This window comes from Brevundimonas sp., assembly GCF_013823285.1.
Classification (GTDB): Bacteria; Pseudomonadota; Alphaproteobacteria; order Caulobacterales; family Caulobacteraceae; genus Brevundimonas.
This window is the reverse complement of sequence record NZ_PNLV01000001.1, coordinates 56,650-108,388: the sequence shown is the minus strand read 5'-3', so window position 1 is coordinate 108,388 and position 51,739 is coordinate 56,650. Positions and strand designations below refer to the sequence as shown.

49 protein-coding genes and 1 tRNA gene (1 of these 50 cut by a window edge) are annotated in these 51,739 nt (G+C 68.6%); 18 read left to right on the top strand and 32 right to left on the bottom strand.

Going from position 1 to position 51,739, the window contains the following annotated elements; translation table 11 throughout:
- Positions 1-170 precede the first annotated feature (170 nt).
- Both C0461_RS00520 and C0461_RS00515 read right to left on the bottom strand, forming a co-directional pair.
- Positions 171-2,201 (bottom strand): ATP-binding protein, encoded by a 2,031-nt coding sequence (locus tag C0461_RS00520; protein ID WP_292102722.1) that lies wholly within the window; start codon positions 2,199-2,201, stop codon positions 171-173.
- Positions 2,198-3,298: a DNA cytosine methyltransferase gene (locus C0461_RS00515; RefSeq protein WP_292102720.1), complete on the bottom strand. Its 1,101-nt coding sequence runs from the start codon at positions 3,296-3,298 to the stop codon at positions 2,198-2,200. Before C0461_RS00515 ends, C0461_RS00520 begins: the two co-directional genes overlap by 4 nt.
- Positions 3,299-3,632: 334 nt before the next feature.
- Here C0461_RS00515 and C0461_RS00510 point away from each other — a divergent pair, with 334 nt between their 5' ends.
- Positions 3,633-4,187, top strand: coding sequence for a PH domain-containing protein (locus C0461_RS00510; RefSeq protein ID WP_292102717.1), 555 nt, complete (start codon positions 3,633-3,635; stop codon positions 4,185-4,187).
- Between the two features lie 284 nt (positions 4,188-4,471).
- Here C0461_RS00510 and pnp read toward each other — a convergent pair whose 3' ends face one another.
- The 10 genes from pnp to rimP all read right to left on the bottom strand — a co-directional run bounded on the left by pnp (position 4,472) and on the right by rimP (position 16,296).
- Positions 4,472-6,718 (bottom strand): polyribonucleotide nucleotidyltransferase, encoded by a 2,247-nt coding sequence (gene pnp, locus C0461_RS00505; protein ID WP_292102714.1) that lies wholly within the window; start codon positions 6,716-6,718, stop codon positions 4,472-4,474.
- Positions 6,719-6,937: 219 nt separating this feature from the next.
- On the bottom strand, positions 6,938-7,207 hold the full coding sequence (gene rpsO, locus C0461_RS00500; protein ID WP_292102712.1) for a 30S ribosomal protein S15: 270 nt from the start codon (positions 7,205-7,207) through the stop codon (positions 6,938-6,940).
- A gap of 90 nt (positions 7,208-7,297) precedes the next feature.
- Positions 7,298-8,230 (bottom strand): tRNA pseudouridine(55) synthase TruB, encoded by a 933-nt coding sequence (gene truB / locus C0461_RS00495; RefSeq protein ID WP_292102709.1) that lies wholly within the window; start codon positions 8,228-8,230, stop codon positions 7,298-7,300.
- The gene (rbfA, locus tag C0461_RS00490; protein WP_292102707.1) at positions 8,230-8,694 is read right to left on the bottom strand and encodes a 30S ribosome-binding factor RbfA; all 465 of its coding nucleotides are present in this window, start codon (positions 8,692-8,694) and stop codon (positions 8,230-8,232) included. Before rbfA ends, truB begins: the two co-directional genes overlap by 1 nt.
- A 64-nt stretch (positions 8,695-8,758) precedes the next feature.
- Positions 8,759-9,442, bottom strand: coding sequence for a DUF2459 domain-containing protein (locus C0461_RS00485; protein ID WP_292102705.1), 684 nt, complete (start codon positions 9,440-9,442; stop codon positions 8,759-8,761).
- Between the two features lie 3 nt (positions 9,443-9,445).
- Positions 9,446-9,967, bottom strand: coding sequence for a hypothetical protein (locus tag C0461_RS00480; protein ID WP_292102702.1), 522 nt, complete (start codon positions 9,965-9,967; stop codon positions 9,446-9,448).
- A 230-nt stretch (positions 9,968-10,197) separates the two neighbouring features.
- Entirely contained in the window at positions 10,198-13,131 is a 2,934-nt protein-coding gene (gene infB, locus C0461_RS00475) for a translation initiation factor IF-2 (protein ID WP_292102698.1), read from the bottom strand.
- 79 nt (positions 13,132-13,210) lie between these two features.
- On the bottom strand, positions 13,211-13,906 hold the full coding sequence (locus tag C0461_RS00470; RefSeq protein ID WP_292102695.1) for an RNA-binding protein: 696 nt from the start codon (positions 13,904-13,906) through the stop codon (positions 13,211-13,213).
- Between the two features lie 18 nt (positions 13,907-13,924).
- Positions 13,925-15,730, bottom strand: coding sequence for a transcription termination factor NusA (nusA, locus tag C0461_RS00465; protein ID WP_292102693.1), 1,806 nt, complete (start codon positions 15,728-15,730; stop codon positions 13,925-13,927).
- A complete protein-coding gene (gene rimP, locus C0461_RS00460; protein WP_292102740.1) occupies positions 15,730-16,296 on the bottom strand; it encodes a ribosome maturation factor RimP in 567 nt (188 codons plus the stop codon). The genes nusA and rimP overlap by 1 nt, the downstream gene beginning before the upstream one ends.
- Before the next feature lie 224 nt (positions 16,297-16,520).
- Here rimP and C0461_RS00455 point away from each other — a divergent pair, with 224 nt between their 5' ends.
- From C0461_RS00455 to C0461_RS00445, 3 genes are all read left to right on the top strand, one after another.
- Positions 16,521-17,282: an energy transducer TonB gene (locus C0461_RS00455; RefSeq protein WP_292102691.1), complete on the top strand. Its 762-nt coding sequence runs from the start codon at positions 16,521-16,523 to the stop codon at positions 17,280-17,282.
- Between the two features lie 55 nt (positions 17,283-17,337).
- Positions 17,338-17,422 (top strand) — tRNA-Leu (locus C0461_RS00450).
- Positions 17,423-17,670: 248 nt separating this feature from the next.
- Positions 17,671-17,994, top strand: a complete 324-nt coding sequence (locus C0461_RS00445; RefSeq protein ID WP_292102686.1) for an HPF/RaiA family ribosome-associated protein — start codon at positions 17,671-17,673, stop codon at positions 17,992-17,994.
- Between the two features lie 61 nt (positions 17,995-18,055).
- Here C0461_RS00445 and C0461_RS00440 read toward each other — a convergent pair whose 3' ends face one another.
- On the bottom strand, positions 18,056-18,946 hold the full coding sequence (locus tag C0461_RS00440) for a methyltransferase domain-containing protein (RefSeq protein WP_292102684.1): 891 nt from the start codon (positions 18,944-18,946) through the stop codon (positions 18,056-18,058).
- Here C0461_RS00440 and C0461_RS00435 point away from each other — a divergent pair.
- The 7 genes from C0461_RS00435 to C0461_RS00405 are packed head-to-tail and all read left to right on the top strand — an operon-like array spanning position 18,945 to position 23,191.
- The gene (locus C0461_RS00435; protein WP_292102677.1) at positions 18,945-19,763 is read left to right on the top strand and encodes a ComF family protein; all 819 of its coding nucleotides are present in this window, start codon (positions 18,945-18,947) and stop codon (positions 19,761-19,763) included. The two genes, C0461_RS00440 and C0461_RS00435, sit on opposite strands and share 2 nt — an antisense overlap.
- Positions 19,764-19,823: 60 nt before the next feature.
- Positions 19,824-20,081, top strand: coding sequence for a glutaredoxin 3 (grxC, locus tag C0461_RS00430; RefSeq protein ID WP_292102673.1), 258 nt, complete (start codon positions 19,824-19,826; stop codon positions 20,079-20,081).
- Complete coding sequence (locus tag C0461_RS00425; protein WP_292102661.1) at positions 20,081-20,923, top strand: carbon-nitrogen hydrolase family protein; 843 nt, start codon at positions 20,081-20,083, stop codon at positions 20,921-20,923. Before grxC ends, C0461_RS00425 begins: the two co-directional genes overlap by 1 nt.
- Positions 20,920-21,366: a DUF1178 family protein gene (locus C0461_RS00420; RefSeq protein ID WP_292102656.1), complete on the top strand. Its 447-nt coding sequence runs from the start codon at positions 20,920-20,922 to the stop codon at positions 21,364-21,366. The genes C0461_RS00425 and C0461_RS00420 overlap by 4 nt, the downstream gene beginning before the upstream one ends.
- A 2-nt stretch (positions 21,367-21,368) precedes the next feature.
- Entirely contained in the window at positions 21,369-22,190 is an 822-nt protein-coding gene (locus tag C0461_RS00415) for a helix-turn-helix domain-containing protein (RefSeq protein ID WP_292102653.1), read from the top strand.
- Between the two features lie 39 nt (positions 22,191-22,229).
- Entirely contained in the window at positions 22,230-22,703 is a 474-nt protein-coding gene (locus tag C0461_RS00410; RefSeq protein ID WP_292102651.1) for a DUF6265 family protein, read from the top strand.
- On the top strand, positions 22,658-23,191 hold the full coding sequence (locus C0461_RS00405) for a GNAT family N-acetyltransferase (protein WP_292102649.1): 534 nt from the start codon (positions 22,658-22,660) through the stop codon (positions 23,189-23,191). Before C0461_RS00410 ends, C0461_RS00405 begins: the two co-directional genes overlap by 46 nt.
- Positions 23,192-23,195: 4 nt before the next feature.
- Here the strand turns inward: C0461_RS00405 and C0461_RS00400 are convergent, their stop codons facing one another.
- Both C0461_RS00400 and ubiG read right to left on the bottom strand, forming a co-directional pair.
- Positions 23,196-23,561 (bottom strand): hypothetical protein, encoded by a 366-nt coding sequence (locus C0461_RS00400; protein ID WP_292102643.1) that lies wholly within the window; start codon positions 23,559-23,561, stop codon positions 23,196-23,198.
- Positions 23,562-23,606: 45 nt separating this feature from the next.
- Positions 23,607-24,413 (bottom strand): bifunctional 2-polyprenyl-6-hydroxyphenol methylase/3-demethylubiquinol 3-O-methyltransferase UbiG, encoded by an 807-nt coding sequence (gene ubiG, locus C0461_RS00395; RefSeq protein ID WP_292102739.1) that lies wholly within the window; start codon positions 24,411-24,413, stop codon positions 23,607-23,609.
- A 53-nt stretch (positions 24,414-24,466) separates the two neighbouring features.
- Between ubiG and C0461_RS00390 the strand changes: the two genes are divergently transcribed.
- The 3 genes from C0461_RS00390 to C0461_RS00380 all read left to right on the top strand — a co-directional run bounded on the left by C0461_RS00390 (position 24,467) and on the right by C0461_RS00380 (position 29,091).
- The gene (locus C0461_RS00390; protein ID WP_292102636.1) at positions 24,467-25,726 is read left to right on the top strand and encodes an aspartate kinase; all 1,260 of its coding nucleotides are present in this window, start codon (positions 24,467-24,469) and stop codon (positions 25,724-25,726) included.
- Between the two features lie 162 nt (positions 25,727-25,888).
- Positions 25,889-27,820 (top strand): threonine--tRNA ligase, encoded by a 1,932-nt coding sequence (gene thrS, locus C0461_RS00385; protein ID WP_292102628.1) that lies wholly within the window; start codon positions 25,889-25,891, stop codon positions 27,818-27,820.
- A 311-nt stretch (positions 27,821-28,131) separates the two neighbouring features.
- Positions 28,132-29,091, top strand: coding sequence for a hypothetical protein (locus C0461_RS00380; protein WP_292102625.1), 960 nt, complete (start codon positions 28,132-28,134; stop codon positions 29,089-29,091).
- A gap of 20 nt (positions 29,092-29,111) precedes the next feature.
- On the opposite strand, the gene C0461_RS00375 is transcribed toward C0461_RS00380, so the two are convergent.
- Together C0461_RS00375 and C0461_RS00370 are read right to left on the bottom strand one after the other, a co-directional pair.
- Positions 29,112-30,026, bottom strand: a complete 915-nt coding sequence (locus C0461_RS00375; RefSeq protein WP_292102621.1) for a hydroxymethylglutaryl-CoA lyase — start codon at positions 30,024-30,026, stop codon at positions 29,112-29,114.
- Entirely contained in the window at positions 30,023-31,912 is a 1,890-nt protein-coding gene (locus C0461_RS00370) for a glycosyltransferase family 39 protein (RefSeq protein WP_292102617.1), read from the bottom strand. The genes C0461_RS00375 and C0461_RS00370 overlap by 4 nt, the downstream gene beginning before the upstream one ends.
- A gap of 150 nt (positions 31,913-32,062) precedes the next feature.
- On the opposite strand from C0461_RS00370, the gene C0461_RS00365 reads away from it, so the two are divergent.
- The gene (locus C0461_RS00365) at positions 32,063-32,494 is read left to right on the top strand and encodes a hypothetical protein (RefSeq protein ID WP_292102614.1); all 432 of its coding nucleotides are present in this window, start codon (positions 32,063-32,065) and stop codon (positions 32,492-32,494) included.
- Between the two features lie 144 nt (positions 32,495-32,638).
- On the opposite strand, the gene C0461_RS00360 is transcribed toward C0461_RS00365, so the two are convergent.
- The 3 genes from C0461_RS00360 to C0461_RS00350 all read right to left on the bottom strand — a co-directional run bounded on the left by C0461_RS00360 (position 32,639) and on the right by C0461_RS00350 (position 34,444).
- A complete protein-coding gene (locus C0461_RS00360) occupies positions 32,639-32,998 on the bottom strand; it encodes a hypothetical protein (RefSeq protein WP_292102606.1) in 360 nt (119 codons plus the stop codon).
- Entirely contained in the window at positions 32,995-33,570 is a 576-nt protein-coding gene (gene phaR, locus C0461_RS00355; protein ID WP_292102737.1) for a polyhydroxyalkanoate synthesis repressor PhaR, read from the bottom strand. Before phaR ends, C0461_RS00360 begins: the two co-directional genes overlap by 4 nt.
- Positions 33,571-33,739: 169 nt before the next feature.
- A complete protein-coding gene (locus C0461_RS00350; RefSeq protein ID WP_292102596.1) occupies positions 33,740-34,444 on the bottom strand; it encodes a hemolysin III family protein in 705 nt (234 codons plus the stop codon).
- A 149-nt stretch (positions 34,445-34,593) separates the two neighbouring features.
- Between C0461_RS00350 and C0461_RS00345 the strand changes: the two genes are divergently transcribed.
- Positions 34,594-35,769, top strand: a complete 1,176-nt coding sequence (locus C0461_RS00345; protein WP_292102588.1) for an acetyl-CoA C-acetyltransferase — start codon at positions 34,594-34,596, stop codon at positions 35,767-35,769.
- A gap of 133 nt (positions 35,770-35,902) precedes the next feature.
- Here C0461_RS00345 and C0461_RS00340 read toward each other — a convergent pair whose 3' ends face one another.
- Together C0461_RS00340 and C0461_RS00335 are read right to left on the bottom strand one after the other, a co-directional pair.
- Positions 35,903-36,082, bottom strand: a complete 180-nt coding sequence (locus tag C0461_RS00340; RefSeq protein WP_292102586.1) for a hypothetical protein — start codon at positions 36,080-36,082, stop codon at positions 35,903-35,905.
- Between the two features lie 132 nt (positions 36,083-36,214).
- Entirely contained in the window at positions 36,215-36,886 is a 672-nt protein-coding gene (locus tag C0461_RS00335; protein WP_292102585.1) for an OmpA family protein, read from the bottom strand.
- A 163-nt stretch (positions 36,887-37,049) separates the two neighbouring features.
- On the opposite strand from C0461_RS00335, the gene C0461_RS00330 reads away from it, so the two are divergent.
- Positions 37,050-37,988, top strand: a complete 939-nt coding sequence (locus tag C0461_RS00330; protein ID WP_292102583.1) for a 2-oxoglutarate and iron-dependent oxygenase domain-containing protein — start codon at positions 37,050-37,052, stop codon at positions 37,986-37,988.
- Here the strand turns inward: C0461_RS00330 and C0461_RS00325 are convergent.
- The 5 genes from C0461_RS00325 to C0461_RS00305 form a co-directional block, all read right to left on the bottom strand.
- Positions 37,985-39,841: a TadE/TadG family type IV pilus assembly protein gene (locus C0461_RS00325; RefSeq protein WP_292102577.1), complete on the bottom strand. Its 1,857-nt coding sequence runs from the start codon at positions 39,839-39,841 to the stop codon at positions 37,985-37,987. The two genes, C0461_RS00330 and C0461_RS00325, sit on opposite strands and share 4 nt — an antisense overlap.
- A 186-nt stretch (positions 39,842-40,027) precedes the next feature.
- A complete protein-coding gene (locus C0461_RS00320; RefSeq protein WP_292102575.1) occupies positions 40,028-41,857 on the bottom strand; it encodes a M2 family metallopeptidase in 1,830 nt (609 codons plus the stop codon).
- A gap of 95 nt (positions 41,858-41,952) precedes the next feature.
- Positions 41,953-42,645 carry a monofunctional biosynthetic peptidoglycan transglycosylase gene (gene mtgA / locus C0461_RS00315; protein ID WP_292102573.1) on the bottom strand — a complete coding sequence of 231 codons (693 nt, stop codon included), beginning with the start codon at positions 42,643-42,645 and terminating at the stop codon, positions 41,953-41,955.
- Between the two features lie 38 nt (positions 42,646-42,683).
- A complete protein-coding gene (locus C0461_RS00310) occupies positions 42,684-43,418 on the bottom strand; it encodes a pseudouridine synthase (protein ID WP_292102571.1) in 735 nt (244 codons plus the stop codon).
- On the bottom strand, positions 43,415-44,311 hold the full coding sequence (locus tag C0461_RS00305; protein WP_292102570.1) for a class I SAM-dependent methyltransferase: 897 nt from the start codon (positions 44,309-44,311) through the stop codon (positions 43,415-43,417). Before C0461_RS00305 ends, C0461_RS00310 begins: the two co-directional genes overlap by 4 nt.
- 97 nt (positions 44,312-44,408) lie before the next feature.
- Here C0461_RS00305 and recQ point away from each other — a divergent pair, with 97 nt between their 5' ends.
- Entirely contained in the window at positions 44,409-46,301 is a 1,893-nt protein-coding gene (gene recQ, locus C0461_RS00300) for a DNA helicase RecQ (RefSeq protein WP_292102569.1), read from the top strand.
- On the opposite strand, the gene C0461_RS00295 is transcribed toward recQ, so the two are convergent.
- The 5 genes from C0461_RS00295 to C0461_RS00275 form a co-directional block, all read right to left on the bottom strand.
- Entirely contained in the window at positions 46,262-47,164 is a 903-nt protein-coding gene (locus tag C0461_RS00295) for an alpha/beta hydrolase (protein WP_292102563.1), read from the bottom strand. The two genes, recQ and C0461_RS00295, sit on opposite strands and share 40 nt — an antisense overlap.
- Before the next feature lie 46 nt (positions 47,165-47,210).
- A complete protein-coding gene (locus tag C0461_RS00290; RefSeq protein WP_292102561.1) occupies positions 47,211-47,645 on the bottom strand; it encodes a DUF2007 domain-containing protein in 435 nt (144 codons plus the stop codon).
- A gap of 4 nt (positions 47,646-47,649) precedes the next feature.
- Positions 47,650-47,913 carry a hypothetical protein gene (locus tag C0461_RS00285; RefSeq protein WP_292102554.1) on the bottom strand — a complete coding sequence of 88 codons (264 nt, stop codon included), beginning with the start codon at positions 47,911-47,913 and terminating at the stop codon, positions 47,650-47,652.
- A 191-nt stretch (positions 47,914-48,104) separates the two neighbouring features.
- Positions 48,105-49,628, bottom strand: coding sequence for a 2-oxoglutarate dehydrogenase complex dihydrolipoyllysine-residue succinyltransferase (gene odhB / locus C0461_RS00280; RefSeq protein WP_292102547.1), 1,524 nt, complete (start codon positions 49,626-49,628; stop codon positions 48,105-48,107).
- A 47-nt stretch (positions 49,629-49,675) separates the two neighbouring features.
- Positions 49,676-51,739, bottom strand: the 3' portion of a protein-coding gene (locus C0461_RS00275; protein ID WP_292102538.1) for a 2-oxoglutarate dehydrogenase E1 component. It continues 960 nt past the right edge of the window; the window shows 2,064 of its 3,024 coding nt (coding positions 961-3,024); the start codon falls outside the window, past its right edge; it ends in the stop codon at positions 49,676-49,678.

Genomic DNA, 51,739 nt, shown 5'->3' with positions numbered 1-51,739 from the left:
GGGCCGGATTTCGGACTCCGGGGTCCGAAAAAAACACAGTGCGAATTGTCCGAATTGTCCGAAATCGCCCTCCACGGCCTGATGCGCGCCGGGGCATTATAAGGGCGTGGGAGGGAGGGGGATTAAGTTTGTGGGGGGAGGCTTCGCAGTCGGAGCAGCAGGTGCTTTCGCTACTTTGGGGCGGGTAAGGCGGCCTGCTTCTTTGGGCCCGCAAGGGTCGGGGTGGGGGGCGCAAAGTCTTCAATAGCCTTAAAGACCCCCCATAGCTTGTCCACTTTCACGTGCTCTGCGAGGTAATCAGCGTAGGCTTGTTCCGCGTTCACGAGCAGTTCGTCGTAGAAGACTATCCTCGCGTTCACAGCCCGCAACGTTTCTGCGACCCCCTTCGCGCCCGTGGGCGTACGGTACTCGGGCGGCTCCCTACCCAAAATACACACGATTTCAATCGGGTAATCCCTAAAGGGCGTTTTGTCGAGGATAGCCTTCGCGCCGTCTCGGTACTTTCGAACCTGGGCGGCGAGCTTGTCCACGGCGACCGACGCAGAATATCGTTTCAGCTCAACAATTACATGCTTCCCGCTAGTGGTACGGTAGCCGATGTCGATGCGATCCTTCGCTTCCTGCCCCTTCAGCGCGTTGGTATCCTTATCCAGGAAGTTCTTCACTAGCGTTTCGATGTGCTGCGTGCCTTTGGCTCTTTCCCACGCGGGATCGATCAACCACAGATGCTTGTAGATGTAGCTTTGAAGGGCCCGCTCTTTTTCATTGGTCTTAAGTTTGTCCTTCAGCGTACGAATGATCTGAACGCGGCCGCTGACAATTTGCCCGTAATAGCTGGTTTCGAGATCGTCGATGCTCTCGAATATCTCCAAAATTTCACTGAGGTTCTCGTCTTTTATGTTGTCTAAGCGGTCCAGCTCATCCTTGTGGCGATAGGTCTCGAACGCAAGGATTGACGCCTTTAGGAGTTCCTTCTTGTCGTCATCACCCGATCGGATGGTGTTGAGACGCCCAATCCACCGCTCGGCCTTCTTTTTCGTGTCGCCATGAAGATGAGATAACCAGTCGGCGACTGCTGGCACCCCCATGGCGACCTTCGTGCCGTCCGTCCGCCGCCAATCGCTCCAAACGCCCGCGATGTGCCGGAGCTCTGAGAGAATGATCGAGCGAAGGGCTTCAAACCGGGGATCGTCCTGTTTGAGTGCTTGGCGACTACTCGTTGCGATATCGCCGCTGTCGTCGATGTCGAGCTGTTCGCAGGTCAACTCGCCGATCACATAATCGGCGTAGATTTCCTTCTGGGCAAAGTCATCAAGTACGTCTTCCTGGGCCATTTTCCCGCGCATGAAGATGGCAATCCTGTTGAGGTTATCGCCTTCCTCGTCTTTGAGTTGCTGCGGCAGTGCGACGGTTCCCACCCACCCTGTCAGCTTAAGACCGTGGGCTTTTAGCGCGGCCGCGACGGCAGACGAGCGGCTCTGAGCTGGGCGTTTCAGATGTTTGCAGGACTTGGCGAAGTCGTCCGCGTCGCCGTAGGTCCAAATGTATTCGAGGACGTTGTGATAGCCTCGGTCTTCCGGTCCGATAGCATCACCGTTCACTACGACGCTGAACTCGAACTTTGGGCCGATTATCGAGAAACGCCGCGCAACGCGTCGCTTGAGGCCCTCGACCGTCAAGGCGGACAAGGATTTCGAAAGGCCGCTCAGGACGATCCGGGTACCTTTCGTCAATTCGGCTGGCCAGTCCGCTAGTTCGTCCGGCGCGTAGGCACCTTCAGACTTCCCCGCGATCGCTTCCTTAATCACTTCGCGATCCATCTGGAACGCGGTCTTCTCGCCTTCGGCGATCGTGTAGACCTTTGCTACCTGCGCTATTGAGAAAATCGAAAGCTTCCCGATACCCTTACGGCCCATCGGATGGCGGCCTTCGTCCGTCGTCGGGCCCAGCTCGTCGCGGCGACGGAAACCAACGGTCAGAAATCGATCAATGACACCGTCACGGTTCATCCCGTGCCCGTCATCTTCGATCGTGATGGTCTCGGTCTTTTTGTCAATTGTGACCGTCACCGTGTGAGCGTCCGCGTCCCACGCATTCGCGACGATCTCTGACAAGACAGCAGGCACGTTGCTGTAGAGATTGATTCCCAAATGCTCCAAGGCATTCAGGCTGATTGTCATTTTGAGTGGACGCTTGATCATGCTTCGAGCGCTTCCAAGTGCTGCCGCACCGCACCGGCGATGGCATAGCCTAGCTTGACCGGCACGGCGTTGCCGATCAACCGACCAATAGCTTTGAACTGCACGCGCTCGCCGGGTCGTACGAACTGATAGCTGCGGGGGAAGCCTTGAAGCAGTGCGCCTTCTCGAAGTGATAGGGCCCGCATTTGTTCAGGATGTCCGAACCGGCCGTTGCCGAAGCCGAAGAACTGGGTGGTGATAGTAGGGGACGGCTGGTCCCAGACCATTCGGCCATACACTGATGAGTAGGTTTTGCCGGTCTCCACAGTGTGGCATTGCGCCACTAGTTCGGGGTCCCAATCTCGCCAAGTGCCACCTGGCTTCGAGACCTCAATGCGCTTTACGTTCATGGGGCTCAGCCTGCTCGCGCGGTGCAGTGGGTCGGCGCCATCCGCTTCACCATGCGAGATCTCAGGGAGCTTTCCGATCTCTTGCCTTACAGTGCGATGTTGCTTCTTGTGGGTTTTTTTGGGTAGCGCGATCGGTCCAAGTCGAGATGCGAGAAGGACCAAACGTGAGCGAGTTTGGGCAAGGCCATAGTCAGGGCCATACAACACATCGTAGGCGACCTTGTAATCGTTAGCTTCCAGTCTATCGACGAACGCTTGAAAGATTTTCCCGTCCTTGAATTCCAAAAGTCGGGGGACGTTCTCCATCGACACGATGTCGGGCAGAACTTCAGCAACAAGATCGCCGAAACGCCCTAGCAACTGCCACTTCGGATCGTCATTCTTCTGATTGTAGGTCGAAAACGGCTGGCAAGGTGCGCAGCCTACGAGCACCCTTGTGCGCCCAGGGACGAACAACTTTTCGATGTCGGCCGCACTCACATCCGTGATGTCCCGGCGAATGAGAGGGGCCTTGTTGTTGTGCTCGAACGCGTATCGGCATGCTTCATCCACGTCGATGCCGGCCGCAATTTGGAACCCTCGTTGTACGAAACCGTGTGACAGGCCGCCAGCACCACAGAAGACGTCGACGACTGACGCGGCAGGCGCACGAGTACGGGCCCGCCGCGGCGCGTGTCGTCTTGCCTGAGTCTTGGGTGTGCGTGTCAATTCGCTTTTCTCCGATTTCGCAGCTCTTCTTGCGGCACGTGGATTCCTGCATCGGCTAGCGCTCGGAGCACTATCAGCCGCATGGGCTCACCGCTTTCAGCCGCGCGAACCTTGAGGCTCGTTTTCGTCGCCTTCGGCACGGTAACCTGAAGGGGTTCGTCGGACTGCCCAGCCATCCACCGCATCCTTGTCTCAACAATTCATGCATTCATGATTTCATGGTGCGATATGTCAAGCTTAGTGTTCGAGCCGCAGATGTGGGAGAGCCCCCCCCGTCATTGCTCCCCCCGCCCCGCCGCTGTATGGCGCCTGTGAATCAAACGGGGGGTGATCCATGTCTGCTCAAGCCAATTCCATCGTCGAGGCGCGGTTCAGTCCGAAGCTGAAGGTGTATTTCTGGCTCAGCGGGGCGCTGATCCTGATCGCGACGATCGCGGGGATTCTGCTGTTGCCGTTCTGGGTGCTGCTGGGGGGCTGGTGGGCGTCGCGGTATCACGCCTCGCTGTCGTGCCGGCTGACCGACCGCAGCGTGGTGATCGGCAAGGGGGTGTTCTTCAAGCAGGAGCTGACCATCCCGCTGGACAAGATCCAGGACGTCTCGATCCATGAGGGGCCGCTGCTGGGCGCCCTGGGGCTGTTGCAGCTGCGCATCGAGACGGCGGGGCAGAGAAGCGCCGCCACGGGCAAGTCCGAGGCGGACCTGATCGGGGTGATGGACGCGCGGACCATGCGCGACCAGATCCTGGAGCAGCGGGACCGGCTGGCGGAGCGGGGCTTTGCGGCGCCGGCGGCCGTGGCGGGCGAGGCCGGGGCCGGGGCGGACGGGGTGCTGGGGGAGATCCGGGATGCGCTGTTGCGGATCGAGGCGCGGTTGAACGAGAAGGGCTGAGGTTCGGCCGGTTTTGATGACCCGTCACCCCCGGGCTTGTCCCGGGGGTCCACGGTGGATGCGGTTCCGGAAGGCGCCCGGTCGAGCCGGCCGTTCAGTCCTTCTCAAGCTCGCGCCTGAGGCCGCAGTGGGTCCCCGGGACAAGCCCGGGGATGACGGGGTTGTTGATCAGGCCACCGGCCCCTCCACCGCTTCGCGGTCCCCCTCCCCTGCGGCGCAGGGGAGGATTAAAAAGGCCCCGGTGAGGGATCACCGGGGCCTTTTCTATTCAGGGATCAGAACGATCAGTCGCGACGGCGGCGGCCGCGGTCGCCGCCTCCGCGGTCTCCGCCGCGATCGCCGTCACGCTTGGGACGGCCGCCGGTGTCGTCGGACAGGGGGGCTTCACCCCGTTCGGCGCGCTCGGCGTTGATCTTGTCGGTGATGTCCTCGCCGGTCTCCTGATCGACGACCTTCATCGACAGCTTGGTCTTGCCGCGGTCGTCCATGCCCAGGAACTTGACCTTGACCTCCTGGCCCTCGGTGAGGACGTCGGCCGGGTTGGCGACGCGCTCCAGGGCGATCTGGCTGACGTGGACCAGGCCGTCCTTGGCGCCGAAGAAGTTCACGAAGGCGCCGAAGTCGACCAGCTTGACGACCTTGCCGGTGTAGATGGCGCCGGGCTCGGGCTCCGACGTGATGGACTGGATCCAGGCCTTGGCGGCGTCGATCTTTTCCTGGTCCGAGGCGGCGATCTTGACCGTGCCGTCGTCCTCGATGTTGATCTTGGCGCCGGTCTTCTCGACGATCTCGCGGATCACCTTGCCGCCCGTGCCGATCACTTCGCGGATCTTGTCGACCGGGACCTTGATGGCCTCGATCTTGGGGGCGTAGGCGCCCAGCTCGCCGCGCGGGGCGTCCATGGCCTTGGCCATTTCCTGCAGGATGTGCAGACGACCGGCCGAAGCCTGGGTCAGGGCCTGCTTCATGATCTCCTCGGTGATGCCGGCGACCTTGATGTCCATCTGCAGGCTGGTGATGCCCACTTCGGTGCCCGCGACCTTGAAGTCCATGTCGCCCAGGTGGTCTTCGTCACCCAGGATGTCGGACAGGATGGCGAACTCGCCGGACGGCTCCAGGATCAGGCCCATGGCGATGCCCGAGACCGGACGGATCAGGGGCACGCCCGCGTCCATCAGCGCCAGGGAGCCGCCGCAGACGGTGGCCATGGAGGACGAGCCGTTGGACTCGGTGATCTCCGACACCAGACGGATGGTGTAGGGGAAGTCCTCGTTGCTGGGCAGCATGGGACGCAGGGCGCGCCAGGCCAGCTTGCCGTGGCCGATTTCGCGACGGCCCGCGCCGCCCATGCGGCCGGTTTCACCCACCGAATAGGGGGGGAAGTTATAGTGCAGGAGGAACTTCTCCTTGTAGGTCCCGGCCAGGGCGTCGACGTACTGCTCGTCCTCGCCGGTGCCCAGGGTGGCGACGACCATGGCCTGGGTCTCGCCGCGGGTGAACAGGGCAGAACCGTGGGTGCGCGGCAGGACGCCGACTTCCGAGACGATGGCGCGGACCTTGTCCAGGGCGCGGCCGTCGACGCGGTGGGCGTTCTCGATGATGTCGCGGCGCAGGACCTCGGCTTCACACTCCTTGAAGGCGGTGGAGAACTTGCCGGGCTCGACGCCGTCGGGGTTCTCGTCCGAGGCGATCAGGGCCTGGGCGGCCTTCTTCCTGGCGACGTCGACGCCCGAGCGGCGGTCGTACTTGCCGGTGTGGGTGTAGGCGGCCTTGATGTCGTCGCCGACCAGCTTCTTGATGGAGGCGACCACGTCCGAGACGTCGTCGGCCTGGAAGTCGAAGGGCTCCTTGGCCGAGTGCTCGGCCAGCTCGATGATGGCGTCGATCACCGGCTGCATGCCGCGGTGGGCGAACATCAGGGCGTTGAGCATGATCTCTTCCGACAGCTCTTTCGCTTCGGACTCAACCATCATCAGGGCGTCCTGGGTGCCGGCGACGACCAGGTCCAGGTCGGACGTGGGCAGCTGCTCCAGGGTCGGGTTGAGGACGTATTCGCCCTCGATGTAGCCGACGCGCGCGGCGCCGATGGGGCCCATGAAGGGCACGCCCGAGATGGTCAGGGCGGCGGAGGCGGCGACCATGCCGACGATGTCGGGGTCGTTCTCCAGATCGTGCTGCAGCACGGTGATGACCACCTGGGTCTCGTTCTTGAAGCCCTTGACGAACAGGGGGCGGATCGGACGGTCGATAAGGCGCGAGACCAGGGTCTCCTTCTCGGTCGGCCGGCCTTCACGCTTGAAGTAGCCGCCCGGGATCTTGCCGGCGGCGAAGGTCTTTTCCTGGTAGTTCACGGTCAGGGGGAAGAAATCCAGGCCCGGCTTGGGGGCGCGGCCGTAGACCACGGTGGCCAGCACGACCGTCTCGCCATAGGTGGCCAGCACGGCGCCGTCGGCCTGGCGGGCGATCCGGCCCGTCTCCAGGGTCAGCGGGCGCCCGGCCCAGTCGATGGTCTTGCGTTTGATGTCGAACATTTTTTCTCTTTCGTGTCCCGCGGGCGAATTCCGGCGGGGGCGGAGCGTCAGGCTTTGTTTCAGTCCTTCGGTCCCGAAAACCCGGCCAGCGACGTCGCGGACCGGGCGGGTTGAGTGAGGACCGGCGTGGCCCTCGCGTCATGGAGGCGTTCAGCCCCCGGCCGCCTTGCGGCGGATAAGAGAAAGGGCCCGCAGGCGGGCCCTTCCCGTCACCTGGCCCTAGCGGCGCAGGCCCAGCTTTCCGATGAGGGCGGTGTAGCGGCCTTCGTCGGTTTTCTTGAGGTGGTCCAGAAGGCCACGACGTTGCGACACCAGCTTGAGCAGGCCGCGACGGGAGTGGTTGTCCTTCTTGTGGGTCTTGAAGTGGTCGGTCAGGTTGGCGATGCGTTCCGTCAGGATCGCGACCTGGACCTCGGCCGAACCGGTGTCGCCCTCGCCGCGGGCGTTCTCGGAAATGACCTCGGCCTTGCGTTGCGCCGTAATCGACATCGTAGTCCCTTTCTTTGCCCTATCGCTCGCCTTGCGAAGGCTCGCTGCTTGAGGGCGTGGGGTGTCTTTCTGCGCCGCCGTGGCGGGGCTTCAGGACAGATTGAAAACGCGGTCGGGTTCGAGTCGACCGGCCCGCATCTGACAGAGGGCGACCAGGGTTCCGTCCTCGAACGCCGAAACGGTTCGCGAACCGGACTTGAGCCGGTCCTTGAGCGTTTCGACCTGTCGGGGAAGCAGAACGATCGGCCGTCCCTGCCGAAGCGAGAAGGCGTCCGATCCAGTCACGGCCAGGTCCGGGATGTCGTCCAGAGCGGTCGCGACCGGAAGTAGACCTTCCAGGGCGGCGCCCCTATACGCCAAATCCTCCAGCATTTCCAGCGTTACGGCGTTTTCCGCTGTGAAAGGCCCCACCCTTTCCCGGCGCAGGGCCGAGACATGGCCCTCGGCGCCCAGCATGACCGCCAGATCCCGGGCCAGGGAGCGCACATAGACGCCCTTGCCGGTGCGGGCGGTGATCTCCACGTGGTCGCCGTCGGGGCTGTCCGAGACGGCGATCTCGTGGACGGTGACGGGGCGGGCCTTGAGCTCCACCTCGACGCCCTCGCGGGCCAGGTCATAGGCGCGCTGGCCGTCGACGCGGATGGCGGAGAAGATGGGCGGCACCTGCTGGATCTCGCCGGAGAAGGCGGGCAGGGCGGCCTTTACGGCCTCCACCGAGGGCCGCACGTCGGAGCGGGCCGTCACCGCGCCCTCACGGTCCACAGAGGCCGTGGAGACGCCCCAGCGGATGGTGAAGCGATAGACTTTCTCCGCATCCATCAGGAACGGCACGGTCTTGGTGGCTTCGCCGAGCGCAATGGGCAGGACGCCCGAGGCCAGCGGATCGAGGGTGCCCGCGTGGCCCGCCTTCTGGGCGTTGAACAGGCGGCGGATGCGGCTGACCGCCTCGGTGGAACCCAGCTCGATCGGCTTGTCCAGATTGACCCAGCCGTGGACCGGGTCGCCGCGCTTTTTCCGGGCCATCAGTCTTTCGGGCCCGCCACGTCGTCCTCGTCGTCGGCCGCTTCGATGTCCGCGCGGACCTTGGGGTCGGCGAACAGCTGCTCCATGTGGCTGGCGGCGTCGAAGCTCTCGTCGTGGCGGAAGCGCAGGTCGGGGGTGAATTTCATGTCGATGCGGCGGCCCAGCACCCCGCGCAGGAATTTGGCGTGGGTGTTGAGGGCGTCGATGATCTCGGTCACGTGGCCCGCCGTGGGGGCGGTGTCGACGCCGGCGCCGAGGGGCTCCACGAAGCAGGTGGCGTGCTTCAGGTCCGGCGACATGCGCACCTCGGTCACGGTGACCGAGACGCCGGTGAGCGCCGTGTCGTGGATGTCTTCCTCGCGCAGCACCTCGACCAGGGCGTGACGGATCAGCTCGCCCGCGCGCAGCTGGCGCTGGCTTGGTCCTTGAGGGGTGGCGTTGCGGGTGTGTTGCTTGCGGCCCATGAGCGCCTCCTTGACGCGCTTGCCGGGGATCGAACCCGGCGGGGGTAACGGGAGGGGGCGCGGTCTAGTCCCCTGAGGCCGTCCTGTCCAGTTCCGAGGCCCGCCGGGCGGCGTCCATGACCTCGGCCGAGAAGAATGTCCGGGCGGGCCGGACGGACACGCCGCCTGCATTCAGAACCTCGGCGGACCAGTGATTGCACAGGCGCAGGACCGAGAAGGTCTCGTGGCTGGCCAGGAAGACCGCATCGTCGCCGGGACGCCCCGCGGCGATGCGGGCGCGCCCGTTCTCCAGCGCCAGGGACGCCTCGATGCGGTCGGCCAGGGCGTCGAAGGCGCGGGGCGACAGGGTCAGGCTCTCGCGGCGGTCATCGCTCCACGCCGCGGCCGGCTCGCGGCGGTAGGGGGCCAGCATGACCACGGACGGGTTGCCGGGCCGCAGGAAGGCGCGGGCGCCGTCAGGCAGGCGGTGGTGGATGGGCCTCTGGTCCACATAGAAGCGGGCGTCGCCCCAGCCCGCCAGAATCCAGTCGCCGGGGGGCAGGGCGCGCACCGCCTCGGCCAGAGGTCCGCCGCGCGCTTCCAGCCCCGCGCGGGGCAGGGCGATGTCGGTGTGAAAGCCGTTGTCCAGAATGTGAAGGACGACGCCTTGCCCCGGCGCGGCGGGGTCAAGCGCCGGGTCGCCGGGCCGGGTCCAGGTCAGGAGCGCGGCGATGAGGCCGATCAGGGCGGCGAGGGCGGCGCCGCGCATAACCTATTGCGGACGCGGGGCGCTGGAGGCGTCGCTGTCCGCCGGCGGGGCGTCGGTTCCGGCCCATTCACCCCGGAATTCATAGCGCAGCGGCGCGCAGTGGCGGAACCGGCCGTCGGCCCAGCGGCCCACGGCGTGCAGGGTCAGGGCCCGGGGTCCCCGGATGCGGCCGGACACGAACCAGACGTCCTCGGCGGCCGGGCACAGGGCGTTGGCCAGGGCGCGGCCGTCGCCCTCGGGCACGATGCGATAGACGGTGCGTTCGCCCGCGCCCTCGGGCAGGGCGTCGATGACGCCGTTCGGGCCGCCCCGCTCCAGAGCCGCCGAGCCGCGCCCGGCGGTGGAGAACAGCCGGCGGATGCTGATCCCGCCCAGGAAGCCGCGCTCCATCTCGAGCGTGACGCCTCGCGTCAGGCTGAGCGTCAGGGGATCGGCGGGGTCGTAGGCGTAGAACAGGGTCTCGGCGCGCGCCGGAGCGGCAGCGGCGAGCAGGGCCAGGGCGGCGAGGGCGGCGACGCGTTTCATGGCCATGGTTCTAGACAGCCGTGAAGGCGAGGAAAAGGCGCCGCGTCTCTCCTCCCCATCAAGGATGGGGAGGTGGCGCGGGCGTCGTCCAGGCGCCCGCGACGGAGGGGGCTGCGCAGAAGGAAGAAGAGTGGCGACGAACCGGCGAACACCGGGCCGCCCCCTCCACCACGCGGGCTGTATCGCCCGCGCGGTCCCCCTCCCCACGCGTGGGGAGGAGAGGGAGATGCCTACTCCAGCGTGCGCTGGATGGCCTCGACGGTGAAGCACTCGATGAGGTCGCCTTCCTTGATGTCCTGGAAGCCCTGGAAGTGCATGCCGCACTCCTGGCCCGACGGGACTTCATTGACCTCGTCCTTGAAGCGCTTGAGCGTGGCGAGGGTGCCCAGCTCCAGCACCACCACGTCGTCGCGGATGATGCGGACCTTGGCGCCCTTGCGGACCACGCCTTCGGCCACCCGGCAACCAGCGATCTTGCCGGTCTTGGAGATGTCGAACACCTGCAGCACCTTGGCGTTGCCCAGCCAGGTCTCGCGCTGGATCGGCGCCAGCATGCCGGACAGCACGCCCTTCAGGTCGTCGAGCAGGTCGTAGATGATCGCGTAGTAGCGGATCTCCACGCCTTCCTTCTCGGCCAGGTCGCGAGCCTGTTTCGAGGCGCGGACGTTGAAGCCGATGACCGGCGCGCCGGCCGACTTGGCCAGGGTCACGTCGCTCTCGGTGATGCCGCCGGCGCCGGCGTGGACGATGCGCGCGCGCACCTCTTCGTTGCCCATCTTCTCCAGCGAGCCGACGATGGCCTCGGCCGAACCCTGCACGTCCGCCTTGATGAGGACGGGCAGCTCCGAGACCTTCTTGTCCTGAAGCTTGGACATCATGTCGGCCAGGGAGACGGCGGCCGGAACGGTGGCCTTCTCGCGCTTCTTGCGGGAGCGGAACTCGGTGATCTCGCGGGCGCGGGCCTCGCTCTCGACCACGGCGAAGGGCTCGCCGGGATCCGGCGCCTCGTCCAGGCCGAGGATTTCGACCGGGGTGGAGGGGCCGGCCTCGGTCAGCTGTTCGTTGCGCTCGTTGAGCAGGGCGCGGACCTTGCCCCAGGCGGAGCCGGCCACGACGATGTCGCCGCGACGCAGGGTGCCGCGCTTGACCAGAACCGTGCCGACCGGGCCGCGGCCCTTGTCCAGCTTGGCCTCGATGACGACGCCCTCGGAGCGGTGCTCGGGGTCCGCCTTCAGGTCCATCAGTTCGGCCTGAAGCAGGACAGCGTCCATAAGGCCGTCCAGATTGGTGCGGTTCTTGGCGGAGATCTCGACCACCTGGGTGTCGCCGCCCAGGCTTTCGGCCACGATCTCGTGCTGCAGCAGCTCGTTGACCACCTTCTGCGGATTGGCGTCAGGCTTGTCGATCTTGTTGACCGCCACGATGATCGGCGAACCGGCCGCCTTCGCGTGGCTGATGGCCTCGGCCGTCTGGGGCATGACGCCGTCGTCGGCGGCCACCACCAGGATGACGATGTCGGTCACATTGGCGCCGCGGGCCCGCATGGACGAGAAGGCCGCGTGGCCCGGGGTGTCCAGGAAGGTGACGCGCTGGTCGTCCTTCAGGCGGACCTGATAGGCGCCGATGTGCTGGGTGATGCCGCCGGCCTCGCCGCCCGCCACGTCGGTGGTGCGCAGGGCGTCCAGCAGGCTGGTCTTGCCGTGGTCGACGTGGCCCATGATGGCCACCACCGGCGCGCGGGGCGTGGTGGCGTCCTTGTCGGCCTCGTCGGACAGGAAGCCCGTCTCCACGTCGGATTCCGAAACCCGGCGCACGGCCATGCCGAACTCGTCGGCCACCAGTTCGGCGGTGTCGGAGTCGATCACGTCGGTGATCTTCATCATCAGGCCCTGACGCATCAGGAATTTGATGATGTCGACGCCGCGCACGGCCATCCGGTTGGACAGCTCCTGCACGGTGATGATGTCGGGAATGACCACTTCGCGCGGACGGTTGGGGGCATCGGTGGAGCCGCCCTTGCGCTTTTCCTTCTCGCGTTCGCGAGCCCGGCGGACCGAGGCCAGCGAACGGATGCGCTCGGCTGCGTCCTCATCGCCTCCGGCCAGGGCCTGGATGGTCAGGCGGCCTTCGCGGCGCTTGGGCTCGCCCTTGCCGCGCGACACCGGCTTGGTGTCGCGGCGATCCCGGTCGTCCTCACGGGCGCGGCCGAAACCGGCGCCGGGGGCGCGGCTGGGCCGGGCCACTTCGGGCGTGGCGGGGGGCTGGTTCGGAGCGCCGCGCGCGGCGGGGGCGCCACGGCCCTCGGAGCGGTTTGCGCCGGGCGCCGGCCTGGGCGCCAGGGCGGAATAGCGGACGGTCTTGGTCGGCGCCGAGGACGGCGCGGCGGACGCGGGGGCGTCCGGGCGGCCGCTCATGGCGGCTTCGCGCGCGGACTGGCCGCCGAAGGCCGGCGGCTGCGGCCGTTCGCGGGGCGCATCCTTGCGGGGCGCGCGCTGGCCGAAATTCACCTTGGGCGCGCGCTTGGGCGGCGTCGAGAGGTCGGGCTTGGGAGCGGCGGGGGCGGCGGCAGGAGCCGGGGTCGGCGCAGCCTCGGCCGTCGGTGCGGCCCTGGGCTCGACCGGCGCGGCCGGAGCCTTCGCTTCGACCGGCGCGGGTTCGGCCGCCTTGGGCGCGGGCGCTTCGACCGGCTTGGCGACGGGCGCTTCGGCGGCGGCCTTGGCTGCGGCCTCGGCGTCCTTGCGGGCGGCGGCGTCGCGGGCGGCCTTCTCCTGCGCGGCGCGGGCCTGGGCCTCGCGCTCGGCGCGTTCACGGTTGGCCAGCTCGATGGCTCGGCGACGGGCCTCCATCTCCTCGGCGGACAGACCACCGGGCCCCTCGGCGCCCGGGGCGCGAGCGGGCGGGGCCGACGGCGCGGCGGGCGCGGGCCGGTTGCGGGCCACGTCGAAGCCCTGCGGACGCTGGACGCCCGGCGAGGCGCCCACACGGCGCTTGGTCTCGACGACCACGGTCTTGGACCGGCCGTGGCTGAAGCTCTGCTTCACCGTGCCGGTGGACACGGAGCCCGCCTGGCGCGGCCGCAGGCTCAGCGGCGCGCGCGGTCCCGTCGTGGAGGGGGTTCCGCCTTGCGGCTTGCCGTCGGTCTTGTTGTCGTTCTCGTCGCTCATCCGGTCGCTTTTACTCGCGGCGGTCGCCCGCCCATTGGTTCAAAAAACACAAACAGCCGTGCGTGGTCTCGCTTCCCTCTCAGGAAACGGAACCGCGCCCGTCGAAGGCTCCCGCTGGCCCGCTCTCAGTCGCAGCGTCGGGCCGGTCCGAAGACCCGGCCTGACGCCAGTCCTGGGGTCGGAGCGGTCGAAATCCCGCCAGTCGCCCGACCTCCTGGGTCCAGCGATCAGCCCGCCCGCCCGCAAGCAGGACGCTATGTATCGCATTTTCCAGCCCCAGGGCCAAACCCAAATCTTCGACCGTGAAGGCGCCGCAGACTTCGGGAGGGTTGGGCTGGCGCGCGGCCAGGGCAAGAATCTTGCCGCGGCCGTCCGCCGCGCCGTCCGACGCCTCGATCACCCAGGCGGCCTGGCCGCCCCGTATCGCCGCCGCGGACTTCTCGAAGCCCGAGATAAGCGCGCCTTCGCGCCGCGCAAGACCCAGCTGGTCCAGACAGCGCCGCACCAGCAGCCGCTCGATCTGGTCGGCCAGGTCGGGCGCGGCCTTGAGGGGCGCCTTGGCGGCGCGGGCGAAAAGACCTTTCGCCGCAGCGGTGGAGACGGACGCGCGGTCCGCCGCCACCCAAAGGCCCCGGCCCGGCAGCTTGCGCGCCAGATCGGGCACCACCGCGCCGTCCGGGCCGGCCACGAAGCGGATCAGGCGTGATTCCTCCATGACCTCGCGGGTGACGAGGTCGCGGCGTTCACGCTCCGATGTGGCTGCGGCGAGACCCATGGACGGCTGCGGCTCCCATCACGAATCGCGGGATTTTTCGAGGTCTTCGGCGAAGACCTCCGCGTCGCCTTCGGCCAGGTCGGCCTCCTCGACACCCTCGTCCTGCCCTGCGTCCGCTTCGGCTTCGGCTTCGGCGTCGGCTTCGCTGGGCTGGCTGTCGCCGCCGAACACGGCCTCGGCCTCGTCATAGACGCCTTCCTCCTCGTCGCCCTCGGGCTCCGGCTCGGGCTGGGGCAGCTCGGACGCGTCGATCCAGCCGGCGGCCACGCGGGCCTGCAGGATCAGCATCTCGGCGTCTTCCTGCGGCAGGCTGAAGCTTTCCAGCACGCCCGGCACGCGCACGCGCTCGCCGTTCTTCACCTCGAAGCCGCCGCGGATCTCGTCGGTGGCCAGATCGGCCAGATCCTCGACCGTCTTGACGCCGCCCTCGCCCAGGGCGACGGCGATGGGCAGGGTCACGCCGGGGACTTCCAGCACGCCGTCCTCGACGCCCAGCTCCTTGCGCTTGTTGTCCAGCTCGGCGGCCTGGCGGCTCAGGTAGTCGTTGGCGCGGGCCTGCAGCTCCTCGGCGGTCTCCTCGTCGAAGCCCTCGATGTCGGAGATTTCGTAGGCCTCCACGAAGGCCACGTCCTCGACGGTGGCGAAGCCCTCGGTGACCAGCAGCTGGGCGATGACCTCGTCCACGTCCAGGGCGTCCTGGAACAGCTGGGTGCGCTCGGCGAACTCGCGCTGGCGGCGCTCGGAGTCCTGGCTCTCGGTGATGATGTCGATCTGCCAGCCGGTCAGCTGGGAGGCGAGGCGCACGTTCTGGCCGCGACGGCCGATGGCCAGCGACAGTTGCTCGTCGGGCACCACCACTTCCACGCGGCCGGCTTCCTCGTCCAGAACCACCTTGGCCACTTCAGCGGGGGCCAGGGCGTTGACGATGAAGGTGGGCTCGTCCGGGTTCCACTGGATGATGTCGATCTTCTCGCCCTGCAGCTCGGCGACCACGGCCTGCACGCGCGAGCCGCGCATGCCGACGCAGGCGCCGACGGGGTCGATGGAGCTGTCGTTGGACAGAACGGCCATCTTGGCGCGCGAGCCGGAGTCGCGGGCGGCGGCGCGGATCTCGATGACGCCGTCGTAGACCTCGGGAACCTCCTGGGCGAACAGCTTGGCCATGAAGCCCGGGTGGGCGCGGCTCAGCATGATCTGCGGGCCCTTCACCTCGGGGCGCACGTCATAGATGTAGGTGCGGATGCGATCGCCGATGTTGAACACCTCGCGCGGGATGGACTGGTCGCGGCGCATGACGCCCTCGCCCCGGCCCAGATCGACGATGGTGTTGCCGTATTCGACGCGCTTGACCGTGCCGTTGACGATCTCGCCCACGCGGTCCTTGAACTCTTCGTACTGGTTGGCGCGCTCGGCCTCGCGGACCTTGCCCATGACCACCTGGCGGGCCATCTGGGTCTGCACCCGGCCGAAGTCGAAGGGCGGCAGCTCCTCGACATATTCCTTGCCCACCTCGGCCTCGGGGTCGCGCTTCTGCGCGTCCGTCAGGCGGACCATGGCGGAGTCGTTGAACTCCTCCAGCTCGTCCTCGGGCTGCCAGTCGTCCTCGACCACGGTCACGTGACGGGTCAGGGCGAGCTCGCCGGTCTTGGGATCGATCTTGGCGCGGATGTCGTGATGCGCGCCGTAGCGCGACTTGGCGCCCTTCTGGATCGCTTCCTCGATCGCCTCGATGACGATCTCCTTGTCGATGTTCTTCTCCATGGCCACGGCGTTGGCGATGGAGAGCAGCTCCATGCGGTTGGCGGAGATACCGGTGACAGCCATCAGGCTTCGTCCTCTGTTTGGTCAGGTTCGGGTTCGCCGCGAGCGCGGCGGATTTCCTCGCCCCGCTTGAGCAGGGCGTCGGTCAGGATGAGCTTGGCTTCGGACAGCCAGGCGAAGGGCAGAAGGGCGGTGTCGTCCTCGTCCTCGAGATCGACGGCCACCATGGGGTCGGCGCTCTCAGCGTCCTCGACCCCGGCCAGCAGGCCCCGGAAACGGCGGCGGCCCTCGATCATGCGGTCGGTCTCGAGCCGGGCCTCGTGGCCCTCGAACAGCTGGAAGTCGATCAGGCGGGTCAGGGGCCGGTCGACGCCAGGCGAGGAGACCTCCAGCAGATACTCGCCCGCGATGGGGTCGGCGGCGTCCAGCACCTCGCTGATGGCCCGGCTGAGCCGCGCGCATTCCTCGACCGAGATGTCGTGGTCGCTGGGCCGTTCGGCCATGACCTGCAGCCGTCGGCGCTGGGTCCCGCCCATCAGGCGCACCCGCACGATGTCCAGACCCAGCGATTCCGCGATAGGGTCCAGAAGCTCGATCAGCATGCGGTCTTCGGCCGTCTTCGCCCGCAAGGCCATGCACTCCAATAAAAAAGCGGCGGACCCTGCGGCCGCCGCTCCGAGAAGCGTCGTCCGACGCCCGTCGATAACGATGTGAGCGGCCGTATAGGCCAGTCGCGGGCGGTTGTCACCCCCACGCGCCGCTCCGGGATCGCCGGGTGATGCATCGCCGTCTTCCTGTGCTAGATTTTCCCGGGACGCGGCGGGAACGCCGCACAGGGACTGGAGGGCGTGTCATGCGCATGATGATTCTCGCGGCCCTCGGGCTGTCGGCGGCGGCTACCGGGGCTTTGACGCAGGAGTGGACGCCGCATCAGGGCGAGGGCCTGAACGCGGGGGCCCAGGCGCGCTGGCCGTCCGGCGCGATCCTGTTCGCCCGCTGCGATGCGGGCCAGCTGGCCCTGCTGACACCGCTGGCCGCCCCGATCCAGGGGGATCTGGCCCGTGTCGAATACGGCTTTGACGACGCCGATCCGGTCGCGGAGACCTGGTCCGTCTCGGGCGACGGACGGACCGTCTTCGCCCGCAATCCGGGGCGCTTCGCCCGGGCCCTCATGAACGCCTCCAGCCTGTCTCTCCATGTGGCCGGAGAAGGCGGGCCGACCCAGAGGTTCGATCTCGACCTGTCCGATCAGGCCGAGCCCCTGGCGAGGACGCTCACGGCCTGCGGCGAGCGGCTGGAGGACCCCAGCGACGCCCTTCCGCTGATCACCGGCCCCCAATGGGCGCATCGCCCCAACGCATCGATCATCCGCCATCTCTATCCGCTCGAGGCCGCGGCTGCGGGACGCAGCGGCGTGGCGCACGCCGCCTGCATCGCCCGCTGGGACGGCGTGCTGGAGGACTGCCGGCTGCTGTCCGAAACACCACGGGGTCTGGGTTTCGGCGAAGCCACCCTGGCCGCCGCCCGTCATCACCGGCTCGAGCCGGCGCCCCAGCAGGGAACGGACCCCCGGCGGGGCCTGGTTCATCTGTCGATCCGCTGGCAGGTGGGCTGACGTCAAAGAAAGCAGATGCGCGTCCGGCTCCATTCCGCTAGAGGAACCGCCGGACGCGGGCGTGGCGGAATTGGCAGACGCGCCGGACTCAAAATCCGGTTCCGAAAGGAGTGTCGGTTCGACCCCGACCGCCCGCACCATTCGATTTAATCGTTTCCTCCCTACCTCCCCGGGGCCGGTTTCCCGGCTGACATCGTCGCCGGAGAGCGTCACGACGTGGGCGTCCCATGAGATCGTCCCGGTTACAGCGCGGTCTGGAGCGCCACCGAGGGCGCGGCGCCGTGTCGCCGCCCTGCAGGGGCAACCCTGGCGACGGGGGCGGGTTAGCTTGGGTAGACGTCCCGGCGAGTCTGCGTACAAGGACCTGCCGCAACCCTGAGGAGACACCATGGAAATCCAGATCAACACCTCGAACAATCTCGAGGGTCGCCAGGCGACCACGGAAAGGCTCGAGGCCCTGGTGGCGGAGCGCCTGTCACGCTTCGGAGATCGCCTGACGCGGGTCGAGCTTCATGTGGGCGACGAGAATGGCGAGCGAAACAACGGCCCTGACATCCGCTGCCAGATCGAGGCCCGTCCGGCCGGACAAGACCCCGTCTCCGTCTCCGACCAGTCCGACACCATCGACCAGGCGGCCTCCGGCGCACTCGGAAAATTGACGACGGCGCTGGAGCGCACGTTCGGCAAGGTCACGAACCGCAAGGGGCACTGATTATCTGACCCGCGCGCGGCGGGCGCTGCGCCCGCCGCGCGTTGATCCTGCAATCCAGACGTCATTCCTCGCCGGTGATCTCGCGGGTGTTGAGGGCGTCGGCCAGGCGCACGGTGGCGGAGCCGCGGCGAGCCGGTTTCGGCTGGCTGTCGTGAGGGGCCCAGCCGGTCAGGTGGATGATCTCGAAGGTGGCGCGGATGCGGCCGTCGGGGTCGGCGTGTCGTTCGGCGTAGAGCGCGGCGGCGCGGGCCAGGACGTCGCGGCGGACGGGGCGGGCGGGCCCGGCCAGGGCGCTGGTCTCGCCCATGGCGCGCAGGTCGCGGACCAGGGCGGGCAGGCCCGGATAGCGCACGGTGATGCGGTCCACATCCACGGCGGGCATGGCGAAGCCGGCGCGCTGGAGCAGGGCCGCGCCGTCGAAACCGTCGGCGAAGGGCGAGACCCGGGCCTGGGCGCCGCCGGTGATTTCGAGCTCGGCCTCGGTCAGGACGCCGCGCAGTTCATTCAGGGTCGTCCCGCCGAACAGGGCGCCGAGGAACAGGCCGTCGGGCTTCAGGGCGCGGCGGATCTGGGCCAGGGCGCCGGGCAGGTCGTCGGACCAGTGCAGCGACAGGACCGACAAGATCAGGTCCGCCGATCCGTCGGCCACGGGCAGGAGCGCGGACGCCGGCTGGGCGCGCACGGCCGGGTCCTCGATCACCGCCACGGCGCCGAGGCGGGCGACGCCTTCTTCCCGCGCCACGGCCTCGAACAGGCCGGGGTGGGCGGAGACGTCGACGGCGGCGTCAAAGTCGCGCAGGATGAATTCCAGATCCTGGGCCATGTGCCGGGCGGCCCGGCGGTGGAGGAAGTCGGCGTCAGAAAACCGGCGCGCGGCGCGGGCCAGCCGGGCGGCGCGGCGGCGGGGATCGAACAGGCGCGGGGGCGCCGAAGGGGGAGCGGGGGCGGACATGAACCTTCTAGATGGCGGCTGGCGGCGGCGATGGGAAGACGCGCGTTTGCCCGAACTGGGCGGCGCGGCCCGGCGCATGGCCGTAACCATGGGGCGGACGGCGGCGGACGCCCTGTTTCCGCCGACCGCCTGGGACGCCGGCGAACCGGCCGGAAGCTCGGGGCTGACGGCGGACGGGTTCAGCCGTGCGACCTTTCTGGAGGCGCCGGTGTGCGACGGCTGCGGGGCGGGGTTCGAGTTCGACGGCGGCGCTTTCGCCGCCGACCGCTGCGCGGCGTGTCTGGCGCGGCCCTATGCGTTTCAGCGGGCGCGGGCGGCGTGTGTCTATGATGATGCGTCGCGCGACCTGATCCTGAAGTTCAAGCATGGGGACCGGCACGAGCATGCGCCGCTGTTCGCCCGCTGGATCAGCCGGGCGGCGGCGGACCTGATCGCCGAGGCCGATGCGGTCGCGCCGGTGCCGCTGCATCCCTTTCGCCTGATCTCGCGCCGGTTCAACCAGGCCGCCGAGATCGCCCGGCCGCTGGCCCGCATGAGCGGGCTGGCCTATCTGCCCGACGCCCTGGTGCGGGCGAAGCGCACCGATAGTCAGGGCGGCAAGAGCGCGCGGGGACGGCGGCTGAACGTGCGCGCAGCCTTTTCGGTGACGGAGGCGGGCCGGAAAGAGGTGAAGGGGCGGCGCATCCTGCTGATCGACGATGTGCTGACCACCGGGGCCACGGCGGAGGCGTGCACGAGGGCCCTGATGGCGGCCGGGGCGCGGGCGGTGGACCTGGCGGTGGTGGCCCGTGTGCGCACGGCGCGAACCCTCGCGTGATTGAGGCGCTTAACTCGGGCGCGCCGACACCCTAGATATGGCGCCAGAAGGAGTTGCGAATTGGCCAAGGTCGTCATCTACACCAAACCCTATTGCCCCTATTGCGTGCGCGCCCTGGCGCTGCTCGAGCGCAAGGGGGCGGACTTCGAGGAGATCGAGGCCGCCTTTGATCCCGAGAAGAAGGCGGAGATGATCCAGCGTTCGAACGGGGGCCGCACGTTCCCGCAAATCTTCATCGGCGAGACCCATGTGGGCGGCAGCGACGACCTGCATGCGCTGGACGCCCGCGGCGGGCTGGACGCGCTTCTGGCCGCCTGATGACCCTGCGCGTCGCCCTGATCCAGACCCGCACGCCCGCCACGCAGGAGGCGGCGCTGGCGCATGCGGCGCCCCTGATCCGGCAGGCGGCGAAGGAGGGGGCGAAACTGATCCTGACGCCCGAGGGGGTGAACCTGCTGGAGCAGCGGCGCGAGGGCCGCGACCAGGCGGTGACGGATCAGGACGCGGATGCGGCGGTGGCGGGTCTGCGCGCGCTGGCCAGCGAGCTGGGGGTCTGGCTGCTGATCGGCTCGGCCATCGTCAGGTCGGGCCGCGAGGGCGACGGGCGGGCGGCGAACCGGTCGCTGCTGATCGACGACGGCGGCGAAATCGTCGCGGCCTATGACAAGCTTCACGTGTTCGACGTGACCCTGCCGGACGGCGAAAGCTGGAAGGAATCCGCTGTGATCCGGCCCGGCGACGGGGCGGTGGTGGCGACCACGCCTTGGGGCGGGCTGGGGATGACGGTCTGCTACGATGTGCGGTTCCCGCACCTGTATCGGCAGCTGGCGAAGGCGGGCGCGGCCATGATCGCGGTTCCGGCCGCCTTCACCCGCCCCACCGGCGAGGCCCACTGGGAGACCCTGCTGCGGGCCCGGGCCATCGAGACCGGCTGCTTCATCCTCGCCCCGGCCCAGGGCGGCGCGCACGAGGACGGGCGCAGGACCTGGGGCCGGTCCATGATCGTGGGGCCGTGGGGCGAGGTGATGGCTCGCGCGGAGGGTGATGAGCCTTGCGTGCTGACGGCCGATCTGGACATGGAGGCGGTGGACCGCGCCCGGCGCGCGGTGCCGCAACTGACCCACGACCGCGACTTCGACCCGCCCGCAGCACGCCCATGATCCGCTACGCCCTGTCCTGCGAGAACGACCACGGTTTCGAGGCCTGGTTCGGCTCGTCGTCCGACTATGACGACCAGGCGACGCGTGGGCTGGTGGAGTGCCCGTTCTGCGCCTCGCGCCAGATCGCCAAGCAGATCATGGCCCCGGCCGTGGCGGGCACGAAGCGGTCCGCGCCCGATCCTGAAACGGCGAAGGCGGTGCAGGCCCAGAATTTGGCCATGATGATGGAGGCCGCCGGGCAGGTGCGCGCCCATGTGGAGGCCAATTTCGACAACGTGGGCGACGCCTTCGCGGCCGAGGCCCGCGCCATTCACGAGGGGCGGTCCGAGGAGCGCGGCATCTACGGCCACGCCACCCCCGCCGAGGTCCGGGCCCTGAAGGAGGACGGGGTGCCGTGCGCGGCCCTGCCGCCGGCCCCGCCCGCCCGGAACAAGATCAACTGAGCGTGCAGGATCAGGCGGAGCGCTATGACGAGGCCGATCCGCCGGCCGCGCTGAAGCCCTTCATCCGCAAGATCTGGACCTATGCGGCGCCGAGCCCGTCCGGAGACGTGCAGCGGATCGCGCCGGACGGCTGCCCGGAGCTGGTGATCGATCTGGGCGCGCCCTATGCGGAAGAGGGCGAGGACGGCGTGTTCCGCCTTCAGCCGTCCGCCATCTTCGCGGGCCAGATGACGCGACCCCTGGCCATCCGGCCTGCGGGCCCTGTCGAGCTCGTGGCGATGCGTTTCGAGCCGGACGGCGCGCGCGACTGGCTGGGGCGGCCGATGATCGAGGCCACGGACCGGCGGCTGGACATGGTCGAGCGCACGCGGGATTTGAAGGCCGCTCTCTCTTCCCTTGGCGGCGATCCGGCGGGGCAGGTGGCGCTGGCGGCCCGTTGGCTGGAGCAGGAACGGCGGGCCGGGGACTGGCGCATCGACCCGATGGTCCGCGCCGAGGTGACGGCGATGGCTGGAGACCGGCCGCCTCCGGCGCGGCCTTTGGCGGCGCACCGGGCGCTGCAGCGCCGGTTCCGGGACCGGGTGGGAGCTTCGCCCCGCATCCTGCGGTCCATATTCCGCTTTCGCCGGGTGTTCGATCACGCGGACGACGGCGGCTGGCTCCAGGCGGGGCTTCAAGCCGGCTATTTCGACCAGCCGCAGATGGCGCGCGACTTCCGCCGGTTCCTGGGCTGCACGGCCACGGACTGGGCCCGGCAACAGGCTGAACTGGCGCGCCTCATCGCGTCGCAAACCTACAAGCCGGACGAGGGGGCCCAGGCCTAGAGTTCCTTCAAGGCCCGACGGGGCGAGGGAGATTTTGCGATGCTGACGATCAAGGCCCTGATGGCGGGCGCCGTGCTGGCGGGGGGCCCGCCGACGACCGATGTGAACGATCTGGCCTGGATGGCGGGCTATTGGCTGGACTGCTCGAACGGACGCGAGGCCTCGGAGGCGTGGAGCGATCCGCGTGCGGGGATGGTCGCCGGGCTCGGCGTGACGGTGCGCAACGGGCGCGTCGGGTTCGAGGCGTCGCACATCCGGGCCGACGATGAAGGCCGCCTGACCTATTTCGCCCAGCCGAACGGGGCGCCCCCGACATCCTTTGTGCTGATCGAGAGCGGGCCGGGACGGGCGAAATTCGAGAATCTGGACCCGCACGACTTCCCTCGCCATATCTCCTATGAGCGGGAGGGTGACGGACTGACCGCGCGCATCGACGGAGAGATCGGCGGACAGGCGAGGAGTGTGGAATGGCGGTTCGACAGGGCGGATCTGAACACACGCTGCCCGGGCTGAGCTGGCGGCCCATGGCAGAGGCCGATCTGGACGGGGTGGTGGCGGTGGCGGCCGGGGCCTTTCCCGATCATCCGGAGGACCGGGCCTGTTTCGTCAACCGGCTGGCGCTGCATCCGGCCGGGTGCAAGGTGCTGGCCGACGAAGCGGGCGGGGTGGCCGGCTATCTGATCAGCTATCCATGGCGGGCGGACGATGCACCGGCGCTGAACGTCGTGCTGTCCGGTCTGCCCGAAGCGCCCGAGGTCTACTATCTGCACGATCTGGCCCTGAACCCGGCCGCCCGGGGCGGCGGACAGGCGGCGGCAGGCGTGAATTTGGCGGTGCAGGCGGCCCGGGATGCGGGCCTGTCCACGGTCACCCTGACCGCCGTGAACGGCGCGGCGCCGTTTTGGGCGAGGCAGGGCTTTCAGCCGCGTCACAGCCCGGCCATGGCGGCGAAACTGGCCGGCTATGGCGCGGATGCGACCTACATGATCCGGGTCCTCTGACGGATCAGGGGATCGCCGGAGGATCGGGCAGGCGGGCGCGGCAGTCGTCGGCGCGGGCCCGGACCTGCTCCAGCGACAAGGGCTCCAGCGCCTGGGCCTCGCGCGCCCGGATGGTTTCAGCCTGCTCCATGCGGGCGAAGTCGAAGCGTTCACCCATGCTGCCGATCAGGGACATGGCCAGGTCGTCATACTGGACAGCCTGGTCGTCGTGACCGGCGGACGTGTCCTGAACGTGAGCGGCGAAGCTCTTTGAGGCGGCGGTCTCGAAGGCGGCCAGACACCGCACGGCGTCGCGCCAGTCGGTGATGCGCTCGGCGGGCTGGGCGGCGGTCAGGGACAATGCGGCGAACACTGAAACAAGCAACAACATGACTCTTCCTCCCCGGAAGGTGTTGAAACTATTATAGTTCAGGCGTCAGTCGCGGGTGGCGACCATCATGTAGTTCACGTCCGCATCCACGCCTTGCGACCACTGATCAGAAAGCGGATCATACGCGATCCCGAACGGGCCTTCCACCGCCACCGGTTCATGGGACAGCATCAGGCGGATTTCGTCGGGCTTGAGGAACTGGCGCCAGTCGTGGGTGCCGGCGGGCACCCAGCGCAGGACGTATTCGGCGGCGACCTTGCCCAGGGCCAGCGACTTGAGGGTGCGGTTGAGGGTGGCCACGATCATCAGGCCGCCGGGCGCCACCAGCCGCGAACAGGTGCGGATGAAGGCCTCCGGATCGCGCACATGCTCGATCACCTCCATGGTCAGGGCCACATCGAAGGGACCGGCGCCCTCCGCCTCCAGCTGCTCGACGGTGGCGGCGCGGTAGGTGATGGGCAGGCCTTGGGGCCCGGCATGGGCGCGGGCGGTGCCGATGTTCTCGGCCGAGGCGTCGATGGCGGTGACGTTGAAGCCCAGCCGGCTCATGGGCTCGGCGATCAGCCCCCCGCCGCAGCCCACGTCCAGCAGGGACAGGCCCTGGAACGGCTTGCGGGCGCGAATGTCGCGGCCGAAGCGGGCGGCGGCCTGATCGCGCACGAAGGCCAGCCGGGCCGGATTGAACTTGTGCAGGGGGGCGAAGGGGCCCTTCGCGTCCCACCACTCGGCCGCTTGGGCCGAGAAGCGCGCCACGTCGGCAGGGTCGATGGAAGCGCCGCTGGCGCCATCGGCGAGGATTTCTTGCGGCGGCGGGGCTTCTCGCGCCGGGCGGGTGTGACTAGAAGCGGCCATGGCCCAAGGGATGAACGCCCGGGCCGCGGTTTGCAACGGGGATTCACGCCACGATGACGCGCCTGGTGATGAAGTTCGGCGGCACGTCCATGGGCGACCTGGAGCGCATCCGCCGCGCCGCGCGCATCGTCGCCGCGGAGGTCAGGGCCGGGCGCAAGGTGGCGGTGGTGGTCTCGGCCATGGCGGGCAAGACCAATGAGCTGGTGGCCTGGACCGACGGCGCCGGCAAGCCGGGACCGGGCGTGGCCCTCTCGGACGACGAATACGACGTGGTGGTGGCCTCGGGCGAACAGGTGACCGCGGGGCTGCTGGCCCTGACCCTGCGCAATCTGGGTCTGGATGCGCGCAGCTGGATGGGCTGGCAGATCCCCATCCTCACCGATGACGCCCACGGCCGGGCGCGCATCGAGGACATTCCCGGCGAGGCACTGGGCGCGGCGGTGGATTCCGGCCAGGTGGCGGTGGTGCCGGGCTTTCAGGGCGTGACCCGCGACGGCCGCATCACCACCCTGGGCCGGGGCGGCTCGGACACCTCGGCGGTGGCGGTGGCCGCGGCGCTGGGCTGCCCGTGCGACATCTACACCGACGTGGACGGGGTCTATACGACCGACCCGCGCATCGAGCAGAAGGCGCGCCGGCTTGAGCGTGTCTCCTACGAGGAGATGCTGGAGATGGCGTCCCTGGGCGCCAAGGTGCTGCAGACCCGCTCGGTGGAGCTGGCCATGGCGAAGCAGGTGCCCGTGCGGGTGCTGTCCAGCTTCATCGAACCGGACGAGAACGGAATCCTGCCCGAGAAGTCGGGCACCCTGATCTGTGAAGAGGACGAGATCGTGGAAAAGCGCATCGTGTCGGGCGTGACCATGAGCCGCGACGAGGCTCGCATCACCCTGCTGGGCCTGCCGGACCGGATCGAGACCACGGCGCGGCTGTTCACCCTGCTGGCGGAGGCGAATGTGAACGTGGACATGATCGTCCAGTCCCGCGCCCGCACGCCCGAGACCGTGAACCTGACCTTCACCACCGGCCGCCGCGACGCCTCGCGCGCCGCCGACCTGACCCGCGCCGCCCAGGGCGAGCTGGGCTTCGAGGAAGTGGCGGTGGACGAGGACGTGGCCAAGGTCTCGGTGATCGGGGTGGGCATGCGCAGTCACGCGGGCGTGGCCCAGACCATGTTCCAGGCCCTGGCCGACAAGGGCGTGAAGATCCAGGCCATCTCCACCTCCGAGATCAAGATCAGCGTGCTGATCGACGCTGCCTATGCCGAACTGGCGGTGCGGGCGCTTCACGGGGCCTATGGTCTGGAAGCCGCCTGAGCTCATTTTGGCGCGCTACGCTCGGCTCGCGGAGCCTCGCTGCTTGAGCGCGGTTTTCGCCTGTCCTTTCCGTTCGGCCCGGCCCCGGACGAGGGCATATCCTCATCTGCGGATGGATCGGGGCTATGCCGTGGGCGCGGCCGCCATTAAGACAGCGCCATCATGATCGAGCTGAAATTTCCCGACGGCGCCGCGCGCCAGTATCCCGAAGGCGTGACGGGCCGCGAGGTGGCCGCGTCCATCTCTCCGTCGCTGGCCAAGAAGGCCGCGCTGGTCGAGCTGAACGGCGCCCAGCTTGATCTGGACCGGACGCTGGAGACCGGCGGCGATTTCCGCCTGCTGATGCGCGAGGACCCGGCGGCCCTGGCCACCATCCGCCACGACGCCGCCCACGTCATGGCCGAGGCGGTGCAGAGCCTGTTCCCCGGCACCCAGGTCACCATCGGCCCGGCCATCGAGGACGGGTTCTACTACGACTTCGCCCGCGACGAGCCCTTCTCCACCGACGACTTCGCCGCCATCGAGAAGAAGATGGCCGAGATCATCGACAAGGGCGCCCGGCTGGAGCGCGAGGTCTGGGACCGCGACGAGGCGATAAAATATTTCGAGGGCATCGGCGAGTCCTACAAGGCCGAGATCATCCGCGACCTGCCCGAAGCCGAGACCATCACCGTCTATCGCCAGGGCGAGTGGCTGGACCTGTGCCGGGGGCCGCACTTCCCCTCGACGAAATTCGTGGGCAAGGCCTTCAAGCTGACCAAGCTGGCGGGGGCCTACTGGCGCGGCGACCATCGCAACGCCCAGCTGCAGCGCATCTACGGCACCGCCTGGGCCACGAAGGAGGATCTGGACGCCCACCTGCAGCGCCTCGAGGAGGCCGAGAAGCGCGACCACCGCAAGGTCGGCCGCGCCATGGAGCTCTTCCACATGCAGGAAGAGGGCCGGGGCATGGTGTTCTGGCACCCCAAGGGCTGGGTGCTATGGCGGGTGATCGAGGACTACATGCGTCGCCGCCTGGACGCGGCCGGCTATGTGGAGGTCAAGACGCCCCAGGTGCTGGACCGGAAGTTCTGGGAGGCCTCGGGCCACTGGGAGAAATACCGGCCCAACATGTTCGTGTGCGAGACGGTGGAGGGCGAGACCCTCAGCCTCAAGCCCATGAACTGCCCCGGCCACGTGCAGATCTTCGATCAGGGCCAGCGGTCGTACCGCGAGCTGCCCCTGCGCATGGCCGAGTTCGGCGCCTGCCATCGCTATGAGCCGTCCGGCGCCCTGCACGGGCTGATGCGGGTGCGCGGCTTCACCCAGGACGACGCCCACATCTTCTGTCGGGAAGACCAGATAGTCGCCGAGACCTCGTCCTTCATCGAACTGGCGCGCAGCGTCCACGCCGATCTGGGCATGGAAACCGCCTACATCAGCCTGGGCACGCGGCCCGAGGTGCGGGCCGGGTCCGATGAATTCTGGGACAAGGCCGAGGCCCTGATGGCCGAATCCGCCCGCGCGGCGGGCACGGAGCCGGTGGTCACCGAGGGCGACGGCGCCTTCTACGCCCCCAAGCTGGACTTCATCGTCAAGGACGCCATCGGCCGGGAATGGACCTGCGGCACCATCCAGCTGGACTATGTGCTGCCCGAACGTCTGGACGCCTCCTACATCGCCGAGGACGGCCAGAAGCACCGGCCGGTCATGCTGCACCGGGCGATCCTGGGGTCGTTCGAGCGGTTCATCGGCATCATGATCGAGAACTACGCCGGGGCCTTCCCCCTGTGGCTGGCGCCGGTGCAGGCGGTGGTGGCCACCATCACCTCGGACGCCGACGGTTACGCCGAAGAGGTGGCTGCCAAGTTCAGGGCCGCCGGTCTGCGGGTCGAGACGGATCTGCGGAACGAGAAGGTGGGCTACAAGGTGCGCGAGCACTCGGTTGGCAAGGTGCCGGTCATCGCCGTGGTTGGCAGGAGCGAGGCCGCCGAGGGCAAGGTGGCCCTGCGCCGCCTCGGCTCGCAGGCCCAGGAGATCCTGACGGTGGAGGAGGCCATCCGCGTCCTCACCGACGAGGCCACCCCGCCGGACCTGAAGCGGGCGAACTCATAAGGGGCGCAGGGCGGGCTGACGAGCGGCAGACGCCCCGAACCGTTGCAGCGGGTGGGAAGCAGAGATCGACCCGATCCTCCCTGATCAGGGTGTCAGAGACCCCCAGCAGTCGATCAAGGTGAAACGGCGTCGTGCCCCCATTGGGTATAAGCATTGCCGCCTGCGGTCTCGACCATGGCGTAGAAACCATTTCAGGGACGGAGCACCCGCTGCCGTGAACGATAACGATAGCGACAACAAAGCTGCCGCCGATACATTCTTTATGGTACGATGCCACCTATGGGTGCGCTTCGTCAGGCTTGGGTTGTGGGTTGGTTTCCGTTCTGATCATTTCCTCCACCCTGCTACTGGCGGGCGTTCAGCCCGGCGCCCCCATTCAATTGGCTGCGCAGGACGGCCCAACTGAGGTAGAAGAAGTGGTCGTCGTCGGCGAACGCGCCCGAGAGGCCGCTGAAGCCTTCGTCAGTTCGGTGGCCGCGCCGATCCCCGGTCGCAAGGCGGCGTTATGGCGCGAGTCAGTCTGTGTCGGTGTACTCGGCATGCAGGCCGAGGCCAGCCGTTTCATGGCCGACCGCGTGTCAGATTGGGCGCACAGCGTCGGGCTCGAGATCGAAGAGCCGGGGTGTCGCCCCAGCATCATCATCATGGCGACCGAGGCCGGGAATGCGACCGCGCGTGAACTGGTCGCTTCCCGTCCCCGCGAATTTCGTCTCGGCGCTTCCGGCTCCGACCGGGGCCGCGCCGCCCTGGACGCGTTTCAGAACACCACCCGCCTGGTGCGATGGTGGCACGTCAGCCTGCCGGTGAACGATGACACGGGCCTTCCGGTGGTGCGGCTTCCCGGGCAACCCGCATTTGCCGCACGGCAAATAAGGTCGCCAGCCGATCTGGGTCCCTACGGCAGGACTGTAGCCGGTTCATTGGTGATGGATCACACCCGGGACGACCTGATGCAGGTGATCATCGTGCTGGATGTGGCGGCGCTCGAACAGGCCGACTTCATCCAGATCACCGATTATGTGGCCATGGTCGCCCTGGCCCAGATAGATCCGGATGTTGACCCCGCCTACCCGTCCATTCTCGACCTGTTCAGCGAGGAGGGCACGCAGGAGCCGGTTATGAGCCGTTGGGATCGCGCCTATTTGCAAGCCCTTTATCGGGCGCCCCAGACCGCCTCCACAACCGGCGCAAACCTTTCCTCCATCGCCCTCAATCTCGCGCGGGAGCTTGGCTTGAGCGAAGAGGAAGAAACACTCGGCGCTACGGATTAGGGCGCATAGAGCACACGCCCTCAGCCCTTCGGGAACGGCCCGGCGCGGCTGAGGCTGGAGGGGGGCGCCTTGCCGAGGCGCTGGCCGACCCAGCGGGCGGTCTGGATCAGGGCGTCCAGATCATAGCCGGTCTCGAACCCGCCCCGGTGCAGCATGTGGACCAGATCCTCGGTGCCGATGTTGCCGGTGGCGCCGGGCGCGAAGGGACAGCCGCCGATGCCGCCCACCGAGGCGTCCAGAATGTCCACGCCCGCCTCCACACCCGCATAGGCGTTGGCGAGGCCGGTGTTGCGGGTGTCGTGGAAGTGCAGGCGCAGCTTGGCGTCCGGCGCGGCCTTTCGGGCGGCCTCGACCTTTTTCGTCACGGCCCAGGGATCGCCGGCGCCGATGGTGTCGGCCAGGGCGATCTCGTCCACGCCCAGTTCGCCGATGCGGCCCACCAGATCGGCGACCTGATCCACCGACACCTCGCCGTCGAAGGGACAGCCCCAGACGCAGCTGATGGTCACCGACAGGGACGGCGCCGCATCGCCCGGGGCGGCGTTGTGGCGGCGGGCCACGATGTCGGCCAGCATGGCCGCCTGACCCTGAAGGTCCAGGCCCTGATTCTTCAGGCCGAAGCCGTCGGTGGCGGCCACCGAGACATTGACCTCGTCCACCCCGGTTGTGAGGGCGCGGTCGTAGCCCTTCGCATTCAGCACCAGACCGATGCGGCTGCGTCCGGCCTCGGGGCGCAGGTCGGCCATGACCTCTTCGGCCCCGGCCATCTGGGGCACGTATTTCGGATGGACGAAGCTGACCGCCTCGATGCGGCGCGCCCCGGCCGCCTCCAGCCGCCGCACGAAGCCGGCGCGCACGGCCGGCTCCAGCACCGCCGCCTCGTTCTGAAGGCCGTCGCGGGGACCGACCTCGACGATCTGGATGAAGCGGCTCATTGGTCGGGCCCGGGCCCGGGCTCGGGCGAGGCCACGGGGGTGTCCGGGTCTTCGGCGGGCGTCGCGGCGTCCTCCGCCGGTTCTGCGACATCTCCGTCCGGATCGAGCAGCGTCGGATCGTCGGTCGCCGGTTCGGCGCCCGGCTCCAGCAGCGCGGGTTCCGGATCAGATTCGGGCCGCGCCGGACGCCGCGCCGGGGCGGGACGGGGCGCGGGGCGATAGAGGATCAGCTCGACCCGGTCGCCGTTGGCGTAGTTGACGCCCTCGACCCGGTCCTCGGCGCGGGCCTCGGCGCCGAGGCGGTTGAGGGCGGCGCGGAAGGCGGACTCCTGTCGCGCCTCCACCACGGCGGGGCGGCCCGCGGCGATGGCGGCGGCGGCCCCGGCCTCGTCTGTGAAGCGCGCGGCCGGGCCGAACAGGAACAGCACGCTGGGCTGATTGTAGCCGGTCACCGCCACCGGCCCGGGCAGGCGCCCTTCCACCGGGTGCAGGCCCGTCTCGATCATGGCGGCCTTGAGGCGCGGGGAGACCCACAGGGGCTCCAGATTGCGCATCATGCCGGCCAAGCTGGCGTGGGCGAGAATGCCGAGGGCCAGCGAGATCAGAACCGCCGTCACCCCCATGCGGTGATACAGGAGGAAGCCGCCGATGGCCGCCGCCGCCAGGGTCAGGCCGATGGTGGGCGTGGCCCAGGCCTGGGACGCCTCGCCGCCGAATTCCGACAGGGCGAACAAGGTCGCGCCCAGCACATAGACCCCCCCCAGCACCGCCAGCGCCGTCCCGGCCCAGCGCGAAACCCGGCTCAGGGGCCGGGTCAGGGCCGAGGCCGCCAGCCAGGTCACCGCGCCGTACAGGGGCAGGGTCTGGTGCCACATGGGATCGGGCGCCAGTTCGAACAGCAGCCAGGCCGGAACCAGCCAGGCCACGGCGAAGCGGACCCCCGGCTCGGCCCGGCGGGTGAGGCCGGTCTCAAGGGCCGCGGGCAGCATCAGGGTGAGCGGGAACAGCAGCAGGGGCGCCAGCAGCAGATGCCGACCGGGCAGACCCCAGTCCGCCTCGCCGCGGATGATCCGGGCCACGATGTTGTCGTTCAGGGCGTGGCGCCAGACCTCGCCGTCGGTGGAGACGGTGGCGGCGATGGCCCAGGGCCCGAGAATGAGCGCCAGCAGGGGCAGGCCGCTGAGCCAGCCCAGCCGTCCCATCCAGGCCCAGCGCCGATCCATGAGGCCCAGGGTGACCAGCGCCAGCCCGACCACCAGCGGCGCGGCCAGGCCGCCCACCAGGATCGCTGCCCCCAGCGCGCCCCACACGATCAGCTTCAGGGGGCGGGGCAGGCGCGGCGGCGGCCCGCCGCTGGCGGCGGCCTCGGCCTCGCCTTCGCGGGCCAGCACATACAGGCGCGCCAGGGCCGCCATCATCAGGGTGATCAGGCCCGCCAGCAGGGCGTTGGCCTGGGCCACCCCCGCCAGGGTGGACATGAGGAAGGTTCCGCCCAGCAGGGCCCCGGCCAGGAACCCGGCCCGGGCCCCGAACAGCACCGACGCGCCCCAGGCGCAGGCCCATGCCGCCAGCATGGCCCCCAGCAGGGATGGCAGGCGATAGGGGCGGATGTCGCGGTCCTGGACGTTGGAGGTCAGGGCGGTCGCGGCGGCCTGAAACCAGTGCAGGCCGGCGGCGGTGCGAATGCGGTCCTGGTCGTCGGCGCGGGTGTCGATCCAGTCGCCCCGCTCCAGCATGCGGGCGCTGACCTGGGCCGTACGCGCCTCGGTGCGGTCCAGCACGGGCGTCATGATCAGGCCCGGCAGGCCCGCGATCAGGGCGATCAGGGCCGCCAGCGCCGGGCCGCGCCAGCCGAGGATCAGGCGGTCAAGGTCGGGTCGCTGCATCGTCGTTCCTGTATCACGCCCGCGCCCGCCGTCTCCACAAATCCTTTCCTCGCGTCACAAGCGAAGCCGTGGCGAAACGGATCGAACGGCGGTATTAACCCTTATGAACGGGCGTGGCTGCGCCTGACCTGACCGATCCGAGGGGAAACCATGCTGATCGCCTTGCCGTTGCTGGCCATTCCGGTTCTGCTTTACACCCTGATCGTGATCTTCGGCATGGACGGTGGCTTCACCGCCGCCGGCGCCGACGCCGCGCTCAGGGATTCGCTGTTCACCATCCCCATGACCTCGGGCGCCACCTGGACCGTGGGGCCGGGGGACCTGCTGATCCTGTTCTCGCTGATCCTGCTGTTCTTCGAGCTGTTGAAATCCACATCCAGCCAGAAGATCGCGATCATCAATCACGCCCTGTCGATGATCCTGTTCGTGGTCTGCCTGATCGCGTTCCTGCTGTTGCGCGGCTTTGCGACCTCGACCTTCTTCCTCATCACCGTGATGGTGCTGCTGGATGTGCTGGCCGGGTTCATCGTGACCATCATCAGCGCGCGCAAGGACTTCGACATCAGCGCGGCGACGGGCTGATCGGGCTCAGCCGAAGGCCAGGAACACCAGGGCCACGGCGAGAACGTCAAAGGCGCGGGCGGCGAGGGCGGTCATGGTCGGCGGTCCCTGAAGGCGGATGTCTCCGCTCAGGACTGCAAGGACCGGGCCAGCCCGGGCGTTGGATCAGATGTCGGTCCGGGTGGTCTTGCCGGGTTTCGGCCGCCGGTCGCCGGCGCCGGAATATTCGGTCCCGAGATAGCTGCCGCGGGCCGCGTCCAGCACGGGCGGGCCGCCCTTGAGGCCCTTTCTGGCGCCGGTCTGGCCGATCACCTGGGCTGCGAAGACCGAGGGCTGCACGGGGTTCGGCGGCGTCGGGGACGGCGCCGGCCCGCTGTCGGGGGCGGGCGGTTCGTCGGAGGGGACAAGGGCGCGCGCCGGACGCGCTTCGCCCTCGCGCCGCTCATCGCCCTGCCGACGGTCGCCAGTGCGGCGCTGGGGGCCGCGCGGCTCGACAGGGGCCACAGGGCGCACCGGACCGGTCATTTCCTGCCGGGCTCGTCGGAACGGGCGCCCGCCAGGCGGTCCAGCTGGGCGCGCATCTCCTCCATCTGGCGTCGCATCTCGTTGAGGGCGGCGTCTCCGGCGGGTTGCACGGGCTCGGCGGGCTTTTCCGGCTCGACCTTCGGCGCATAGGCCATGGGGGTGAACATCTTCATGGCCCGCTCGAACATGGCGATGTTCTGCTTCACCTGCTCGTCGAACATGCCGACACCCGGCGCGGCCCCGAAGGCGCGCGAGAACTGGGAGCGGAACTGCTCCTGCTGGCTGACGAAATTGTCCAGAGAGAGCTCAAGGTAGCTGGGAAGGACCGACTGCATCTGGCCGCCGTAGAAGCCGATCAGCTGGCGCAGGAACTGGACGGGCAGCAGGGCCTCGCCCCGGCTTTCCTCCTCGAAGATGATCTGCGTCAGCACCTGGCGGGTCAGGTCGTCGCTGGTCTTGGCGTCATAGACCACGAAGTCGACGCCCTCGCGGACCATGGCCGCCAGATCTTCGAGCGTCACATAGGCGCTGGTGGCGGTGTTGTAGAGGCGCCGGTTGGCGTACTTCTTGATGACGACGGTGTCGCCCCCAGACTTGCCGCTCCCGGCCTTGCCGGTCTGGGTCTTGCCGGACTTCTTGCCGGCTTCCGGTTGGGTATCCGCCACGCTGTCACCGTCTGTTGTTTCTGACCGGCGCATTATTCCGCAGCGCGGCGCCGGACGCCAGTGCATTGCGAAAGGCTCAGCCGGGGGCGAGCACGACGCCTACCAGAATCGCGGCCCAGTGGGTTCCGGCGCCGGCCACCACGAAGCCGTGCCAGATGGCCCGGCGGAACTTCACCCGCTGGTTGATGAACACGAACACCCCGGCGGTGTAGATCAGCCCGCCCGCCACCAGCAGGGTGAGGGCCACCGGGTGGACGGTCTCGATCATGGGCTTGAGGGCGAACACGGCCAGCCAGCCGAACAGCACATAGACGCCGCTCCAGAAGGCGTCGGAGATGCGCGGCGCCAGCATCTTGGCGAAGACCCCGGCCAGGGCGAAGCCCCACACCAGAAGGGTGAAGCCGATGGACCAGGCGCCCTCGAAACGCAGGACGGTGAAGGGGGTGTAGCTGCCGGCGATCATCAGGAAGATAGCCGCCTCGTCCATGCGCCGCAGCACCGGGCGCGCCGCACAGGGGTGGGTCAGGTTGTACACGGTCGAACAGGTCAGCATGGCGATCAGGCACAGGGCGTAGATCGCGGTCGCCATGGCGGTTCCGGCGCCGCCATAGACCGCCGACAGCACCGCCAGCACAACGCCGCCGACCGCCGCCAGGGCCAGGCCGACAATATGCACCCACTTGTCCGCCAGCCGCTCGCCGCGCGTGCGGTAATGCTCCGCCATGTCCTGCTCGTCAGGCGTGCAGACGTGGGTTGCGAAGCGGCGGAACAACATAAGCATGACCTTTTCAAGCGGCGAACGCGCCTATTGTTCCCGCCCAGCATGGCCCTGACATGGTGACGATCCGCTGAATCGACGGCTTTCAGGTGACGAAACGCGCCGGTTGAGGCAGAACCGCCACACCGAAATTCCTCCCGGAGTGAAATCCCATGTCCGACATCGTCATCGTCTCTGCCGCCCGCACCCCCGTCGGCTCGTTCCTGGGGGCCCTGTCCTCCCTTCCGGCCCATGAGCTGGGCGCCGTGGCCATCAAGGCGGCGCTGGAGCGTGCGGGCGTGACGCCCGACGAGGTGGACGAGGTGATCATGGGCCAGGTGCTGCAGGCCGGCGCCGGCCAGGGCCCGGCCCGTCAGGCCGCTGTGGCGGCGGGCGTGCCGGTGGAGTCGCCGGCGTGGAGCCTGAACCAGCTGTGCGGCTCGGGCCTGCGCGCCGTGGCCCTGGGCCTGCAGCAGATCACGGCGGGCGACGCGAAGATCGTGGTGGCGGGCGGTCAGGAGAGCATGAGCCAGGCGCCCCATGCCGCCAACCTGAGGGGCGGCCAGAAGATGGGCGACCTGTCGTTCACCGACACCATGATCAAGGACGGCCTGTGGGACGCCTTCAACGGCTATCACATGGGCCAGACCGCCGAGAACATCGCCGAAAAGTGGTCCATCGCCCGGGCCGACCAGGACGCCTTCGCCGTGGCCAGCCAGAACAAGGCGGAGGCCGCCCAGAAGGCCGGCAAATTCGATGACGAGATCGCGCCGGTGACCATCTCCACCCGCAAGGGCGACATCGTGGTCGACAAGGACGAGTACATCCGCCAAGGCGCGACCATCGAGGCCATGGAGAAGCTGCGCCCCGCCTTCGCGAAGGACGGGTCGGTGACCGCCGCCAACGCCTCGGGCCTCAACGACGGCGCCGCCGCGGTGGTGCTGATGACCGCGGAGGAGGCGCAGAAGCGCGGGCTGAAGCCGCTGGCGCGCATCGCGTCCTGGGCCACGGCGGGGGTGGATCCGGCCATCATGGGCACGGGCCCGATCCCGGCGTCGAAAAAGGCCCTGGCCAACGCCGGATGGTCCGTGGGCGACCTGGACCTGATCGAATCCAACGAGGCCTTTGCGGCCCAGTCCCTGTGCGTGGTGAAGGAGCTCGGTCTGGATCCGGCGAAGGTGAACGTGAACGGCGGCGCCATCGCCATCGGCCACCCCATCGGCGCCTCGGGCGCACGGGTGCTGACCACCCTGCTGCACGAGATGAAGCGGTCCGGGGCGAAGAAGGGCCTGGCCACCCTGTGCATCGGCGGCGGCATGGGCGTCGCCATGTGCGTGGAGGCGGTCTGATTCCGCTCTAGACCGAAATCGGTTCGGTTGGACCTCGTCCAACTGGGCTCAGATTTCGGTCCAGCATGATGCGAGAGCCTGATTCACGGCATCGATGGAATCGCGAAGCGATTCCATCTCAACCGATCAGGCTCTAGCGGTTGATCGAGGCCCGGACCACGGGGGCGGGGGCGTCAGGTTCGTCCAGCAGGGCGGGCAGGACAGCCCCGCCCGCGCCGATGACCAGGGCGGCGACGATGAAGGCGGAGACCACGGCCACGCCGGTCAGGCGAAAGCCCTCCCAGACATCGTCGTCGTCGTTGTGGTGATCCATGCCGCCTCCGGGCTCGCCCCCGGGCGAACGCTGGATTCAGAACAGCATGAGGCCGGGCTGCTTCGCAAGCGGAACCAAAGGAAAAGGCGGCGGTTTCCCGCCGCCTTCGCCGTTTTCACGAAGTCGTGTCGATCAGTTGGCCGTCAGCGGCCGGATCAGGATCTCGACGCGCCGGTTCTGGGCCCGGCCGTCCACGGTGTCGTTGGACGCGATCGGATTGCGCGAGCTGGCGCCCGCAACATACAGGCGCTCACGCATCACGCCTTCGCTGATCAGGAACTGGGCCACCGAGGCCGCGCGACGTTCCGACAGGGGCTGGTTGATGTGGTCGCCGCCCGTGGAATCCGTGTGGCCGACGATGTCCACCACCGAGCGGTCATACTCGTTCATGATCCGCGCCACGTCCGCCAGCACGGGGTAGAAGCGCTGGTTGATGTCGGCGCTGTTGGTGGGGAAAGTCACGTCGCCGGGCATGCGCAGGACCAGGTTGTCACCCTGGCGGGCCACACCGACGCCGGAGCCGGACAGTTCGGCCTCCATGGCGCGCTGCTGGCGATCCATGTACTGGCCGACGGCCGCGCCGCCCAGGGCGCCGACGCCGGCGCCGATCAGGGCGTTCTTGCGGCCCTGTTCGGAGTTGTTGGTGTTGGTCAGATAACCCAGCAGGGCGCCGCCGACCGCGCCGGCGATGGCGCCCTGGGCCGTGCGGTTCGGCTGGGGGCCCGAGCGATAGGGATCGGTGGTGGTGCAGGCAGCGGCGGCAAGGGCCAGCGCGCTGACGCCGGCGATGATCTTGATGTTCATGACGGATGTCCTTCCAGGGTTTCTTCTTTGACCCAGCCGGTGGAACGTCTGGCGAACGGCCAAGGTTCCGGTGCGGCCGTGTGAAGCGCAGCCATAACGACCTTTTGCCATAGGCTTGATGAACGGCGTAAGACGGCCTTCGTTCACTTCCGCGAGTTTTTCCGTGACCGCCAGCGCCATCATCCCCGTCTCCATGACCCGCTTCGATGCGGACTTTCAGGGTTTTTCCGACGATCTGGGGGCGTCCTTCGCCCGCTACGGCTTCGCCGTTGTTGCGGACCACGGCCTGGACGAGGCGGCGATCGGGGCGGGGCTGGACGACGCCAGGGCCTTCTTCGCCCTGCCCGACGCGGTCAAGCGCGCGTATCACCAACCCGGCACGGGCGGGGCGCGCGGCTACACGCCGTTTGGAATCGAAGCGGCCAAGGACGCCAAGGCGGTGGACCTGAAGGAGTTCTGGCACGCCGGGCGCGAGCTGCCCGAGGGGCACCCCTACCGCAAATACATGCGCGACAACGTCTGGCCCGCCGAGATCCCCACCTTCCAGGCCCACGTCTACGGGATGTTCGAGGCGCTGGACGCCCTGGGCGGCAAGCTGCTGCAAGCCATCGCGCGCTATCTGAAGCTTCCCGACGATTTCTTCGCCGACAAGGTGGCGCTGGGCAATTCGGTGCTGCGCCTGCTGCACTATCCGCCGGTGCTCGCCGATGCGCCGGGCGTGCGAGCCGGGGCCCACGAGGACATCAACGTCATCACCCTGCTGCTGGGTGCCGAAGAGGCGGGGCTGCAACTGCTGGACCGGGACGGCCAGTGGCTGTCCATCGCGCCGCCACCGGGCGCCCTGGTGGTCAACATCGGCGACATGCTGCAGCGCCTGACCAACCATGTGCTGCCGTCCACCACCCACCGGGTGGTCAATCCGGCGCCGGAGCGGCGCGGCTTTTCGCGTTATTCCACACCGTTCTTCCTGCATTTCGAGCCGGAGTACGAAATCCGCACCCTGGGCAGCTGCGTCTCGGCCGACAATCCGGACCGCTATCCCGAGGGCATCACGGCCGAGGACTATCTGCTGCAGCGTCTGCGCGAGATCCGTCTGCTCTAGCGGGCGATGCGGAGGTCCGAGATGCTGCGGGCGATGGCGCGGAAGGCCTCGCGCAGGTCGGTGTCCCCGCTGGGCAGATAGACGTGATCCGGGCTGGTGGCGCAGGTCTCGATGACCTCGCGGGCGGTGTCCACCACATTGGGGGTGTTGTCATTCACGCTCGTGACGTCCAGGCCCACCGTATAGATGATGATGTTCCGGGCCTTCATGGCGTTGCACAGGTCCACCGCCTGCTGGAAAGGGCTGCCGTTCTGGGCGTCGCAGCGGATGTGCCAGTTGGTGTCGCCGCTGCCGGCGCCGGCGTTCTGGGCGATGACGCCGTTGCAGTAGGGCGTGTTGAACTCGCCGTCCGTCATCATCACCACGACCTTGAGCAGGTCGTCGGCGCCGTAGGGTGCGGCATGGTTCGCGGCGCTGGGCCACAGGCCATTGAAGTTGGGCGAGACCGCGTACCAGCCCCAGGCCAGGCCCACCTGTCCCGCGGTCGAGCCGCCGTCGCGCAGCAGGCTGATCTGCTGGGTCAGATGATTGCGGTCGCTGGTCAGGGGGACCAGGGCGTTGGACGGGCAGTTGTTGCCGGGGATCGGATAGTTGGCCCCCACACGCGCCTCGGCGGGCGACCGGTCGGTATAGGCGTCAGCCCCGGTCCGCTCGCTGACGCAGGTGCTGATCTCGCTGGTACGCTCCGCGCCCCATCGGCCGGTGTAGGTGAAGTACTGGCAGCCATAGTCCGCGCACCAGGCCGCGCCGCCTGAGGAATAGCTCTGGCCGCGGGGGTTCGAACCTGAGAGCACGAAGGTGTGGGTCGTGCGGTCGGCGACCACATAGGTCGTGCTGTTCAGGGTGCTCAGGCCGTTCACATTGAAGATGCGGACCTGTCCGCCGTTCTGAAACCCGTGGTTGTTCGACGTGATAGTGACGGCGCAGTCATTGCGCAGGCATTTCACCACCCGGCCGTTGCCCCAGTAGTCTCCGTAGTTCCAGGGATTGATGTCCTGCCCGGACGCGGTCTGCAGGCGGAAGGTGTTGGTGTCCACGCGCCGGACCCGGAACGCCTGGTCGTTGATCTGGGTCATGCCGCTGGCGTTCCAGACATAGACGAAGTCGCCGGTCTGAAAGCCGTGGCCGCTGGAGGTGACCGTGATGCGGCTGTTGTTTTTCGAGATCGAGGAAATCGTCCGGATCGATCCGGTGGACCAGACGGCGTCCGTGATGTTGCGGCCGGACGGCGGCGTTGAACGCGCGGCGTTGGCCATGGAGCCGAGGTTCACGCCCATGGAATAGGGAATGATCGCCGCCTTGGAGTAGTAGGGCGTCTGCTGGGTCTGCACGACCAGCTCGACCAGTTCGGTGGCGGAGTCGCGCAGGGTGGCGATGCGGCTGCCGGCCATCGACCCGGTGATGTCCAGAACAAGGGCCACCTCGAGATTGGTGGAGGAGCGAAGCACCTCGGATTCCACGCCCACCTGCACCTGATCATCCAGGACCTGGCCATAGGGCGGCAGGAAGATGTTGGCCACCAGGGTGTCGACATCCACCTTCGAGACGGCGATCACGGCCCCGTCCGCGGTCAGCCGGAAGGTGGTGAGGTCCTCGCGCAGGCTGATCTGGGGATAGGCCTGGAGGTTGGCGCGCAGGGAGGCCATGCCTACGATCGTGATGCCGGCGTCGTCCATGTGGGACGAGCGGGCCGCCGCCAGGGCCGCCGCGTCCAGCGCATCCTGAAGATTGGCGCGCACGGTGGAGATGCGGTGCACGTCCACGCCCACCAGGGCGGTCATGGCCAGAACCGGCAGCGCCAGGGCGAACATCATCGCCACGCCGCCGTGCCGGGCGCGCGCGAAGCGTTGCATCAAACGCGTGATACCGCCCAGCCGCGTCGCCATGCGCCGGAACCCCCGCATCCGTAGCGGACCTCATGTCCGCGTCAGGAGCGAGAATGGATGATCCAGGTAAAGAAAAGGCTCAACGGGCTGGGTTAACGCCCGTCTCTCGCCCGGAAAAAGAGTCCCGTCCGCCGGGGCGGACGGGCCGTTTCGTCAGGCCTCCCAGCCGCAGTCCTGGCCGCGGTTCTGTTCGGTCAGCCAGGTGTCCAGCGGCGCGAAATACTGGGCCACCGCCGTGGCGTCATTCTCGGGCGAGCCCGTGAAGGCCTGCATCGCCTCGGGCCAGGGCCGGGACATGCCCATCTCCATCATGGCGTTGAAACGCCGGCCCACTTCCTCGTTCCCGTAGACCGAGCAGCGGTGCAGCGGCCCGTCCCAGCCCGCGATCTCGCAGGCCGCCCGGTGGAACTGGAACTGGTAGATGTGGGCCAGGAAGTAGCGTGTGTACGGCACATTGCCGGGCACATGGTATTTGGCGCCAGGGTCAAAAGCGTTGTCCGGGCGCGGTCCGGGTGGGACCAGACCCTGATAGCGCAGCATGTTGGCCGACCAGGCGTCGTTGTACTGCGCCGGCGTCGTCGCGCCCGACTGCACGTCCCAGCGCCAGCGATCGACCATCAGGCCGAAGGGCAGGAAGGCGATCTTGTCCATGGCCATGCGCAGCAGGAAGGTGATGTCCTCCTCCTCGCCCGGAACCGTGTCCAGCAGGCCGATCTGGTTCAGATAGGTGGGGGTGGCCGCCGACAGGGCGGCGAAATCGCCGATGGCCTCGTGGAAGCCGTCGTTGGCGCCGTTGCGGAACAGGAAAGGCTGCTGGTTGTAGGCGCGCTGGTAGTAGTTGTGGCCCAGCTCGTGGTGCATGGTCTGGAAGTCTTCGGCGTTGACCCGCGTGCACATCTTGATGCGCAGGTCCTCCACATTGTCCAGGTTCCAGGCCGAGGCGTGGCACACAACCTCGCGCCCCTCGGGCCGCGTGATCTGCGACCGCTCCCAGAAGGTTTCGGGCAGCGGGTCCAGACCGATGGAGGTGTAGAACTGCTCGGAAACCCGGGCGATCTGCTCGGCGTCATAGTTCGCGGCCACCAGAAGCTGGGTCAGGTCGACACTGGATTCCGGCAGGGTCGACGGGGCCACCACGTCATAGATGTTCCCCCATTGCTGGGACCACATGTTGCCCAGGAGGTCGGCGCGGATCGGGCCGGTCGCGGGCTGCACCGCGTCGCCATAGACTTCGTTCAGCCGGGTCCGGACATAGCAGTGGAGGTTTTCATAGAACGGCTGGACCTGGGCCCACAGGCGGTCGGTCTCGGCGGCGAAGGCGTCCGGGTCCATGTCATAGCCCGAGCGCCACATGGCGCCGGTGTCGGCGTAGCCCAGCTCGCGCGCGCCTTCGTTGGCGACCTCCACCAGCCGGGCGTAGTCCCCGGCCATGCCGGGCGAGATGGTGCGCCAACCCTCGTACATGGCGCGGGTCACCTCCGGATCGCGGGACTCGGCGATGATCTCCTCGGCGTCGTTCAGGGTCAGCTGGCGGCCGTCGTACTCGAACCGGCCGGTCGCGTAGGTGGAGTCCAGCCGGGTGGCGATCTCGGCAAGCTCCGCCGCCGCGCCGGGTCGGTTCGGGGCCGGCATGGTCAGGCCCTGGCGCAGGATGTCCAGCTTGCGGCGCGTGTCGGGATCGGCGTCCACGTCGTTGAAATGGGCCGCGGCGTTGGCCAGTTCGACGCCCAGCTCGGTGTATTCGGTGTTGGCCCGCGCCTCCAGCCACATGGTGTCGTGGATGATGTAGGTGTTGCGCACCCAGGCCACGCGCGCGGCGTACTCGGCCACGTCGGTCAGGCGGGCTTCTGCATCCAGCACGAAGGCGCGCGCCCCCTCGGGCGTTGCGGGGAAGCGGTCGGCGGCCGCAGTCTGGGCCTGAACGGCCAGCCCCCCGGCGGCGAGGGCGCAGGCGGCCGTCGCGGCCATCAGCAGACGTTTCATGGATATTCTCCTCCAGCGGACCCTGAGCCGGCCCCTTGATGGCGCGCATGGGAAGCGCCGCCGTGCATCCCGTCAAGCCTCGGCCGTCGGGGGGTTCAATCCAGAACGCAGTTCGCCAGCCCCTCGCCCTGCACCGTGCCCATGGCGGCCTGAATCTGGCCCGCGCGGCGGCGCACATACGGCCCCGGACTGGCCGCCTGATAGCGACGCGGGCTGGGCAGGATGGCGGCCAGGCGGGCGGCTTCGGTTGCGGTCAGGTCGGCTGCCGGCTTTCGGAACCAGTAGCGGGCCGCCGCCTCGGCGCCGTAGACGCCCGGCCCCCACTCGGCCACGTTCAGATAGACCTCGATGATGCGCCGCTTGGGCCAGACCGTCTCGATCATAACGGTGTAGGCGGCCTCCAGCCCCTTGCGCAGCCAGCTGCGCTGGGGCCACAGGAAGACGTTCTTGGCGGTCTGCTGACTGATGGTCGAGCCCCCCCGCACCCGCCCGCCGCGCCGGTTGCGCTCCAGCGCGTCCTCGATCGCCTCCATGTCGAAGCCCCGGTGCGAACAGAAGAGGGAATCCTCGGCCGCGATCACCGCCCGCACCAGATGGGGCGAGATGTGGTTCAGGGACCGCCAGCGATAGTCGGCGCCCTCACCCTCGATGACCCGCGTCAGCATCAGCAGGGTGGTGGGCGGCGGCGCCACGGCGTGCATCAGCACCCCGCCCAAAGGCAGCAGCAGGATGATCAGGGCCAGGATCAGGAGAGGCCGCCCCCGCCGCCTTTCGGTCTCTTGCGTCATGCGGCCATTGATACGCGAGCTGCGACGGGCGGCAAGCGTCAGTCGAACACTCGCGCGGCCTCATCCGGCGTCAGCAGCCGCCACTGACCGGGCTCAAGATCGTCGGGCAGGCTCAGGCCGCCGACCCGCTCGCGGTGCAGGGCCTCCACATGGTTGCCCACGGCGGCGAACATGCGCCGCACCTGATGATAGCGGCCCTCGGTCACCGTCAGCCGGGCTTCGGTGGGGGTGATGATTTCCAGCTCTGCCGGGGCCAGCGGCTTGGCCTCGCCTTCCAGCATCAGCTCGCCCGAGGCGAACAGGGCGCCCTCGGTCCCGACCAGAGGCCGGGCCAAGGTCGTGCGATAGACCTTGGCCACATGGCGGCGGGGGGAGATCACCCGGTGCAGGAAATCCCCGTCGTCGGTCAGCAGCAGCAGGCCCGAGGTCTCCTTGTCCAGCCGCCCGATGGTGGACAGGGCCGGATCGCGCCGGCGCCAGCGGTCGGGCAGGATGTCGTACACCAGCGCCCCGTCCTCCTTGCGGGAACAGGTCATGCCCAGCGGTTTGTGCAGCAGCAGCACCAGCCCCGGGGGCGGGTCCAGCGGCTGGCCGTCCACCTCCATGCGCTGCGACAGGTCCGGGGTCACGGGGATGCGTTTCGACACATCCGCCACGTCCGCGCCGTCCAGCACGATGCCGCCCGCCTGGGCCAGCCGCCCGATCTCGGTGCGCGAGCCATAGCCCATGTTGGACAGCAGCTTGTCGATGCGGGCGGTGGGAATCTTGGTCACTTCACCGCCTCGAACACCTTGTAGCCGCCCTTGTCCGCTGCGGGGCGAACCCGCGCGAAGGCCGCGTTCAGCTCGGCCTCATAGGGCAGGTGCCGGTTGGCCACCATCCACAGCACGCCGCCCTTTTTCAGCATGGCCGCCGCCTTGCGGATGAAGGCCTGACCCAGCGCCTTGTCCTCGGCGCCGCCGTCGTGGAACGGCGGGTTCATGACCACGAAATTCAGGTCGGTCAGGTCCATTGTGCGCGCATCGGCCCAATGCAGGCGAGCGCGGGAATCCTCCACATTGCGACGGGCGCATTCCACCGCTCGCCGGTCCAGATCGATCATGTCCAGGCTGGTGACTGCGGGCGAGGCCAGCGCCACGGTGGACAGGGCGCCGAACCCGCACCCCAGGTCCGCGCCCGCGCCCTTCAGGGGCGGAAGACTGGCGGCCAGCAGCGCCGTGCCGCCGTCGATCCGGTCCCACCCGAACACGCCCGGCTGGGACCAGGCGTCCAGCCCGGGCACAAGGCGCGCCGCCCCCGCCTCGATAGCGGCGTCCAGTCCGGTCACGTCCTGCGGCCGCACCAGTTCGCAGCGCCGGTGGTGGGCCTTGGCGGTCTCGATGGGCTCCAGCCCGAACTCGCGCAGCTCCTTGCCCAGACGTGAGCCGCCCTTGAGCTTGGGGGCCATGACGTCCAGCCGCCCGCCGGGCTTCAGCGCCTTCAGGGCCAGCGCCAGCACGTACCGCCGCTCCAGCACGCCGGGGGGCGCGAGGATGGTGGCGGCGTCCAGCGATCCGGCCGCCATCTCCGCCAGATCAGACGAGCCGGGGATCAGGGGCGAGGTCTGGACGGCGCCGGCGGGCGGATCGAACACCGCGGGGGGGCGGCCGTAGAGAATGCTGGTCATGGCGGCGCTATAGCCGCTCCGTCGCCGCCTGCGAAGCGATGGGGATGATCCATCCCGCCGCCGTGACACCCCAGTCCGCATCGGGCACAAGCGCTCCATGCTCGCCGAATCGCCCCTGCCCGCCGCCGCGCCCGACATGACGCGCGCCCGCGAGACGCTGGAGCGGGTCTGGGGCCACGCGGATTTTCGCGGGCTGCAGGCGTCGGTTGTGGAGCAGGTTCTGGCCGGGCGCGACGTGCTGGCGGTGCTGCCCACCGGCGGCGGCAAGAGCGTCTGCTATCAGATCCCCGCCATGCTGCGCCCCGGGCTGGGCCTTGTGGTCTCGCCCCTGATCGCCCTGATGACCGATCAGGTGGAGGCGCTGAAGCAGCAGGGGGTGCGCGCCGCGCGGCTGGATTCCGGCGTGTCGCTGGCGGACCGTTCGGCCATCTGGGATGCGGCGCGGGCCGGCGAGCTGGACCTGCTCTATGTGTCGCCCGAAGGTCTGGCCCAGCCCCACATGATCGACCGGCTGGCCAGCCTGCCGCTGGCCCTGATCGCCATCGACGAGGCGCACTGCGTGTCCCAGTGGGGCCATGACTTCCGCCCCGACTACCGGGATCTGGGGCGGCTGGCCGGGATGTTCCCCGGCGTGCCCCGCATCGCCGTCACCGCCACCGCCGATGCGCGGACCCGCGACGACATCCTGGCCTCCCTGCGCCTGTCGGACGCCGCCGTCTTTGTGGACAGTTTCGACCGGCCGAACCTGCAGCTGACCGCCGAGCGCAAGATCAACGGCTCGCGCGCCCGCACCGATGCCCGGGTGGTGGAGCTGGTGGGCGAGCGGGGCGGGAAGTCGGGGGTGGTCTATTGCGGCTCGCGCGACGGCTGCGAGCGGCTGGCGGACCAGCTGAAACAGACCGGCGTGCACGCCATCGCCTATCACGCGGGCATGGCCCCGGCCGAGCGCGACAAGCGGCTGGAGCGGTTCCTGGCCGAGGACGGGGCGGTGATGGTGGCCACCATCGCCTTCGGCATGGGGGTGGACAAGCCGGACGTGCGCTTCGTCATCCATGCTGATCCTCCCGGCAGCCTCGAGGCCTACTGGCAGGAGATCGGCCGGGCGGGCCGCGACGGTGAACCCGCCGAGGGCGTGACCCTGTACGGCCCCTCCGACATCGCCTGGGCCCTGCGCCGCCTCGACGGCCGGCCCATGGACGAGACGGTCAAGCAGGTTCAGGTGCGCAAGGTGCGCCAGCTGTTCGCCATGCTGGACGGCGCCGCCTGCCGGCCCCAGGCGGTACGCCGCTATTTCGGCGAGACCGACGCGAAGCCCTGCGGCCATTGCGACGTCTGTCTCGATCCGCCCCAGACCCATGACGCCACCGTTCAGGCGCAGAAGGCGCTGGCGGCGGTCCAGCGGCTGGACCAGCGCTTCGGCCGGGGCCGGGTGATCGACCATCTGACCGGCCGCACCAAGGACGTGCAGGGCTGGGAGACCGCCCTGTCCACCTGGAGCGTCGGGGCCGACATCTCGCCGAACGGCTGGCGCGAGGTGATCGACCATCTGCTGTTCGAGGGCCTGCTGGAGGAAGAACCCAACGAGGGCAAGCCGTTGCTGCGGCTGGGCGATCCCGAGGCGGTGCGGGCGGTCTATCGCGGCGAGCGCACGGTGGAGGTGGCCCGCGTCCCCATGCGACACGATCCCACCACCCGTTCGGGCAATCCGCGCCAGAGGGGTGCGGGAGGCGGTCGTCAGAGCCGCACGGCGGTGCTGGAGACCCTGCCGGCCGACGTGCGCGAGCGGTTCGAAATGCTGCGCGCCTGGCGTCGCGACCGGGCCGCGGAACAGCACGTGCCGCCCTATGTGATTTTCCAGGACCGCACCCTGCTGGAGATCGCCATGACCGAGCCCGGCTCGCTGGACGCCCTGTCGCGGGTGTCAGGCGTGGGGCAGGGCAAGCTGGACCGCTACGGGCGGGCGGTGCTGGACGTGCTGGCCGGGAACTGATCCAGGAACCCCTCCACCGCCGCCATGAACTGTCGGGGGCGATCGATCATGACCATGTGCTGGGCGCCTTCAATGCGCACGAAACGGGCGGCCCGCCGCAGACGCAGGAAGCCCTGACGAAAGCCCTGATCCACCTGATGGCGCGGACTGTCGGTCGCCTCGCTCCAGCCATACACCACAGTGACCGGGGCGATGACGCGGGCCAGGTCGCCGCGCAGGTCGGTGGTCATGACCTCATAGATGCCCTGGGCCAACACGCGCCGGTCGCCGCCCTGCCAGCCCATGGCGTTCACCACCGCGTCGGTCGCCCCGCCCAGCCGCTGGCCCGCCGCGCCCGCCTGTTGCCGCAGAACCTGATCGCCCAGGAACAGGACAGCCGTACGCGCCACCTCGGCGATGGGCGCCACGTCGGCGGTGGTGGCCCGGGCGTTGATCAGGGAGGGAAAGAAGGGCGAGGAATCCACCACCATGACCCGCCCGATGCGGCCAGGTGCGTCGGCGGCCATCTTCAGGGCGATCTGGCCGCCCATGGAGTGGCCGATGACGGCGGGGCGCTCCAGCCCCTCCTCGGCCATGTAGCGGCGCACCTCATTGGCGATGGCTGCGGTCAGGGGGCCGCGGGCATTGGCGCCCGGCGCGGTGTCGCCGAAACCGTTCACCGCCACCACATGCACCCGGTAGCGGTTCTGCAGCGCCTGCGCGGTGTCGTCCCAGACGGCGGGGGTGGAGGCCAGGCCGGGGATCAGGATCACGTCCGGACCGGCGCCCCGCGCGGTCACGGCGATGCGCTCGGACTGGAACGTCTGGGCGGTGGCGGGGGTGGCGAAAACCAGGATCAGAAGGGTCAGGATGAGACGGGCCATGACCGTTCCTAACGCCCGATCACGGCGAACGGTTGGCGAAGGGGTGTCAGGCCAGGATTCGCAGCACCAGCGGCAGGGCCACAAGCAGGGCGACCAGCAGCACGATAGCCAGAGGCGCGTAACGGCGCCGCACCGAGACGCTGCGCCGGGCGCCCGTCATGCCCGCCGCCGCCCAGGGCGCGGCGAGCACCCCCAGCGTCAGCCCCAGATCCCGCGCCGGAACGTCCCCGGCGGCCGGAAGGTCGTCGGGCTCCGCCGAGGTAAACTCTCCGGACTGAACCCTGACCAGGATGGCGCGGGCGTCGGCGGCCTCGTCGTCAGGCGCCATGACGCGAAGACCGCCCACGGCCCGCTGCATGAGCGGATCCATGCCGATCAGGTGATGATCCGCCACCTCGGCCCGGATGCCGGCCGAACGAAGGAGGCCCGCGGCCAACTCGGCCTCGTGCAGATCATGAAAACGGCCGACCTCGATGGACATGGACTCAGGATAACACGCCCATCCACCACAGGCCCACGGCCAGAACGGCGAGTGCGGCGTAGAAGCCCACCACGATGATGGCCCTGTCGCGGTTCCGCGCATCCTCCGGATGGCTGGCCGGATAGAACCGCTCGGACCACAGGACGAAGACGCCCTGCTCCACCACGGCGATGACGGCGACCAGCGCGCCCCAGCGGCTGGACAGGGCCAGGCCCAAGCCGGCGCCGGCGAGCATCAGGGCGTCCAGATGCAGCCAGGCGCCCACCACGCGCTCGATCCGCGGAACGGGCTTGGGGTGATGCCCGCCAGGGCGCGATCCATGAAGGCGTTCATGCGCGCGCGTCGCCAGCAGGCCAAACCGGCCAGCCCATAGACCGCTCCCAGCATCCACACCGCCCACTGCATGGGGCGACGCTAGGCGGGCGGGCTCAGCCCGGCGACTGACGGAATCTGTCGGGATCAGAGGTCCAGCAGGAAGCGCTGGGGATCCTCGAGGTTTTCCTTGATGCGGACGAGGAAGGTCACGGCTTCCTTGCCGTCCACGATGCGGTGATCGTAGCTGAGGGCCAGGTACATCATCGGGCGGATCTTCACCTCGCCGTTCACCGCCACCGGGCGCTGGACGATGTTGTGCATGCCCAGAATGCCGGACTGGGGCATGTTCAGGATCGGCGTCGACATCAGCGAGCCGTAGATGCCGCCGTTGGTGATGGTGAAGGTGCCGCCCTGCAGCTGGTCCAGGGTCAGGTCGCCGTCGCGGGCGGCCTTGCCCAGGGCGGCGATGCCCTTCTCGACCTCGGCCAGGGACAGATGGTCGGCGTCGCGCAGCACCGGCACCACCAGACCCTTTTCGGTGCCCACGGCCACGCCGATGTCATAGTGGTTCTTGTAGATGATGTCCGTGCCGTCGATCTCGGCGTTGACCGCCGGGATCTCCTTCAGGGAGGCGACGACCGCCTTCACGAACAGGCTCATGAAGCCGAGCTTGACGCCGTGACGCTTCTCGAAGCTGTCCTTGTAGGCGCTGCGCAGGGCCATGACCGCCGACATGTCCACCTCGTTGAAGGTGGTCAGCTGGGCGGCGGTGTTCTGGGATTCCTTCAGGCGCCGGGCGATGGTCTGACGCAGGCGCGTCATCTTCACCCGCTCCTCGCGCGGGCCCGTGGCGCGGGGCGCTGACGGGGCGGCGGGGGCCGGAGCGGCAGCAGGCGCGGCTTTCGGGGCGTCTGCGGCGGCCAGGGCGTCGCCCTTGAGGATGCGGCCGTCCTTGCCCGAGCCTTCGATGGCCTTGGGGTCCAGGTTCTTCTCGGCCACGATGCGCTGCACCGAGGGCGACAGGTGAGGTGCGTCGGCCTTGTCAGCGACCTGGGCGCTGCCGGCGTTGGCGGCGGGCGAGGACGGGGCGGAGGCGGCGGCGCCTTCGCCGGCGGCCACCTTGCCGATCACCTGGCCGGGGGTGACGGTGGCGCCCTGTTCGGCGGTGATCTCGGCCAGCACGCCGTCGGCGGGCGAGGAGACCTCGACGGCCACCTTGTCGGTCTCGATCTCGACCAGGACCTCGTCCTTCTTCACCGCGTCGCCGGCCTTCTTGGACCAGGCGCCCATGGTGCCCTCGGCCACGCTCTCGCCCATGGTGGGGGTGGTCAGGTCGATGGTCTCGGCCTTGCCTGCGGCTTTGGCGGGTTTGGCTTCGGGTTTGGCTTCAGCCTTCTCGGCCCTGGGCGCGTCCTTTGCGGGGGCGGCCGCGCCGCCCTCGGTCACCTTGCCCAGCACGGCGCCGGCGGTGACCGTGTCGCCTTCACCGGCGGTGATTTCGGCCAGCACGCCGTCGGCGGGGGCCACGACCTCCAGCGAGACCTTGTCGGTCTCCAGCTCCACCAGCAGTTCGTCCTTCTTCACCGCATCGCCGGCCTTCTTTGTCCACTTGGCGACGGTCGCCTCCGAAACGGATTCGCCGAGGGTGGGGGTGAGGATGTCGGCCATGGGAAGGTCCAGTATCTTTCGTGATCAGGCGAAGTGGGTCGGGCGGTTCAGGCGAGGGCTTCGGAGAGGAAGGTCTCCAGCTCCTTGAGGTGTCGGCTCATCAGGCCGGCGGCGGTCGAGGCCGAGGCGGGACGGCCCACATATCGGGCGCGCTTCGCCTTGATGTCCAGCTTGTCGAGAGTCAGCTCCAGCCACGGATCGACGAAAGTCCAGCCGCCCATGTTCTTGGGCTCTTCCTGACACCACACCAATTCGGCGCCCGGGAAGCGGGCCAATTCCGTCATCAGCGACTTCATGGGCCAGGGATAGAACTGCTCCAGGCGCATCAGATAGATGTCGTCGACGCCCTTGCCGTCCTTCGCCGCCGTCTCGCGAGCCTCCAGAAGGTCGTAGTAGACCTTGCCCGAGCACAGCACCACGCGGCGGATGTCCTTGTCGGCCTTCAGCTTGACCCCCGCCACCTCGGGCCGGGTCTGGGCGTCGTCGTGCAGTACCCGGTGGAAGGTCGAGCCCTCCGCCAGTTCGTGCAGGGGCGAGACCGCCTTCTTGTGACGCAGCAGCGACTTGGGCGTCATGATGATCAGCGGCTTGCGGAACGGCCGGTGCATCTGGCGGCGCAGGATGTGGAAATAGTTGGCCGGGGTGGTGCAGTTGGCCACCTGGATGTTGTCCTCGGCGCAGGCCTGCAGGAACCGCTCCAGACGGGCGGAGGAGTGCTCAGGCCCCTGCCCTTCGTAGCCGTGGGGCAGCAGCATGGTCAGGCCGCACATGCGCAGCCATTTGCGCTCGCCCGAGGTGATGAACTGGTCGATCACCACCTGGGCGCCGTTCACGAAGTCGCCGAACTGGGCTTCCCACAGGACCAGGGTGTTGGGGTCGGACAGGGCGTAGCCGTATTCGAAGCCCAGCACCGCTTCCTCGGACAGGGCCGAGTCGATGACCTCGAACTGGGCCTGGCCATCGCGCAGGTTGTTGAGGGGGACGTAGCGGTCCTCGGTGGTCTGGTCGATGACGCCCGAGTGGCGCTGGCTGAAGGTGCCGCGCACGGAATCCTGGCCCGACAGGCGCACCGGGAAGCCCTCGTCCAACAAACCGGCGAAGGCCAGGCTCTCGGCCGTGGACCAGTCGATGTTCTCGCCCGACTCGATCATCTGGCGGCGGCCGTCCATGACGCGCTTCAGCGTCTTGTGGATGTCCACATGGTTGGGGACGGTGGTCAGGCGGTGGCCGTACTCGCGCAGTTTCTCAGCGGGGATGCCGGTTTCGCCGCGCCGCTCGTCGCCCTCGGGCAGGCCCAGGCCCTTCCACTGGCCGTCCAGCCAATCGGCCTTGGAGGCCTTGTAGGTCTTGCCGGCCTCGAACTGCTCGTCGAGGAACTTTTCGAAGGCCTCGATCTCGGCGTCCACGTCTTCCTGCGTCAGCACGCCCTCGTCGATCAGGCGCTGGGCGTAGATTTCGCGCGTCGACGGTTGGGCCCTGATCTTTGAATACATCAGCGGCTGGGTGAAGGTGGGGTCGTCGCCTTCATTGTGGCCGAAGCGGCGGTAGCAGAACATGTCCACCACCACGTCCTTCTTGAAGATCTGGCGGAACTCGGCCGCCACCTTGGCGGCGAAGACCACGGCCTCGGGGTCGTCCCCGTTGACGTGGAAGATCGGCGCCTGGACCATCAGGGCCACGTCCGACGGATAGGGCGAGGAGCGGCTGTTCCGCGGGCTGGTGGTGAAGCCGATCTGGTTGTTGATGATGAAGTGGATGGTGCCGCCGGTGCGGTAGCCCTTCAGGCCCATGAGGGCGAAGCACTCGGCCACCACGCCCTGGCCGGCGAAGGCCGCGTCGCCGTGGATCAGCAGGGGCAGCACCTTGGAGCGGTCCAGCGCCCATTCGGCCTCGGCCTTGCCGGCGTTGGCCTCGCGGATGTCGTGGGCCTGCTTGGCGCGCGCCTTGCCCAGCACCACCGGATTGACGATCTCAAGGTGCGACGGGTTGGCGGTCAGCGACAGGTGCACGGTGTTGCCGTCGAACTCGCGGTCCGACGAGGCGCCCATGTGGTATTTGACGTCGCCCGAGCCCTCGATGTCGGATGGCATGGAGCTGCCGCCCTGGAACTC

Bases quoted from the DNA above. Each gene is read 5' to 3' on its own strand.
- C0461_RS00455 (WP_292102691.1), top strand. From the start codon at position 16,521: ATGCGCATGATGATTCTCGCGGCCCTCGGGCTGTCGGCGGCGGCTACC.
- C0461_RS00305 (WP_292102570.1), bottom strand. From the start codon at position 44,311: ATGACCAGCATTCTCTACGGCCGCCCCCCCGCGGTGTTCGATCCGCCC.
- C0461_RS00440 (WP_292102684.1), bottom strand. From the start codon at position 18,946: ATGTCCGCCCCCGCTCCCCCTTCGGCGCCCCCGCGCCTGTTCGATCCC.
- C0461_RS00420 (WP_292102656.1), top strand. From the start codon at position 20,920: ATGATCCGCTACGCCCTGTCCTGCGAGAACGACCACGGTTTCGAGGCC.
- ubiG (WP_292102739.1), bottom strand. From the start codon at position 24,413: ATGGCCGCTTCTAGTCACACCCGCCCGGCGCGAGAAGCCCCGCCGCCG.
- C0461_RS00445 (WP_292102686.1), top strand. From the start codon at position 17,671: ATGGAAATCCAGATCAACACCTCGAACAATCTCGAGGGTCGCCAGGCG.
- C0461_RS00350 (WP_292102596.1), bottom strand. From the start codon at position 34,444: ATGCTTATGTTGTTCCGCCGCTTCGCAACCCACGTCTGCACGCCTGAC.
- C0461_RS00435 (WP_292102677.1), top strand. From the start codon at position 18,945: ATGAACCTTCTAGATGGCGGCTGGCGGCGGCGATGGGAAGACGCGCGT.
- C0461_RS00340 (WP_292102586.1), bottom strand. From the start codon at position 36,082: ATGGATCACCACAACGACGACGACGATGTCTGGGAGGGCTTTCGCCTG.
- odhB (WP_292102547.1), bottom strand. From the start codon at position 49,628: ATGGCCGACATCCTCACCCCCACCCTCGGCGAATCCGTTTCGGAGGCG.
- truB (WP_292102709.1), bottom strand. From the start codon at position 8,230: ATGGCCCGGAAAAAGCGCGGCGACCCGGTCCACGGCTGGGTCAATCTG.
- C0461_RS00485 (WP_292102705.1), bottom strand. From the start codon at position 9,442: ATGCGCGGCGCCGCCCTCGCCGCCCTGATCGGCCTCATCGCCGCGCTC.
- C0461_RS00410 (WP_292102651.1), top strand. From the start codon at position 22,230: ATGCTGACGATCAAGGCCCTGATGGCGGGCGCCGTGCTGGCGGGGGGC.
- rpsO (WP_292102712.1), bottom strand. From the start codon at position 7,207: ATGTCGATTACGGCGCAACGCAAGGCCGAGGTCATTTCCGAGAACGCC.
- C0461_RS00335 (WP_292102585.1), bottom strand. From the start codon at position 36,886: ATGAACATCAAGATCATCGCCGGCGTCAGCGCGCTGGCCCTTGCCGCC.
- C0461_RS00290 (WP_292102561.1), bottom strand. From the start codon at position 47,645: ATGTCCATCGAGGTCGGCCGTTTTCATGATCTGCACGAGGCCGAGTTG.
- C0461_RS00325 (WP_292102577.1), bottom strand. From the start codon at position 39,841: ATGCAACGCTTCGCGCGCGCCCGGCACGGCGGCGTGGCGATGATGTTC.
- nusA (WP_292102693.1), bottom strand. From the start codon at position 15,730: ATGGCTGTCACCGGTATCTCCGCCAACCGCATGGAGCTGCTCTCCATC.
- C0461_RS00365 (WP_292102614.1), top strand. From the start codon at position 32,063: ATGCTGATCGCCTTGCCGTTGCTGGCCATTCCGGTTCTGCTTTACACC.
- mtgA (WP_292102573.1), bottom strand. From the start codon at position 42,645: ATGACGCAAGAGACCGAAAGGCGGCGGGGGCGGCCTCTCCTGATCCTG.
- pnp (WP_292102714.1), bottom strand. From the start codon at position 6,718: ATGTTCGACATCAAACGCAAGACCATCGACTGGGCCGGGCGCCCGCTG.
- C0461_RS00370 (WP_292102617.1), bottom strand. From the start codon at position 31,912: ATGCAGCGACCCGACCTTGACCGCCTGATCCTCGGCTGGCGCGGCCCG.
- recQ (WP_292102569.1), top strand. From the start codon at position 44,409: ATGCTCGCCGAATCGCCCCTGCCCGCCGCCGCGCCCGACATGACGCGC.
- C0461_RS00510 (WP_292102717.1), top strand. From the start codon at position 3,633: ATGTCTGCTCAAGCCAATTCCATCGTCGAGGCGCGGTTCAGTCCGAAG.
- C0461_RS00375 (WP_292102621.1), bottom strand. From the start codon at position 30,026: ATGAGCCGCTTCATCCAGATCGTCGAGGTCGGTCCCCGCGACGGCCTT.
- C0461_RS00295 (WP_292102563.1), bottom strand. From the start codon at position 47,164: ATGGCCCGTCTCATCCTGACCCTTCTGATCCTGGTTTTCGCCACCCCC.
- thrS (WP_292102628.1), top strand. From the start codon at position 25,889: ATGATCGAGCTGAAATTTCCCGACGGCGCCGCGCGCCAGTATCCCGAA.
- C0461_RS00405 (WP_292102649.1), top strand. From the start codon at position 22,658: ATGGCGGTTCGACAGGGCGGATCTGAACACACGCTGCCCGGGCTGAGC.
- C0461_RS00470 (WP_292102695.1), bottom strand. From the start codon at position 13,906: ATGGGTCTCGCCGCAGCCACATCGGAGCGTGAACGCCGCGACCTCGTC.
- C0461_RS00480 (WP_292102702.1), bottom strand. From the start codon at position 9,967: ATGAAACGCGTCGCCGCCCTCGCCGCCCTGGCCCTGCTCGCCGCTGCC.
- infB (WP_292102698.1), bottom strand. From the start codon at position 13,131: ATGAGCGACGAGAACGACAACAAGACCGACGGCAAGCCGCAAGGCGGA.
- C0461_RS00520 (WP_292102722.1), bottom strand. From the start codon at position 2,201: ATGATCAAGCGTCCACTCAAAATGACAATCAGCCTGAATGCCTTGGAG.
- C0461_RS00345 (WP_292102588.1), top strand. From the start codon at position 34,594: ATGTCCGACATCGTCATCGTCTCTGCCGCCCGCACCCCCGTCGGCTCG.
- C0461_RS00320 (WP_292102575.1), bottom strand. From the start codon at position 41,857: ATGAAACGTCTGCTGATGGCCGCGACGGCCGCCTGCGCCCTCGCCGCC.
- C0461_RS00425 (WP_292102661.1), top strand. From the start codon at position 20,081: ATGACCCTGCGCGTCGCCCTGATCCAGACCCGCACGCCCGCCACGCAG.
- C0461_RS00390 (WP_292102636.1), top strand. From the start codon at position 24,467: ATGACGCGCCTGGTGATGAAGTTCGGCGGCACGTCCATGGGCGACCTG.
- C0461_RS00400 (WP_292102643.1), bottom strand. From the start codon at position 23,561: ATGTTGTTGCTTGTTTCAGTGTTCGCCGCATTGTCCCTGACCGCCGCC.
- rbfA (WP_292102707.1), bottom strand. From the start codon at position 8,694: ATGGGCCGCAAGCAACACACCCGCAACGCCACCCCTCAAGGACCAAGC.
- C0461_RS00360 (WP_292102606.1), bottom strand. From the start codon at position 32,998: ATGACCGGTCCGGTGCGCCCTGTGGCCCCTGTCGAGCCGCGCGGCCCC.